A 54729-nucleotide genomic window follows, 5' to 3' on the forward strand; every position below is an offset into this window, starting at 1 on the left:
GGTACTGCAGGGGGGACCCTGTGGGAGAGTAGGACGCCGCCGAACAATTATTAGCCTCGGTCCCGAGCACTCAGTGCTCGGGACCGAGGCTTTTTTGCGTTCAGACTGCCGAAATCCCGTTGTGGCCGTCCAGGGCCTCGCTGTCAGCATGGGGCCATGGGGTATCTGGTCAGGACCGTCAAGGCCGATGAATGGCCGCAGATCAAGGAATTGCGGCTGGCCGCGCTGGCCGATCCGATCGCGCGTATCGCCTTCAACGAGACCCATGAGAGGGCAGCCGCCTACCCGGACGACGTCTGGCGGGACCGTGCCGAGCGGAGCGCCATCGGGGACGGCATCACGACGTTTGTCGGCGCGGCTGATGACGGCGAGGAAGAGGGAGTCGGCCGGCTGGCGGGGATGGTCGTGGTTCTGGTCGAGACGGAGGAGCCGGTGCCGACGGCTCATCTGGTCGCCGTGTATGTGCGCCCGGAACACCGGGGCACCGGCCTCGCCCAGCAGCTGTTCGGCCCGGCGATCGACTGGTCCTGGGAGCTGGAGACACCGCGTATCGAGCGTGTACGGCTGTGGGTGCACGAGGAGAACGCCCGGGCCGAGACGCTGTACGGCCGGCTCGGCTTTGTCAGGACCGGCAGGAGCATGGCCGGCCCCAAGCAGCCCTCGGCTCTGGAATACGAGATGACCCTGCCCCGCCCCCGCCACCGTTCTTGGGGCTAGGGCTTCGGGTGGGTGCCGCAGCCGCATCCCGCGTGGGCCGCAGTCGTTCCCGCCGTCTTCGGGGGCTCGCTCTTGTCCTCGAAGATGAGCGTCATGTCGTGGGCGGGGGCGGCCCCGGTCGCGTCGATCACGGTGACATGCGTCAGCGCCAGCGCGTCACCGGACCGTGCGCCGCTGCCGCCCGTACGGGCACGGTCCGAGGGGGTCACGGAAGCCGCCCGGGAGGCGACCGTCGCCGATGTGCCCGCCGTCGCCATGCCCGCCGTCGCCATGCTCGCCAGTGGCGCCGCTCCCCGCAGAAACCACGTCGCCCTGTACGCCGCTGTGCCGTCCTCTCGGACATGCCCACTCGCTTGCCTTCGTCGATGCCCGCTGTCCGCTCTTCGCCGACATCCACCACTCTGGCGGGGACGAGGCGTGGGAACACTGGGCCTGCCAGGCGAATCGGGGGTGGAACTTGCCCCACCCCTCCAGGTCATCCTTGCGCTACCCCTCAGCTCAGCTCCTGGCCGGCCAGGGTGCGGTGCGGCCAGCGCGCCCGCGCCTGCTCCTGGGAGCGCATCAGCGCCAGCGTCGGGAGACCCTGCGCCGCGCCCTGGGTGAGCAGATCGGGGAGCGCCGGGAGCGGCGCCACGGCGGCGATGTCGTCCAGGACGAGGGTGAGTGGTGGGTCGAGCCGACCGGAGGATGACCGTTCGGCCATGCGCCGGCCGTGCTCGACCACGTGCGAGGCGAGTGCGGTCAACAAGGGCATCGCACCCGGCTGGGTCCGGGGATCCTCGATGGATTCACCCATCACGTAGAGCGTTCCCCCTTCGCCGATGAATGACTCCAGCGCGAGGGCATCGGCGCGTCCCGGATTGCAGGCGTCCCGGATGTGGATCGAGGAGAGCGCGCCGAGGGCACGGGCCGTCAGCTCCTGAGCCATATCGCGGCGTTCGGGGTGAGCGGTGAGCGTGGCCTCCAGCTCGCCGGCTGCGCCGCCCGCCGCCTTGGAGTGCGTCCTGAGGATCCGTACGGGCTCGTGCGCCGAGCTGCCCTGCGCCCAGCGGTGCACATGGCGGAAGGGGCGGCCGTCCACGGCGGCGGCGTGCAGCCAGCAGCGCAGCATGGTCTCCGCGGCCTCCGCCATGGGCTTGTCCATCGCGTGCGCGGGGCGTACGGGCGCGAGGAGCGCCGTGGCGCGGGCGGCCGCGGTATCGCGGGAGCCGCAGTCCGCCGCCGGGTTCCAGCGCAGCCGGGCGGGGGTGTCGAGGAGGTGGGACGGGTCGAAGACATGGCTGGGGCCGAACTTGGCGCGGGCGTCCTTGGTCGTGGCCCACAGGGCGGGATCGCTGGTGACGACGAGGACGGGGCCTGCGGCCTCCAGGACGGCGTGGGCGGCGGATTCGCCGCGCTGGGCGCCGAAGAGGATACGGGAGCGGGCCGGTTCGCCGTCGGGGAACGCGGCGGCGGCCACGGGGCCGCCGGTGCGGGGCGTGGGCAGCGGCTGTGGGGCCGCCGCGCCGTGCGGGGGCTGCGGGGTGTGTCCGGTTGATTCCGGGCCGGACGCGGCGGTGATGCCCCGCGCGCCCGCCCGCTGCTCGGCGATGGGCCGATGCGGTTCGGGCGCGGTGGCCGCGTTGTGCGCGGCGAGCGGGGGACCGGCCGGTCCGGAGGGGACGGCGCCGGGCTCAGGGCGGTGGCCGCCCGCGGGGGCGGCGGCTTCGTTGGCCGGCACCACGTCGGCCGTGCCGGGTGGGCCGGGCACGATGGCCCGGCCGGGAGCCGCGACCTCGGGCCATGGGGCCGAGGTCGCCGCGCCGTTGGGTCTTACGGGGCCGGGGGCGGCCTCCGGGGCCGGTGGAGACGGGTAGCCGCTCCGGGGCCCGGAGGCGGCTCCTGAGGCCGTGGCAGTGTGCCCACGGCCTTCGTACGCCGCGTCCGCGCCCGGTCGCCCGCCCCGGGGGGCCGCCTCGATTCCCGTGCCGGGCTCCGTGCCCGTACCGGCGGCCGGGCCGGACGCGGCGCCCGGAGCGCCCACGTCACCCCGCCGCTTCCCCTCGGCGGCCTCCGCGCGGACGGCGCGGCGCCTCGCGCGGACCACCCGGTAGCGGGTCAGCGTGCCGACCGCGAAGATCGCCAGCACGATCAGCACCATCAGCTCGCTGATGAACAGTCCCCAGAACAGCCCGTACCCCGACAGCTGCTCCTTCGGGGTCTCAGGCCATGCCGTCGCGAGGTCATGCGGATGCTCCACCAGATGGCGCAGCGCCAGGGGCGTCCGCATGAAAGCCACGCCGTCCGGCCACGCGCCGTGGGAGAAGAGCCCGGCCATCCCGGTGGCCGACCACACCAGCCCCGTCAGCCCCAGCAGAAACGCGATGATGCCGATCAGCAGCCCGTCCGGAATGCCGCGCTCCGGGGACGGAGATCTCCCGTGCTCCGCGGGCCCGCCGCGGTTGTGACCCGCTGCCATCTCACGCCACCGTGGAGCCGTACGACGGCCCGCCGTAGGTCTCCGCCTCCACCGCCTCGACCGCCGCGGCGGCCCGCTCCTCGGCCTCCGCTTCGGCGGTCAACTGGACGGTCAGCGACTCCTCCGTCATCGCCCGGTCGGTGTAGACGAGGGGGCGCTCGGCCTCGGTGATCAGGTGTTTGACGACCTGTACGTTGCCGTTGACGTCCCATACCGCGATACCGGGGGAGAGCGTCGGAATGATCTCCACCGCCCAGCGCGGCAGACCCAGCACCCGCCCGGTCGCCCGTGCCTCGTCCGCCTTCTGGGCATAGATCGTCCGCGTCGACGCCATCTTGAGGATCGCGGCCGCCTCCCGCGCCGCCGCGCCGTCGACCACATCGGAGAGATGGTGGACGACGGCGACGAAGGACAGACCGAGCCGGCGCCCGAACTTCAGCAGCCGCTGGAAGAGCTGGGCGACGAAGGGCGAGTTGATGATGTGCCACGCCTCCTCGACCAGGAAGATGCGCTTCTTACGGTCGGGCCGGATCCAGGTGTGCTCCAGCCACACGCCCACGATGGCCATAAGGATGGGCATCGCGATCGAGTTGCGGTCGATATGGGAGAGGTCGAAGACAATAAGGGGCGCATCGAGGTCGATTCCGGCCGTGGTCGGCCCGTCGAACATGCCGCGCAGATCACCGTCCACCAGCCGGTCCAGCACCAGGGCGACATCCAGGCCCCAGGCCCGTACATCGTCTATATCGACGTTCATCGCCTCGGCCGACTCCGCCTCGGGATGGCGCAGCTGCTCGACGATGTCGGTCAGCACCGGCTGACGGTCGACGATGGTCTCGTTGACGTAGGCGTGCGCGACCTTCAGGGCGAACCCGGAGCGCTCGTCGAGCCCGTGCCCCATCGCGACCTCGATGATCGTACGGAGCAGGGCGAGCTGACCGGTCGTGGTGATCGACGGGTCCAGGGGGTTGAGCCGGATTCCGCCGTCCAGGGCCGCCATCGGGTCGAGCCGGATGGGCATGATCCCCAGCTCCTGGGCGATGAGGTTCCACTCGCCCACCCCGTCCTCACCCTGGGCGTCCAGCACCACCACCTGGCGGTCGCGGAACCGCAGCTGGCGCAGGACGTACGTCTTCTCCAGCGCCGACTTGCCGTTTCCGGACTCGCCGAGCACCAGCCAGTGCGGGGCGGGCAGCTGCTGTCCGTACAGCTGGAAGGGGTCGTAGATATAGCCCTTGCCGGAGTACACCTCGCGGCCGATGATCACGCCCGAGTCGCCGAGACCGGGCGCCGCGGTGGGCAGATAGACGGCCTGCGCCTGGCCCGTTGAGGTACGGACCGGCTGCCGCGTCGTCTCCACCTTTCCGAACAGAAAGCTGGTGAACGCTTCGGTGACGGCGCTCATCGGATCGGCCACGGCGGAGCCCCTATCGTCCCAGTCGTCTCTATCGGCGGATGCCGGTCGCGAACGGCAACGTGTTCACAAAGGCCCGGTGATGTTCGCGGTCGCACCACTCCAGCTTCAGATAGCTCTTCCCCGCCGAGGCCCGGATGGTCCGCTTGTCGCGCGCGAGTGCCTCCGGCGACCGGGAGGAGACGGTGATGTAGCCGACCAGGTTGACGCCGGCGGCGCCGCTGGCGAGGTCCTCGCCGCGCTGGTCGAGACGGCCGTGGGCGGCGATGTCACGCGGGTCGACGGTGCGGTTCATCTTCGCCGCGCGGCTGGCCTCGGCCTCGTCGTTGGTCTTCTCGGTCAGCATCCGCTCGATGGCGATCTCGGTGGGCTCCAGGTCCATACAGACCGCGACCGTACGGATGACATCGGGGGTGTGGACGAGCAGCGGGGCCAGGAAATTGACGCCGACGGGCGTCATGGGCCACTCCTTCACCCATGCGGTGGCGTGGCACCAGGGCTCGCGGGTGCTCGACTCCCGCGTCTTGGCCTGGAGGTAGGTGGGCTCCATCGCGTCCAGCTCGGCCGGCCAGGCGTTCCGCTTGGTCATCGCCTGGATGTGGTCGATGGGGTGGTCCGGGTCGTACATGGAGTGGATGAGCGAGGCCAGCCGCCCCTGCCCCAGCGGCTGCCGGACCCGGATGTCGGCCTCGGCCAGCCGGGCGCAGATGTCGGTCAGCTCGCGCGCCATGACCACGGCGAGGCCCGCGTCCTTGTCGAGCCTGCGGCCGCCGCCGCTGTGGCGGGTGGCGCGCGCGATGGCCTGGGCCTCGGCGGCCAGATCGCGGGTGTAGTGCATACAGGCGACGAGATAGGCGCGGTGCTGCTCGGAGGAGGTCGAGACCATGGACTGCAGCTGGTCGTAGGAGTCCTTGAGCCAGTTCGGGGCGTCATGGTGGCCGCGGCGCTCGACGTCCTTGGCGTGGGCGTCGGGGTCGGCGGGGAGGGTGCGGGCCAGCATCTGTAGACGTGTCACAAAGCCGTCGCCGTTGGCCACATGCTTGAGCAGGGTGCCGAACCGGTCGACCAGCGTCTCCTGGTCCTCGCTGTCCCGCAGCCCGACGCCGGGACCCTCGATCTCGATCGCGGCGGTGACGGTGCGGCGATCGGCGTGCAGGAGCACGGCGATCTCGTCAGGGCCGAAGGGCGCGGCCAGCCAGTTGATCCGGCCGATGCCGGGGGGTGGGCCGACCTCGACCTCGCGGCCGTCGATGCGGGTGCCGGCCTCGGTGGCGGTGGAACGGTAGGCCGTGGTGCCCTTACGGACGCTGCGCTTGTAGGAGCGGTTGATCTCGAACCACCGGTAGAAGGTCCGTCCGTTGTAGGGGACGTAGACGGCGGCGAGCGCGAGGGTGGGAAAGCCGACGAGGGCTGCGATGCGCAGCGTCAGCATCGGCACCAGCAGCCCGCACATCATTCCGATGAACGCGCCCCCGATGATCAGTGCGATCTCGCCGGTCTCGCGGTTCTTGCCGACGATCGCGCTGGGGCGGGGGCGCCCGATCAGATATGTGCGGCGGGGCGCGAGGGGGTGGGACTGGGTCTCGATCGTCACCGTCGGTCACCTCCCGAGGTGTTGCCGGAACCGCGGCGGGGGGTACGGGGGGCGCCGCCGCCGGAGCCGCCGGAGCCGCCGGAGCCGCCGGGGTGGCCGGTGCGGCTGGCGGGGGCGGTGCCTGCGTTGCCGGTGCCGCTGCCTGCTCCGCCGCCGCCTCCGCCAGGGCGGGTGCTGTGGGCGGCCACGCCGCCCGAGACGGGGTTGGCGGGCTTGGCCTGCGCGGGGCGGGCTCCGCCTCCTCCGCCGTCACCGCCGCCGCGGGCGCTGTGGGTGTTGATGCCCTGCTTCACCAGGGCGGCCGGGGAGCTGATGATGGCGGCGGCCTGACGGGAGGCCGGGTCGGCACTGGCGCTGCGAGCCTTGACGATCTCGTCGCCGAAGCCGGGTACGAAGCGGTAGATCATCGCGCTGGCGAAGATGGCGAGGATGATGATGGACAGGCCAGAGACGACGGCAGAGAAGGCGTCGGGCTTGCCGCCGGAGGCGGAGAGCGCCCCGGCCAGGGCCAATACGGTCACGATCACTGGCTTGACGAGAATCACGGCGATCATGATCCCGGCCCAGCGGCGGACATGCCCCCACATGTTCTTGTCGACGAGGCCCGAGTAGACGGCCGTGCCGAGCAGCGCGCCCACATAGAGGAGGGCGGCGCGGATGACGAGTTCGAGGCAGAGCACGCCGGCGGCAAGGATCGTCACGAGCGATACGACGATGAGCATGATCGGCCCGCCGCCGATGTCCTCGTCCCGCTTGAGCGCCTGGGCGAACGAGCCGAAGAAGGCGTCGTTGTCCGCACCGGTGCCGGAGGCGATGGCGTCGGTGACGGCGTCGGTCGCCGTGACGACCGTATAGAGGATGAGCGGGGTGAAGGCGGAGGCCAGGACCGTCAGCCAGAGGAAACCTATGGCCTCGGAGAGCGCCTCGCCGAGCGGGACGCCGCGGATGGCGCGCTTGGCGACGGCGAGGAGCCAGAGGATGAGCGTGAGGACGGTCGAGGCGGCGAAGACGACGGCGTACTGGCGGAGGAATGCTTCGTTGGTGAAGTCGACGTTCGCCGTCTCCTTGACGAGCTTGGAGAGCTTGCCGATGAGCCAGGAGGCGGCGTCGGCGCAGCCGCGGGCCAGGGAGGCGGCGGGGTCGAGGGGGTTGGAGGTATCAGGCGGGCCGCCTGAGCCACCGCTGCCGCCACCCTCTTCGCAGCGCTCCCGGACCTGACCGAGGAGAAGGGCGCAGTCGTCGTTCTTGCTGGCCGACGGGGTCGGAGTGGGCGAGGGCGCGGCGGTGGCGCGGGTGGCCAGGAGCACGGCAGCCGTCTGGACGGTTACCAGGACGCCCGTGAGCGTGAGAGCGCGGCGGCGGGGGCTAGCGGGCATAGGTGAACCCTCCGTACTGCTCGACTGCCTTGGCGATCTCATCGGCCGTGGACGCGGTGCGGTCGCTGTTGACGGGGGCCGGACCGTCCTTCTGCGAGTAGCCCTCGGCCTTCCAGTCGTTGTTCACCCACCGAAGCTTCAGCGTCAGGGTGAACCAGTCGTTGGTGACCGGGTTCTTCGATCCCTCTCCTGCCGTGCCGAACACGCCCGTGCACCAGACCTCCACCGTCGCCGTGGTGCCGGCGAACTTGCCGATCTTGGTGCCGAGGGGGGCGGTGCGCGAGACGTAGGTCATGCCGTTGGCCGCCTTGCCGTTCGCGTCCAGACCGATCTTCTCCAGGGAGGCCGCGGAGTAGGCCTTGTCGAGCTTGGTCTGAAGCGGGCCCGCGGCCGCGCTGGTGAAGATCTGGGGCACGATCCGATGGCGCCGCTCGCGGTTGAACATGTCCGCGGACCCCAGCGCCACCGCGTAATTGGCCGCCGCGCTCTGGGCCCCCTGCTGCGACTTGGCGAAGCCCGACGCGATGCCCGTGGTGGTGTTCTTGCCTTCCACCGGGCGCCGGCCCGTGGGGGCGGTGGGGTGGGATTCGGCGTTGGTGCCGCTGGTGTCGGTGCTGCCCGAGGCGTTGTCCTTGCCGCCGCCGCGGTTGGCGAAGGCGATGGCCGCGATGAGGAGGACGACGACGCCGACCACGGTGACCAGGTTCCGGCTGGGCCTGCCGGTGCGGCCGGGGCGGCGGGCTGGGCCGTACGGGTCGCCGTCGCCCTCGGGCAGGCGGGTGCGCGTCAGATGGCCTTCGGGGCCCGCCTCGCGGCCGTCGTAGTCACCGCCGTATCCGTCATCGCCGCCGAGACTCATCGCGCGTACGCCCCTTCAACCGTGCCAAGCCTGCCAACCGTGCCAGCCTTGCCGACCGCGTCAGCCGTGGTCGCTCTTCCGCCGTCCGGGTACGACGGTAGCGGCGCGGACTGACGTGTGGGCGTGGTGGTGTGAGTGGACATCAAGCTGACACGACCTCAGCGAGGGGAGCGGGCATCGGGCAGCAGCCTCGGGTACGGAGAGTGGGGCCGGTAGGGGGGATCGGGGGCGGAGGCTTGGAGACGGGGGAGTGCGCCGCGCGCGGGGTCGGCTCCGGGGGCGGACAGGGGGCGCGGCTAGATGGCCATGCCGTACACGATCGTGAAGAGGGTGCCCAGCGAGCCGATGATGAACACGCCGGTCAGGCCCGCGACGATCAGCCCCTTGCCCTGTTCCGCGCTGAAGGTGTCGCGCAGCGCCGTGGCGCCGATCCGCTGTTTGGCGGCGCCCCAGATCGCGATGCCGAAGCACAGCAGCAGCGCCACGGCCATCACGACCTCGATCATGACGCGGGCCTCGCTGCCCAGGCTGCCGAACGGACCCCAGTCTGGGGCGATTCCGCCGATGATGGTGTTGATGTCGCCCTTTTCGGCCGCTAGGAACATAATGAACTCACCGCCCCTTATGGGTAGTTGTGTGTCTCGCCGGCATGGTGTCGGTCAGCCTCTATCTTCGCTGACGAATCCGCTTCCGCATGTCGACTTGGCGGCATTTCTTGGCGGATCCGGTGCGTGTTGTGGACCACGATGGCCTGATGGCCGTGCGAGGCGTGTCACTGGAGGGTCGTATGGTCACTCTGTGTATCACGCGGGTGGGCGCCGGGCAACGATCGGTGATGGGGCGAGCGCGCGGCTCCCGGGTCCCGGTCGCGGACGCGACCCCTCACTCCTCGGCGAAGTCGTCGAACTCGCCGGCCTTGACCCCTTTGAGGAACGCTTCCCACTTGGCCTGGGTCGTGACGACGACCGTGTCCGGGTCCGTGCTCTCGCGTAGATGGATCCGGCCGTCCGGCCCGGCGGCCACCTCGAGGTAGGCGGCCCCCTCCTCGCCTTCGGCGGGCGAGGCCCGCTGCCAGTCGAGCTGTGTCATCCGTGGTCCCTAGGGTGTGAAGTGCTCGGACGCGCCGGACTTTACGCGCTCCACGGTCCGGTGGGAGGCGGCCGGGGTGGAGCGGCGAGGCACGGGGGGCGCGCGGCGCTGGCCCGCCGTAAGGTTTCGGCTGGGGAGCGGCTGGTTTTCGCCGTGCGTACGGAAAGGCGTTCGTAGCGCGGGTGGATGGGGGAGGATGGCCGGGTGCGTAAGGTCTGGCTGGGTGTCAGTGTCGGTCTTGGGGTCTCCTTTTCCTTCGTCGGTCTGCTCGTCGTCGGTACGTACATGGTCGCCGCGGACCTGACCGGCGGCGGGGGCGGCGCGAGTGTCGGGCTGGCGAAGGGGGCCGTACCGGCCTCGTACGAGCCGCTGATCCAGCGCTACGGAAACTCCTGTCCCGCCATCAACCCCGCGCTGCTGGCCGCGCAGCTCTACCAGGAGAGCGGCTGGAACGCGAAGGCGCGGAGCCCGGCCAACGCCAAGGGCATAGCGCAGTTCATCCCCGCCACCTGGGCGTCGCACGCCGTCGACGGCAATAAGGACGGCGTCAAGGACATCTGGGACCCGATGGACGCGATCCCCTCGGCGGCCGCCTATGACTGCTCGCTCGCCACGTATGTGAAGGATGTGCCGGGCAATCAGACGCACAACATGCTGGCCTCGTACAACGCGGGCGCGTATGCCGTCATCAAGTACGGCGGTGTGCCGCCGTACCGCGAGACGCAGAACTACGTGAAGACCATCACCACCCTGGCCAAGAGCTTCGAGGCGCCGGTCCAGCGGGTGCAGCCCTCGCGGCAGTCGGCCGGGGCGATCTACTTCGCGCAGAAGCAGCTCGGCAAGCCGTATCTGTGGGGCGGGAACGGCACGCCGGAGCAGGGCGGGCGGTTCGACTGCTCGGGGCTGACGAAGGCGGCGTACAAGACGGTCGGGATCGACCTCCCGCGCGTCGCCAACGACCAGTGGAACGCCGGACCGCACCCCAAGCGGAACGAGCTGCTCCCCGGGGACCTGGTCTTCTTCGCCTACGATCTCAGCGATCCGAGATCGATCCACCATGTGGGGATCTATGTGGGCGGCGGATATATGATCAACGCGCCCTACACCGGTGCGGTGATCCGCTTCGACAAGATCGATTCGCCGGACTACATCGGTGCCACGCGGGTGACGCAAGATGGCGCAAAAGCGTTGCCAAAGGCGAACTCGGCGTAAAGATTCCCCTGAGCTGCGACGATCGATCACCCTTCGATAACGTCCCGGTGATCGTTGGGTGGAGAACGGAACGCTCGGCGGAAAGAGGGCGTTCCCTGGAAGTGGATCGGCGTGGACGGCGTGGATCGACGGCGGACTCTTCGCGTCGATCGCGCGACTCCCACCGATCGCGATGACCACGGGGGTCGGCAGCCGCACGTAGCGACAGGCAAGAGATAAGGGGCCACGGCACATGGCTGGACTCGCGCTGGACGGGTCGAACCCCGATGTCAGCCTGCTCTACGACATCAACGGGCTTGCGAAGGACGCCCCGCACTGGTTCGACCGCGTCATGGAGTTCGTCGGCGAGTTCGGGATCATCATCGGGCTCGCCCTGGTGGCCCTCGGCGCCTGGTGGAGCGTGCGGAAGCGGTCGCAGGACGCGCCGTCCGCGGTCGCCGGGCTGGTGTGGGCACCGCTGGCCGCCGGGCTGGCGCTGATGGCCAACATCCCGATCCGCGGCTTCGTCCAGCGGCCACGGCCCTTCAAGGACCACCAGGGACTCGATGTCCTGGTCGCGGGCAAGACCGACTTCTCCTTCGTCAGCGACCACGCGACGCTGACCATGGCCGTCGCCGTCGGGGTCCTCATGGCCAGCCGGGCGTACGGTGTGGCCGCGATGGCGCTCGCGCTGCTCGAAGGCTTCTGCCGCGTCTATATGGGCGTCCATTACCCGACCGATGTGATCGGCGGGTTCGCACTGGGGACAGCGGTCGCGCTGCTGCTGGCGCCGCTCGCGATGATGCTGCTGACGCCGCTGACGACGACGATCGCGAGCTCGCGGGCCGGCTGGCTGATACGGGCTCACGGGCCCGCTTCCGTCGCGGGACCGGTCGAGGGCGAGGGTCTCCCGGGGTTCCCCGAGCCGCGGACGCCCGGCGGCGAGCGCGGCAACAAGGACCTGGCGGCCTAGCTCTGCCTTTCCGCGTTCGTGAGCGCCTTACGGCGTGCATGAGCGCCTTATGGCGCACACCGACGGCCCGGCATGTGCCGGGCCGTCCGTCTGTACTGCCGCATGTACTGCCGCCGTGACGGACTCACAGGGCCTGCGGGAAGTCGAAGCGCCGGTCCGGGTCGTAACGCTTCTTCAGCTTTGTCAGCCGGTCGGCGGCCGATCCGTAGTACGCCGAGCGCCAATCCTTGAGGGACGCGTCCGTGTAGTTCTGGTACGCCGCCCCGGAGGCGTACCGCCGCATCGCCGTATGCGCACCGTCGAGCCAGGCGTTCTGCACGGCGCCCGAGCCACCCGCCGCCCAGGACGCGGTGTACTGCGCGAGGAACCGCGAGCGCCGGTGGACGAACGCGGTGGACTGGGGTGCGACGCGGTTCACGGCGCCGCCGAGCGCGGTGAGCGCGATGCTGACCGCGCCCCCGCCACCGGTGCGCTGTCCGTAGTTCTCCAACTGGCCGAGCATCGCGCGGACGCCCGCCTGGCTCAGCGAGCGGTCGTAGAAGTCGGAGCGCGCCGCGTAGGTCTCGCGCTGGAGCACTCCGGAGGAGCTGCGGCCGGGGGTGGTGCCGGGCAGATGGCAGCTGGTCGTCGAGGTGTCGCCGCATCCCGCGTACATCCGCATCGCGTCGACGTAGCGCTGGCGGCGGAGCGTCACATGGGAGGCGGGGCCGGGGCCGCCCGGTCCGTCGGCGAGCCGGTCCACCGCGTTCTGCAGCGCACCGTAGGTGCCGAGCGAGAAGCAGCTCACGGAGACGGTGGGGGCGCGGCCGGGGGCGGCCGACAAGTGCAGCGCCGACCAGATCTCGTCCGGCTGGTCCGGGCCCCACTTCTGCCAGGCGCTCAGCACCTTCGCGGCCTTAGACCATGGCCATGACATATAGGCGGTGACGCCGTCGGCCGTCTTATGGGTACGGAAGCGGAACTCGGTGACGACGCCGAAGTTGCCGTTCCCGGCGCCGCGCAGGGCCCAGAAGAGATCGGCCTCGTCGTCCTTGGAGACGTCGAGGGCCTTGCCGTCCGCGGTGACGATGCGTGCGCCGGTGAGGTTGTCGGCGGTCAGCCCGTACGCCCGGGAGACCACGCCATGGCCGCCGCCGAGGGTGAGCCCCGAGATCCCGACGGTCGGGCAGGAGCCGCCGGGGACAGTCACGCCGCGCGCGCCGAGCGAGGTGTAGACGTCGATGAGCTTGGCGCCCGCGCCGATCCGGGCCTCGCCCGACGTCGTACGGATCGACGCGAGCGCCGAGACGTCTATGACGAGGCGGCCGTCGCCGCTGGACCAACCGGCGTAGCTGTGGCCGCCGTTGCGGATCGAGACGGGTGCGCCATGGCGTCGGGCGAAGGACAGACAGGCCGATATATCCGCTGTATTGCCTATATAGGCGACGGCGGCGGGGCGCAGATGGTCGAAGCGGGTGTTGTAGAGGCGGCGGGCGGAGGCGTAGTCGGCGTCGCCGGGGCGCACCAGATCGCCGTGGAGGTCCTTGCCGAGCGCGCTCCAGTCGGCGGACTTCGGCTTGCCGTCGAGGGCGCCGCGCCTGCCGCCGGCGGTGGCCGAACGGGCGTCCGACGCCGCGGCGGAGCCGGAGGAGGCCCGGTCGGCGGCGGCGTGTCCTGAGTCGTTGCTGCAGGCGGCGGCCCAGGTGGCCGTGGCCGCCAGTCCCGTGCCCGCTGCCAGTAGTGTCCGCCGGTTCATGGCGGTGTCCCCTCCCTGTCGCCCTGCGTACCACCGGTCGGCCGGGCCGGCGTGAATCCGGCCCGGTCCCTTGGTCAGAGAGGGGAACCGGGCGGTGTGGTTCCGTTCGCATGCGAGGCGTTGCGCACGGGGGACGAGCCGGACTCGTCGGATGAGTCCGATGAGTCGCCCGTATCGGGCGGGGAGTGACGGACCGTCGTATGCGCGGCGGCGTCGTCGCGCGCCAGGGCGCGGGCGCGACGAGCGGGGCCGGACCAGCCGCACGAGCAGCGGGCGATGCAGAAGGAACCCCTCTCCACGGTGGTGGTGCGGTTCCGTCCGGGGCCCCTGTCGCCTGAGTCGAGCACATGACCACGCTATCGGGCCGTGACGAGCCACCGGGGCGGATCGTTAAACGAACAAGTATCAAGCGAGCGTGGCCAGGGGGTCGGCGGTCGATGGAGTTCCAGCAGCGCGGGCTCGGCGTACGGAGACGGGTGAGAGCGGTCGCCGGGGTCGTGGCGGGCGGCCTGCTGGCCGCGCTGCTGGCGGCCGTAAGCGGCTGCTCCTCCGAGACGGTGGCCGATGAACGCCCTGGTGGCGCCCGGGAGGAGACCGCGGTCGCGGTGCTGCACCGGGCGGCCGACGTGCTGGTCAGATCGGGCAGCTCACGGGTCCGTACGACCATGGAGACGGCGACGGGCGGCACCCGGGTGTCCATCCGGGGCAGCGGGGCGTACGACTTCGAGAAGCGGCTGGGCCGGCTGCGGCTGCTGCTGCCGAGGGATGCGATGGGGGCCGCCGAACATGCGCCGATCACGGAACTCCTGGCCTCCGGGGCGCTCTTCATGCGCAACCGTGGCGCGGGCATCCCCAGCGACAAGTGGGTGCGCGTGGATACGACGGACATCCCGGACGGCAATCTGGTCACCGGCGGGGCGACCGACCCGCTGACCGCCGTCGAACTGCTGCGCGGGGTGCGGAAGGCGAGCCTGGTGGGCGAGGAGGGGCTGGATGGGGCCCTGGTGCGTCACTACCGCGGCACCACGGACATCGGCCGGGCCGCACGGGTCGCGTCGACGGGGGTGCGGGGCCCGCTGGCGGCAGCGGCGAAGGGGTTCGACGAGGCCACGGTGCCCTTCGACGCGTATCTCGACGGGTTCGGACGGCCGCGCGAGGTCCGGCACCGCTTCACCGTGAGCCGCCGGGCGAGCGGCTGGGAGGAGCCCCGGGGCCGGGGCGCCATGGCGCGGCACGCGGTGGAGGTCGCCTCGACGACCGAGCTGTACGACTTCGGGGCGCCGGCCGTCGTCGAGCTCCCCAAGCCCGCGGATATCTACACAGGAAAGGTCGGATCACCTCAGAAGTAGTCGGAGGGGCCCGCTCTGCCCTTCGAAATGGCCCATCCGTGCCATGCGCGGAGTGTGTACCGCTCCCTACGCTGGGAATCCGCTGCTCGAAAGTGCTCGCAGGTGCTCGCAGGAGGAGGTGAAACACGTGGTTGCGCGTCGCGGCTCGTCGGGCCCGGACCCCGTGGCCCTCGTCGAGATCGATCTCTACGGTGATTTGATGATCGCTGCGTCGAGCGCGGACGAGGACAGGCTCAGTCCGGACCGCATCGACGAGGTGCTCCGGGTGGAGGCCGACCGATCAGATTCGGCCGAGCGTGCCAGGGGCGCCAAGGGCGCCCAGGGTGTCAAAGGCGCCGGGAAGGGCGCCGGGAAGAAACCCGGGAAAAACCCCGAAAAAACCGCCCGGAAGGACAACGACTCCCGAGAAGCCGAGGGTCCGGACGCCCGGTAACAGAGGTCGCCGCCTCGTCGGCGGGCGCCGAGCGCCCCGTCCGGCGAGGATGCGCTCATGCCCGCACCGTGCACCGTGGCGTCGCGGCTGGTCAGGTCCGCAGCAGCCGTGCGATGGCCGCCGTGGCCTCGGCGACCTTGGCGTCGACCTCGCCCCCGCCCTCGGTCTCGCCCTGTGCGGCGCTCTCGACGGCCGCGCTGGCGACGCAGTGCCGCAGATGCTCCTCGAGCAGCTGGAGCGCGAAGGACTGGAGCGCCTTGGTGCTCGCCGAGACCTGGGTGAGTATGTCGATGCAGTAGACATCCTCCTCGACCATCCGCTGCAACCCCCTGACCTGGCCCTCGATCCGGCGCAGCCTTTTGAGGTGCTGGTCCTTCTGCTTGGCATACCCATGGCCGCCGTGGGTAGCGGAGGCATGGCCGGACACCTGGCCCCGCTCGTCGCCCTCGCCGGGCGCGGTGGTGTCGGCTGCCGTGGTGATCATGGCGTCCTCCCGTTGTCACTCATGTCCGTATATACCCCCACTGGGTATATACTACCGGGTTTTCCGGCCGAACCGGGCCCCTGTGAGGAGCACTCTGCCTGATGGGCGACACTGGGACCGCCGGTTACCGTGGCCGGAAGATGCGCCTAGCATCGAGAAGTCCCCATCCGCTGCATCCCGAGGATCCCCAGTGCGCTTTCGTCTGACCCCCAGGGAGACGAGCTTTTACGACATGTTCTCCGCCTCCGCGGACAACATCGTCACGGGCTCGAAGCTCCTGATGGAACTTCTCGGGGCGGACTCTTCCGCTCGCTCCGAGATCGCCGAGCGGATGAGGGCCGCGGAGCACGCGGGGGACGACGCCACGCACGCGATCTTCCATCAGCTGAATGTCTCCTTCATCACGCCGTTCGACCGTGAGGACATCTACACCCTCGCCTCGTCCCTCGACGACATCATGGACTTCATGGAGGAGGCCGTCGACCTGGTCGTCCTTTACCAGGTCGAGGAGCTGCCCAAGGGCGTTGAGCAGCAGATCGAGGTGCTGGCGCGGGCGGCCGAGCTGACCGCCGAGGCGATGCCGAATCTGCGCACCATGACGAACCTCACGGAGTACTGGATCGAGGTCAACCGGCTGGAGAACCAGGCCGACCAGATCCACCGCAAGCTGCTGGCCCACCTCTTCAACGGCAAGTACGACGCGATGGAGGTGCTCAAGCTCAAGCAGATCGTGGATGTGCTGGAAGAGGCGGCCGACGCCTTCGAGCATGTGGCCAACACGGTCGAGACCATCGTTGTCAAGGAGTCCTGAGCCCCGGCATGGACACCTTCGCGCTTGTCGTGACCATCGCGGTCGCGCTCTTCTTCACCTATACCAACGGCTTCCATGACTCGGCGAACGCCATCGCCACCTCCGTCTCCACCCGGGCACTGACCCCGCGGGCAGCGCTCGCGATGGCCGCGGTGATGAACCTCGCCGGTGCCTTCCTGGGCAGCGGGGTCGCCAAGACCGTCAGTGAGGGCCTGATCGCCACCCCGACCGGCAAACAAGGCATGATGATCTTGTTTGCCGCGCTGATCGGCGCGATCACCTGGAACATGGTCACCTGGTATTTCGGCCTGCCGTCCTCCTCCTCTCACGCGCTCTTCGGCGGCCTGGTGGGCGCGGCGCTCGCCGGTGCCAGCACCGTCCACTGGGGCGGGGTGCTGGAGAAGGTCGTCATCCCGATGTTCCTGTCGCCCGTCGTCGGTCTGGTGCTGGGCTACCTCGTGATGGTGGCCATCCTGTGGCTGTTCCGGAACTCCAACCCGCACAAGGCAAAGCGCGGCTTCCGGATAGCGCAGACCGTCTCGGCGGCCGCCATGGCGCTGGGTCACGGTCTGCAGGACGCCCAGAAGACCATGGGTGTCGTGGTGATGGCCCTGGTCATCGGCGGTGTCGAGGATCAGGGCGACGCGATTCCGGTCTGGGTGAAGATCGCCTGCGCCGCGATGCTCTCGCTCGGCACCTACGCGGGCGGCTGGCGCATCATGCGCACGCTGGGACGGCGGATCATCGAGCTGGACCCGCCGCAGGGATTCGCCGCCGAGACCACGGCGGCCTCGGTCATGTACACGGCGTCGTTCATGTTCCAGGCGCCGATCTCGACGACGCATGTCATCACCTCGGCGATCATGGGCGTGGGGGCGACCAAGCGCGTGAACGCGGTGCGCTGGGGGGTCGCGAAGAACATCATTCTCGGCTGGTTCATCACCATGCCTGCGGCGGCCGGTGTCGCTGCGCTCAGCTACTGGATCGTGAACCTGGCCTTCGGCTGACGGCCGGACGCCCGGCCCGGCCGGACACCCGGCCCCAAGGGGATTCCCTACGCAGCTCGGATTCCGTACGCAGCTCGGATTCCGTACGCAGCGGGGATTCCGTACGCAGCGGGGATTTGGCACACAACAGGGATTTGGTACGCAGCGGGCCCGCCCCCGGGAGCCAGGGGCGGGCCCTTCGTCTTGCGGTGGCACCGCCATGCAGCACCGCAGGACGGCTCCTCCTCGCCGGTTGGCGAGGGGTCTTTGACTCAGCCGAAGCGGCCCGAGATGTAGTCCTCGGTCGCCTGGACCGACGGGTTGGAGAAGATCCGCTCGGTCTCGTCGATCTCGATGAGCCGGCCGGGCTGGCCGACGCCGGCCAGGTTGAAGAAGGCCGTACGGTCCGAGACGCGCGCCGCCTGCTGCATGTTGTGCGTCACGATGACGATCGTGAAGCGCGCCTTCAGCTCGCCGATCAGGTCCTCGATGGCGAGGGTCGAGATCGGGTCGAGCGCCGAGCAGGGCTCGTCCATCAGCAGCACATCGGGCTCGACCGCGATAGCGCGCGCGATGCACAGCCGCTGCTGCTGACCGCCGGAGAGGCCGGAGCCCGGCTTGTTGAGCCGGTCCTTGACCTCGTTCCAGAGGTTGGCGCCCCTGAGGGACTTCTCGACGATGGCCTCCAGCTCGCTCTTTTTGTACGAGCCGTTCAGCTTCAGCCCGGCCGCGACGTTCTCGAAGATCGACATCGTCGGGAACGGGTTCGGGCGCTGGAAGACCATGCCGACCGTGCGCCGCACGGAGACCGGGTCGACGCCGGTGCCGTACAGGTTCTCGTCGTCGAGCATCACCTTGCCCTCGACCCGGCCGCCGGGGGTGACCTCGTGCATCCGGTTGAGGGTGCGCAGCAAGGTCGACTTGCCACAGCCGGACGGGCCGATGAAGGCGGTCACCGAGCGGGGCTCGACGGTCATCGAGATGTCCTCGATGGCCTTGTGGTTGCCGTAGTAGGCGGTCAGGCCGCTGACGTCGATGCGCTTGGCCATGTGAATCACTTCTCTTCTTCTTGGCCTCAGCGGCCGGTCTTCGGGGCCTTCCAGCGGGCGATACCGCGGGCCACCAGGTTGAGGATCATGACGAAGGCGATGAGCACGAGTGCCGCGCCCCAGGCCCGGTCGAACGAGGCTTCGTTGCCGAGCTGCCACTGCTCGTAGATGTAGTAGGGCAGCGACGACTGTGCGCCTTCGAACGGGTTGTTGTTGATCCCCGCGGCGCCGAAGACCAGCAGCACGATGGGCGCGGACTCACCGGCGACACGGGCGACCGCGAGCATCACACCCGTGGTGATTCCGCCGATCGCGGTGGGCAGCACCACCTTGAGGATGGTGCGCCACTTGGGCACGCCGAGGGCGAGGGACGCCTCGCGCAGCTCGTCCGGGACGAGCTTGAGCATTTCCTCGGTCGAGCGGACGACGACCGGCATCATCAGGATGGCCAGGGCCATGGCGCCCGCGAAGCCGGAGTAGCCGAAGCCCAGGATGATGATCCAGAAGCTGAGGATGAACAGGCCGGCGACGATCGAGGGGATACCCGTCATGACGTCGACGAAGAAGGTCACGGCCTTCGCGAGCCGGCCGCGCCCGTACTCCACCAGGTAGACGGCGGTCAGCAGGCCGATCGGGGCGGCGATGAGGGTGGCGATGCCGACCTGCTCCAGGGTGCCGATGATCGCGTGGTACGCGCCACCGCCGGGCAGGATCGTCTGCACACCCTCCATGGAGTGGCCCAGGAAGTAGCCGTCGAGGACGGTCTTCCCCCGGTCGACGGTCTCCCAGATCAGCGAGATCAGCGGGATGACGGCGAGCACGAAGCAGACCCACACCAGGCTGGTGGCCAGCCGGTCCTTGGCCTGACGGCGACCCTCGACCGCGACCGCGAGGCCGTACGAGCCGAGGAGGAACAGCACGGCGGCGATCAGGCCCCACTGGATCGTGTTGCCGAGCCCCGCGGCGGCGCCGATGCCCGCGCCGAGGGCGGCCGAGACCAGCACCAGGGCGAGCGGGGCCCAGCGGGGCAGCCGGGCCTGCTGGAGGGCCGACGCGCGCGGCGCGCTGCCGGCGGCCTCGGTCTTGTTGATCGTCAGATTGCTCATGCTGCGGACCCCGAGTACTCCTTGCGGCGGGCGATGATCATTCGCGCTGCGCCGTTGACCAGCAGGGTGATCACGAACAGCACCAGACCGGAGGCGATCAGCGCGTCACGACCGTTGTCGTTGGCCTCCTTGAAGTGGCTGGCGATGTTCTGCGCGAAGGTGCCGCCGCCCGGGTCCAGCAGGCTGGTGTTGATCAGGTAGCTGGGGGACAGCACGGTGGCGACCGCCATGGTCTCGCCGAGCGCACGGCCGAGGCCGAGCATCGAGGCGCTGATGATGCCGGAGCGGCCGAAGGGGAGGACCGACATCCGGACGACCTCCCAGCGGGTCGCGCCGAGCGCCAGCGCGGCCTCCTCGTGCATCTTCGGGACCTGCCGGAACACCTCGCGGCTCACGCTGGTGACGATCGGCAGAATCATGATCGCCAGCAGGATGCCGACGGTGAACATGGAGCGCGCGGCGCCGCCCTGGTACGAGAAGATCCCGGTCCAGCCCAGGTACTCGTTGAGCCAGGTGTACAGGCCCGTCAGATGAGGGACCAGGAAGAGCGCGCCCCACAGGCCGTAGACGATGCTGGGGACCGCGGCGAGCAGATCGACGATGTACGCGACCGGGGTGGCCAGCCGGCGCGGGGCGTAGTGCGAGATGAACAGCGCGATGCCGACCGCGATCGGGACCGCGATGACCATCGCGATGATCGAGCTGACGACCGTGCCGTAGGCGAGGACGGCGATGCCGAACCGCATCGGAGTGGTGCCGGTGCTCCACTCGAAGGCGGTGAGGAAGTTCGCGTCGTCCTTGGAGATCGCGATGGCGGCGCGGTACGAGAGGAAGGCGGCGATGGCCGCCATGATCACCAGCAGGGTGATACCGGAACCCCGGGAGAGACCGAGGAAGATCTTGTCACCGGCGCGGCCTGTGGAGCGGCTCGCGACCTTGGTCGGGGACCCGGCGGGTGAAGATGTGGGTTCTATGTCCGTTTTCATGGATTCTCCGGTCTGCGGAGCCGGATGAGGTGAGGCTCCTGGCGCGGCGGTGCACCGGACGATGCGGCTGACTCCGCCGCGGCGATCGCCGCGGCGGAGTCAGCCGCACTCGGGTCAGGAGAGGCTCTTGACGCTCTCGCGGACCTTGGTGGCGATCTCGGTCGGCAGCGGGGCGTAGCCCAGCTCCTTCAGCGAGGACTGGCCGTCCTCGCTCGCCACGTAGTTCAGGAAGGACTTGGTGGCGGCGAGGGTGCCGGACTTGTTGCCCTTGTCACAGGCGATCTCGTACGTGACGAGGGTGATCGGGTAGGCGTTGTCCGCCTTGGTGTCGTACGCCAGGTCGAGGGCCAGGTCCTTGCCGGTGCCCTTGACCTTGGCCTCGGAGATGGCCTTGGAGGCGTTGTCGACGGTGGCCTGGACCGGGGCGGAGGCGCCGGTGTCCAGGTCGACGGTCTTGATGCTGTTGGCGGCCGCGTAGGACAGCTCGAAGTACGAAATAGAACCGGAGACCTGCTTCACCTGCGAGGAGACACCGGAGGAGCCGTCAGCCGACTGGCCGCCCTTGCCCTCCCAGGCCTTGCCCGGCTCGTGCGGCCACGCCTTCGGGGCGGCGGCCTTGAGGTACTTGGTGAAGTTGTCGGTGGTGCCCGACTCGTCGGAGCGGTGGAAGGCCTGGATCTTGAGGCTCGGAAGGTTGACCTTCGGGTTGAGCTTCTTGATCGCGGGGTCGTTCCACTTGGTGATCTTCGAGTCGAAGATCTTGCCGAGGGTGTCGGCGTCCAGCACCAGCTTGTCCACACCGGGGACGTTGAAGCCGACCGCGATCGGGCCGCCGACCATCGGCAGGTCGATGCCCTGGCCGCCCTTGCAGATCTTCTTGGAGGCCGTGACCTCTTCGGGCTTCAGCGCCGAGTCGGAACCCGCGAAGGCGGTCTTGCCCTGCAGGAACTCCTGGATGCCCGCGCCCGAGCCGGTGGCCTTGTAGTTGAGCTTGGTGTCCTTGCACGCGGCGCCGTAGTTCTTGATCCACAGATCCATGGCGTTCTTCTGCGCGGACGACCCGGAGGCCAGCAGCTGCCCCTTGCCATCGCACTTGATGTTGCCGACGGCCTTGGAGCCGCCGGCGCTGTCCGGGCCGCTGTTGTTGTCGGAACCACACGCCGTGAGGACGAGGGCGCCGGAGACGGCGAGGGCACCGGCAGCGATGGCGCGAAGCCGGTTCTTGCGCTGAAGCTTCACTTTCAGGGGTTCCTTCCAGGAGCCGCCGGTGGGGACGGCGCGAGATGGGTGGGGCGCAGTGTGGGTGGTGCTACGAGTGCGCGGCCGACCATCGGCCGTCGGCTCGCACTCGGTAGGGCCGAAATTAGGCAGATCAGGTGAAGTGGCCGAAGGGGGTGAGTTAACGGACGGTGAACCTCGGCCGTCAGTGTGGTGGCCAGGTCACGGCCGGGTCACGGCCCGATCGCGGCTCGGCGGCCCCCGGCCCGGAGCCGAAGGGGCGCGGCGCTGTCGAAGGGGAGAGCGCGCGGAGGCCGCGAGGGCTCCCGTCGACATGCGGCTACCGCCGCGCGAGTGGCCGAGCACGGTCGACCGTCGACCGGGGGTCCCCCCCCGAAGGCAGGGGGAGGCTGGAGCGCCCTGGAGGCGAACCGAGCCCTTGAAAGCCCCGGGCCGAGGTCAACCCGGCGTCCGTCCGAAATTCGTGCGACGCCCGTCCGGTCGCCCCGATCTCGGCGGTGCGGGGGTAACCGGCGCGTGTCCCTGTCGAATTGCGGTACGGCATGTCACTATCCGTCCCTACGTGCCGGTAGGTCAGGTCTGGCGCCCGGAGGAGCCGGGAGCGCGTAGGGCCTCGACGGACGAGAGGAGACGGCGGGTGAGGCGGGACGGGAGAGGGAGGGGTGCGGGCGTCGCCGCGGCCACCGCGCTGGTGTGCGCGCTGGGAATGTCGGCCGTGCCGGAGGCGGCGTACGCCGCGCCCGGCGAACCGACGCCGGGGCCCGAACCGGGCGGATCCGGCGGCAAGAGCCTGGACGAGGTCCGCCAGGAGGTGGAAGGCCTCTACCGGAAGGCGGGATCGGCCACCGACGCGTACAACCTGGCGCGGGAGAAACAGACCCGCCAGGAGCGGGCCATCGTGAAGATCGCGCGCGCCGTCGTCACGGCGCAGAAGGAAATGGCCGGGCTGCGGCAGCAGGCCGGGGCGATGGCCCGCGCGCAGTACCGCGGCGGCGGAATGCCGGCCGAGGCGCGGCTGCTCCTCAACGGCGACCCCGGCGACTTCCTCGACGGCGTCACGCTCGCGCGCAAGGGGCAGCAGGCGACTCATGGGCTGATGAGCCGGCTGGAGCGGACCCAGGCCGCGCTCGACCGCTACGCCCGGTCCGCCTCCCGGGAGTGGGAGCGGCTGGACCGGAGCCGGGCGAAGAAGGCGGCGGCGAAGAAGCAGATCACGGCGAAGCTCGCCCGCGCGCAGCGGCTGGAGTCCCGGCTGGAGAAGAAGGAGCGGGAGCGGCTGCGGTGGCTGGAGGAGGAGAAGGCGCGCACCGCCCAGGCGAAGTGGCTGGGCAGCGGCATACTGCGGGACGTCGGCACCAGTGCCACCTCCTCGGGCCGGCGCGCGGTCGACTTCGCGACGGCCCAGATCGGCAAGAACTATGTGTGGGGCGCCGTGGGCCCGGACACCTACGACTGCTCGGGACTGACCCAGCGGGCGTGGGCGGTGGGCGGCCGCGCGATCCCGCGGACCTCGCAGGAGCAGTGGAGGCTGCTGCCGAAGGTGGCCGTCAAGGACATGCGCCCGGGCGATCTGGTCATCTACTTCCCGGACGCGAGCCATGTCGGGATGTACGTGGGGGGCGGCGCGGTCGTCCACGCCCCGCGCCCCGGCCGTCGGGTCACGATCGCCGGCGCCGGCTCCATGCCGATCCTGGGCGTCGTCCGCCCGGACCGAAGGTAGCCGGACCGCGGCCCAAGACCGAGACCGCGGCCCGAGACCGAGACCGAGACCTCGGCCCGAGACCGCGGCCCGAGACCGAGACCTCGGCCCGAGACCGAGACCTCGGCCCGAGACCGAGACCGCGGGCCGAGACCGAGACCGCGGGCCGAGACCGAGACCGAGACCGCGGCCCGAGGCCGGGTCAGTCGCCCCTCAGGGCCGTCTCGAAGGCGTCGTAGGCGGGCTGGTCGAAGAGGACGAAGCGGGCCTCGGTGACGGACGTGTCCGCCGCGCGGACCGCGTCGAGGGCGATCCGGGCCGCGTCCGTGAGCGGCCAGCGGTAGACGCCGGTGGAGACGGCCGGGAAGGCGACCGTACGGACTCCGAGCTCGTCGGCGACGCGCAGTGACTCGCGGTAGCAGGAGGCGAGTGTGGCGGAGCGGTCCTCGTTCGCCGAGAAGACCGGCCCGACCGTGTGGATCACCCAGCGGGCGGGGAGCCGGCCGGCCGTGGTGGCGACCGCCTGGCCGGCCGGGAGCCCGCCGCCGTAGTGAGAGGCGCGCAGTGCGCGGCATTCATCCAGAATGTCGGATCCGCCCCGCCGGTGGATGGCCCCGTCGACGCCGCCGCCACCGAGCAGCGAGGAGTTCGCGGCGTTTACGACGGCATCGACCGTCTGATCCGTGATATCGCCCAAAATCAGCGTGATGTTCGTCATTCCGTGATTCTCCCGTAGGTCGCCAAGTGCCGCCTGACGTGGGGCGTATGACAAAAGTCGTGGTCTGAAGGTCATTCCATCGGGCCCGCGCCTAGCGCTAAGGTCGCTTGGCAGTATCCGGCACCCCTGACCGTGAAACCTTCGCGACCGACCGGTCGGTGTGCGTGCCGGGCCCGTGCGGTCCGCCGGTCGGTGGCGGGTCCCGCGCCCTCGGGGGGAGGGAAGGAATCGAGCGATGTCCGTACCCGTGCCGAGGCAACGGGAGGCGCCGGCCACGCAGGCCCGTCCCGCCACCCTGCCCGACAACGGGCTCACCCTGCTGGTGATCGAGGACGATCCGGCCGGTGCCTTCAACGTGCCCGAAATGCTGGACACGGAGGGTAACCGCGTCCGCATCCGTACGGCCCGTAACCTCACCGAGGCCACCCGGCTGCTCACCGACGGCGTGCAGTGCATCCTTCTCGATCTTGCCCTGCCCGGCCCCGACGCCGAGGGCGAGGACCCGCTGGCCACGCTCCGCGCGGTGCTGAAGCTCGCACCCTCGCACGCCGTTCTCGTCCTCACCGCCGAGGACGACGCCGAGCGCGCCGCCGAGGCGGTCCGGGTGGGCGCACAGGACTTCCTCTTCCGCGGTGAGCTCGACGGCCGGATCCTCAGCCGCGCCATCCGATACGCCGTCGAGCGCAAACGCTCCGACGTCGCCCAGCGCCAGCTCAGCGAGTCCCGGCTGCGGGCGCAGGAGAACGCCCGGCTGGAGCGCGGGCTGCTGCCCACCCCGCTGCTGGGCGGCTCCGGGCTGCGCTTCGCCGCCCGCTACCGGCCCGGCCGCAGCCGCGCCCTGCTCGGCGGCGACTTCTACGACACCGTCCGCACCCCGGACGGCACGGTGCACGCGATGATCGGCGACGTCTGCGGCCACGGGCCCGACGAGGCGGCCCTCGGCGTGGAGCTGCGGATCGCCTGGCGCGCCCTGACCTTCGCCGGGCTCTGCGGCGATCAGCTGCTCGGCACGCTGCAGCAGGTGCTGGAGAACGAGCGCGCCGACGATGAGATCTTCGCCACCCTGTGCACCGTCGACATCGCGCCGGACGGCCGCCGGGCCGGGGTCTGTCTGGCCGGGCACCCCTCGCCGCTGGCCATCCGCCCCGGAATGGCGCCCCGGCTGCTGCCGACCGACGAGAACGGCCCTGCCCTCGGTCTGCTGCCGAACGCCCGCTGGCCGCGCCGCCAGGTCGAGCTCGGCGGCGCGTGGAGCCTGATGATGTACACGGACGGGCTGATCGAGGGGCGCGTCGGGGCGGGGGTGCAGCGGCTCGGGCAGGAGGGGATGGTCGAGATCGTCGCCCGTCAGCTGGCGGGCGGGCTGCGCGGTGAGGAGCTGCTGGACGCGACCGTCACGGAGGTGCGGGCGCTGAACGGCGGAGAGCTGACGGACGACCTGGCGGTGCTGCTGCTGGACCGCGGCTGAGCGCCGTGGCCCGCGCTGTGCGCCGTCTCTTCCCCTTGCCGGGTCTTCCGGTTACCGGTTGAAGGGCCCGTACGGACCGTCGGAGCTGGAGCCGCGCCCGCGGTTCCACCGGCCGCCACCGCCGGAGACCTGCCGCAGGGCGGGCCGGACGTCGACGATGTACACGATCGTCGCGATCAGCCCGATGATCGGCAGGAAGTCGAGGATCCCCATGAAGAAGTTCACCGCGGCCGCGAGGCCGAGGATGATCAGCCAGAACGCCTTGGTCTGCTTGTCCGCGGCCCGGTAGGCGTCCTCACGACGGATCGCGGAGTCGATGAAGGCGAACAGGCTGAAGAGGAGCAGGCCCCAGGAGACCCAGTACAGCAACTCGCCGAACCCTTGCACCAGCACGCCGTCCACCGCCTAGAAGATATGAATGGGAGCGTCTCTCGGGCCACCGTACCCGCTGGCAGGGCCGGGCACGCAGCGCGTACCCGGCCCTCCTGTGGACGCCCGCGTCTCAGCCGGCCGACTTCTTGCCCGGGGCGGGCTTACGGGCCTGGGCCTTCTTGGACTGGCCGGCCTGGCCGGCCTGGGCGGCCTGGGCGGCCTGAGTGGCCTGGGCGGCCTGGCCGGCCGGGGTGACCGGGACGGCCGGCTTGGCCGGGGCCTTCGGGGCCTCCTTGGACGAGTCCACCGCGACCGACTGCGACGCGGCCTTCGGCTGGCTCGTCTCGTCCTTGGGCTCGATCGCGGAGGCGATGTCGACGACCTCGTCGGCGGCCTCGCCACGCCAGGTCTTCACGACCTCCTGGCCGTGCTCGGCCACCTCGTCGTACCGCTCCCGGGCCTTGACGGCGAGCTCGGCGGCCCGGCCCACGCCCTGCAGGGCGAGGTCCTGTGCCGTGTCCCGGAGCCGCTTGAGGTCGGTGTCGAGCGAACCCAGCATCTCGTTGAGCTTGCCCTGCGCCTCCTTCGCCTGCTGGGTGACCCGGTCCTGGACCGCCTTGGGGTCGGTGTTGCGCACCGCGTTGAACCGCTCGGGGGCCTCGGCGACGATCTTCTCGACGAGCGTCGGCACCTCCTTGAGCTTCTGGGCGGCGAGGTCCGCCGTGCCCGCCATGAAGTAGAGCGGGGTCGGGTCGGTGAGGGTCTTGCGTACGTCGTCGGTGATGGCCATCTGAGGGTCCTCCCGGATTCAGTTCGAAGGTGAGGCGACGTCGGCGTCGGCGGTGAGGGTGCCGTTCTTATCGTCCGAGGCGGTCGCGAGCCCGTTCTCCTTGCGGAACGACTCGTAGATCTGGAGCAGCACCTGCTTCTGCCGCTCGTTGATCGAGGGATCGGCGAGTATCACGCTGCGCACCTCCGCCTCCTCCCGGCCCCGCTCGTCGAGGATCCCCGCCTGTACGTAGAGGGTCTCGGCGGATATCCGCAGGGCCTTCGCCAGCTGCTGCAGAATGTCGGCGCTCGGCTTGCGCAGCCCGCGCTCGATCTGGCTCAGGTACGGATTGGACACCCCGGCGGCATCGGCCAGTTGCCGCAGCGAAAGCTGCGCACTGCGCCGCTGCTCCCGCAGGAACTCGCCGAGGTTGCCGACGTTCAGTGATGCCATGCCTCGATGCTGCCGCATGGGCGCTAACTATTGCAAGCATTTGCTTGCAATAGTGGCGCGCGCCACGTGTGAGACGCCCCGGAGAAAATCCCCGGGTGGTGTCGATCCGGCCGTCTCCCGTTCGACGTACAGGTGAAAGGCGCGGAGAGCCCCCGCCTACCCGATCGAGGAGTCACCATGCCGCGTTATCTGTCGATGATCCGTATCGACGAGCGGAACGCCCCCGCCGAGGGGCCCAGCCCCGAGCTCATGGAGCGCATGGGCGCCCTGCTGGAGGAGATCACCAAGGCGGGGGTGATGCTGGACACGGCCGGGCTCACCCCGACCTCCGAGGGCACCCGGGTCACCTGGTCCGGCGGCAAGATCAGCTACACCGACGGGCCCTTCACCGAGAGCGGGTCATCGGCGGTTACGCCATCCTCCAGGCCAAGGACAAGGCCGAGGCCCTGGCGTGGACCAAGCGGTTCCTGCAGGTCCACGAGGAGTTCTGGACCATCACCGCCGAGGTCCGGGAGATCGCCGAGGGCTGATCCGGTCACGCTTGCCCCGTCCCCGCGCGGCTGCTCTGATGGTGCTCGTGACGGCAGCGAGCGCGGAGGAAACGGCCGAAACCGTCGAAGCGGTCTTCCGGATCGAGTCCGCGGGGATCATCGCGGGTGTCGCCCGCATCGTGCGGGACGTGGGGCTGGCCGAGGAGCTCGCGCAGGACGCTCTGGTCGCCGCGTTGGAGCGGTGGCCGGAGTCGGGTGTCCCGGACAAGCCGGGCGCCTGGCTCATGGCCACCGCCAAGCATCGCGCGATCGATCTCGTACGCCGTAAGGAGACGTACGCGCGCAAGCTGGCGGAGGTCGGGCGGGCCCTGGAGGATGTGCCGCCGCCCGATCCGGCGGACGTCGCGAACGCCGCCGGCGCCGACGACATCGACGACGATCTGCTGCGGCTGATCTTCACCGCCTGCCATCCCGTGCTGTCGACACCGGCCCGGGTCGCGCTCACGCTGCGGCTGCTGGGCGGGTTGACGACGGAGGAGATCGCCCGCGCGTTCCTGGCCCCGGAGCCGACCGTCGCCCAGCGCATCGTCCGCGCGAAACGGACGCTCGCCACGGCCAGGGTCCCCTTCGAGGTCCCGTACGGCTCGGACCGGGCCGCCCGCCTCTCGTCGGTGCTCGAGGTCATCTACCTCATCTTCAACGAGGGTTACTCCACGACCGCGGGCGACGACCTGGTGCGCCCGGCCCTGTGCGAGGACGCGCTCCGGCTGGCCCGCGTCCTGGCGGGGCTGATGCCCGAGGAGCCCGAAGTCCACGGGCTGGCCGCGCTGCTGGAGTTCCAGGCCTCCCGTATCGCGGCCCGCACCGGCCCTGACGGTGAGCCGGTGCTGCTCGCCGACCAGAACCGCACCAAGTGGAACCGTATGCTCATCCGCCGCGGCATCGAGGCCCTGCACCGCGCGGGCCCCGGCCCGTACGCCCTGCAGGCCGCGATCGCCGCCTGCCACGCCCAGTCGATCCGCTACGAGGACACGGACTGGACGACGATCGCCGCCCTCTACGGCCGTCTGATGACGCTGACCCCGTCTCCGGTGGTGGAGCTCAACCGAGCCGTCGCCGTCGCGATGTCGGAGGGCCCCGCGGCCGGCCTCAGGTTGGTGGACGCCCTGGTGGACGAACCGGCCCTGAAGGACTACCACTTGCTGCCGAGCGTCCGAGGCGATCTGCTGGAGCGCCTGGGCCGGGGCGAGGAGGCGCGGACGGAATTCGCGCGCGCGGCATCGCTCACCCACAACGCCCGCGAGCGCGCCCTGCTGCTTCAGCGGGCCGCACGCTCAGGGGACGGCGGCCGGCCCGGACCCTCGTGACCGGGCCTTTCCGGCGTGATCCGGATCGGCTCGGGCCGTTGTCGTACCCCCGTGGTCGAATGAGGACGAGGCAGTTGCCGGTGCCGACAGGCGGGAGGCGGGCGGATGGCCGGAGGGCTGGGCGGGCCGCGGGTGCGGCTCGAGCCGTGGGAGGACATTCCGTCCGACCTGGAGCTGCTGCGCCGTATCAACGCCCCGGAGATGATGGAGCGTCTGGGCGGGCCGGAGAGCGAGGAGCGGATCCTGGCGCGCCACCGCCGCTACGCCGAGCTGTCGGGGACGGGGAAAGGGCGGATGTACCGGGTCGTGCTGCTTCCGGAGGGCGAGGTGGCCGGCAGCATCGGGTTCTGGGAGAGGGAGTGGCGGGAGGCGACGGTGTACGAGACCGGCTGGGCCGTGCTGCTGCCGTTCCAGGGGCGGGGGATCGCGGCCGCGGCCGCCTGGGAGGTCGCCGTGGCGGCCGCGGCGGAGGGCAGTCACCGGTATCTGCACGCGTTTCCGTCCGTCGGCCATCCCGCGTCGAACGGGGTGTGCCGTAAGGCCGGTTTCACCCTGCTCGGGGTGTGTGACTTTGAATTCCCGCCGGGGACGATGATGCGGTGCAACGACTGGCGGCTGGAGTTGGGTGGTGCGTCGAGTAGTGCACGGAAAGGCCCGACCGGCCCGGCATGACCTCGGGCCGCAGCACCAGGCTCTCGTCGTAGTCCCCGCCGTTCTGGCGGCGGAAGGGGATCGGCTCGGCGGTCGGCAGCGCGCGGAGCCGGTCCCGCAGCGCGGCGGCGTGGGCCCGGTAGGCGTCGGCCGGGAGCCGGTCCGCGCCGTGGACGACATACGGCGGGACGACGGAGATGCCGCAGTACCAGAGGGTGCCGTGCTGAAGCGGGAACAGCAGATGGTCGAGGTCGCCGTTGACGCCGCGCGGCCCCATGGCGGCCTCGCGTGCCCCGGCCGTGAGCACCACCATGGCGCGCTTGCCGGCCAGTTTGCCGTCCCCGTAGCGCAGGGTGTGGCCGTCGGGGCCGATGACTCCGTACGCGAAGCCCTTGATGAAGACGCGGTCGAACCAGCCCTTGAGAATGGCGGGCATGCCGTACCACCACAGCGGGAATTGCAGCACGAGCGCATCGGCCCAGGCGATGTTCTCCTGCTCGGCGCGGATGTCCTCGCTCAGCGTCCCGTCGGCGTAGGCGCGCTGCGAGGAGGCGCCGACGATCAGGCGTGCGTCCTTGTCATGGCGGAAGTCGGCGCCGTCCACGACGGGGTTCCAGCGCATGGCGTAGAGGTCGGACAGCCGGCATTCATGGCCCGATTCCCAAAGGGCGCGCATGCCCTCGTCGCGCAAGGCCCCGCTCAGGGAGCGCTGTTCGGGGTGGGCGAATATCCACAACACGTTCATGAAGACCAGCGTGGCGAGCCGGCCCCGGCACCGACGAGTGGCCGGATGGCCATGATGTGCAAGGATCCGGTCAGCGCGCCCCTGGTGGCGACCGGTCAGCTCCGCGCGCTGACCAGCACCGTCCTGACCGGCCGCGCCATCCGGCTGAGCAGGCGCAACCTCGACGCGGTCCTCACCGCGATGCTGCTGCCCATCATGCTGATGCTGGTCTTCGTCTACTTCTTCGGCGGGGCCATCGACACCGGCACGGAGTACGTCACCTATGTCGTCCCCGGGGCGATGCTGCTGTGCGCGGGCTTCGGCTCGGCGAACACCGCGGTCACCGTCACCCACGACATGGCGGGCGGGATCATCGACCGCTTCCGGTCGCTGGACATCGGCGGCACGCCGATCGTGACGGGCCATGTGGCCGCGAGCGTGCTGCGCAACACGGTCGCGACCGCCATGGTCTTCGGGGTCGCCTTCCTCATCGGTTGCCGGCCGGACGCGAGCCCGCTCGACTGGGTGGCCGTGGAGGGCATCCTGCTGATGTACATCCTCGCGATCTCCTGGCTGTCGGCCTGCTTCGGCGTGATCGCCAGGTCGCCCGAGGCGGCGGGCGGGTTCACCTTTGTGATGATGTTCCTGCCGTATCCCAGCAGCGCGTTCGTGCCGATCGACACCATGCCGGGCCGGCTGCACGGCTTCGCCGAACATCAGCCGGTCACCCCGATCATCGAGGCGCTGCGGGCGCTGCTGCTGGACCGGCCGGTCGGCGACAGCGCCTGGCAGGCCCTGGCGTGGTGCGGCGGGATCCTCGCGGTCGCGGTCGCGCTGTCCGGGGCGCTCTTCCGCAGCCGTACGGCGTAAGGGCTCCGCCGTCAGGTGCCGTACGGGCGGGCGGCGCGGGCCGTGCGGAGGGCCTGTGCCCACCAGGCGAGTTGGTCGAGCATGACCGTGGCGGCCGCCCCCGGCCCGGCGGGATCCTTCGGCCGGCCGTCCGGTCCGAAGAGCTCCCCGGCGTTGTGGAAGCTGACCGTGTCGCGGACGGTGACCGCGTGGACCTCGGCGAAGACGGGCCGCAGATGCTCGACCGCGCGCAGGCCGCCCGAGATGCCGCCGTACGAGACGAAGCCGACCGGCTTGGCCTGCCACTGGGTGTAGTGCCAGTCGATGGCGTTCTTGAGGGCGGCCGGATAGCTGTGGTTGTACTCGGGCGTGACCACGGCGAACGCGTCCGCCGCGGCCAGCCGGGGGGTCACGGCCCCCAGCGCCTCGGCGTCCTCGGGGCCGGGCCGGTGGGTGAGGGCCGCGGGCAGCGGGGTCTCGGCCAGGTCGATGACGTCGACGCTCATGTCGTCGCGGAGTCCGGCGTGGTCGGCGAACCAGCCCGCGACCTTCGGCCCGAAGCGGCCCTCGCGGGTGGAGCCGACGATGACGGTGAGCCGGATGGGAGGGGTGGGAGGAGTGGGGATGGCGGTGTCGGTAGTCATGGGAAGAGACTCGTACTTAAAGATAGGTTGAAGTCAAGTTACCCTCGGCGGCATGACGCAACTGACCTGGAAGACCCATGAGCTCACGGTCGGCGAGCTCTCCCAGCGCAGCGGAGTCCCCGCCTCCGCGCTGCGCTTCTACGAACGCGAGGGGCTGATCCACAGCCGTCGCACCTCGGGCAACCAGCGCCGCTACACCCGCGACACGCTCCGCCGCGTCGCCTTCGTCCGCTCCTCGCAGCGGGTCGGCATCCCGCTGGCCAGGATCCGCGGGGCCCTCGCGCTCTTCCCCGAGGACCACGTCCTCACCAAGGAGGACTGGGCCCGGATCTCGGAGTGCTGGCGCGAAAACCTCACCGAGCGCATCGGGCAGCTGGAGAACCTCCGCGACCACCTCACCGACTGCATCGGCTGCGGCTGTCTGTCGATCGACAAGTGCGCGCTGGCGAACCCGCACGACAAGCTCGGCGAACAGGGCGCGGGCGCCCGCCGGCTGCTCAAGTCCTGCTGCTGACCGGCTCCCTGGGCAGCTCCCTCATACGGGCCGGCTCCTCGGGCGTGCGGGCCGGCTCCTCGGGCGTGCCGAGCGGCGAGACGATCGGCTCGGGCGCGCCCGCGTCGGCCGGCGCCGCCCGCCGGGCCTCCGGCCGCGCGGTACGGTGCCGGGCGGCCGGCTGCCGTGGCGTATTTCGCCGAAGTTCGCCGGCCCCGACGACGCTCCCCAGGCTCCGCACGCTCCCCAGGCTTCAGAAGACACGCTCCCCAGGCTTCAGAAGATACGGCGCCGGCCGTCGACGACGCCGGAGCGCAGGCCTACGCGAGCAGGTCGTCTACTTGCGCCTCTCCCTCACGGTATCTGCGCGCGATCTCCGCACTACAGCCGTCGGCGGTGCGCTGCAGCTCCTGCCGCCGCCGTGAGACCCGCTGCTCGTACCCCACGAGCCGGCCCATCGCGCCGTGCAGCTCCTCATCCGTACGGGCCCCCATGTCGGACAGGCCGACCTCGGCCAGCATCTCCTCGGCCAGCCGCTCGTACTCCGCGCCGTGCGGCGTGCCGAGCGTGACATGGCGGGCGGAGGAACGGTGCCGTGAGGGTACGTCCGCGAGGATCTCCGGCAGCCGGTCCACCAGCGCCGAAGACGGCCGGTCCGCCGCCACCGGCGGCGCGGGGTCGTGGCGGTGGCCCAACTCGGCGCGGAGGATGTCGATCCGGCCCTGCAGCAGTCTGCGCACATAGCTCAGATCGGCCTCCTCCCGCTGCGCGGTGCGGCGCAGCGCCCGCAGCTCCGGCAGCCGCAGATCGTGCAGTCCGCCCGGACCGGGGTCCATGGCGTCCATGGCCGCCATGGGCTCCATGGCGGCCGGCCCGGCAGCGGTCACGGCCGCTGAGTCGGCCAGGCGGCCGCCGCGCTGGCTGGGCGGCCGCGCCGGCAGCAGGCTCTCGGCAGCCGTGGGCTGCCCGGTGCCCGGTGTGATCATTGGTGTCCGTCCCCTCCAGCGATGCGTCATTCCTGCTGTTTTTGCCCACATGCACCGCCTGCACGCATCGTGCCACTATGGATGCTCCCTGTGCAGCGGCTCTCCACCCGATCGGCCCCGGATGGACGCACGGCATGATGGTCGGTATGCGTGCTGTGGTACAGAGAGTGAACGGGGCGAGCGTCGTCGTGGACGGCGAGACGGTCGGGGAGATCGTCGGCCAGGGGCTGTGCGTACTGGTCGGGGTGACTCATGACGACACCCCTCAGAAGGCGGCCCAGCTGGCCCGCAAGCTGTGGTCCGTACGGATCCTCCAGGACGAGAAGTCCTGCTCGGACCTGGCCGCTCCGCTGCTGGTCATCAGCCAGTTCACGCTGTACGGCGACGCCCGCAAGGGGCGCCGGCCCACCTGGAACGCGGCGGCGCCCGGCGAGGTCGCCGAACCGCTCGTCGAGGAGGTCGTGGCCCGGCTGCGGGAGCTGGGCGCACAGGTGGAAACGGGCCGGTTCGGAGCGGACATGAAGGTCTCGCTGACGAACGACGGCCCGTTCACGGTGATCGTCGAGGTCTGAGCGGCCGCCGGGGCGGCCGCCTCCGCTATTTCACCGACCCCGCCATGACCCCCTGGACGAAGTGCCGCTGGAAGGCGAAGAACACGACCAGCGGCACGATGAGGGACAGGAAGGCTCCCGGCGCCAGCACCCCGATGTTGCTGCCGAACTGCCGCATCTGCGTCTGCAGCGCCACGGTGAGCGGCTGGGACTCGCTGTCGGCGAAGATCAGCGCGACGAGCATGTCGTTCCACACCCACAGGAACTGGAAGATGCACAGACTGGCGATGGCCGGACGGCCGAGCGGCACGATGAGACGGGTGAAGATCCGCCACTCACTGCCGCCGTCCATGCGGGCCGCCTCCAGCATTTCGCGGGGGATCTCCGCGAAGTAGTTGCGGAGCAGGAAGATGGCGAACGGCAGTCCGTAGGCGACGTGGAAGAGCACGACGCCGGGGATGGAGCCGAACAGGCCGAGCGCGCCGAAGAGCTTGGACACCGGCAGCAGCCCGATCTGCACGGGCACCACCAGCATGGCCACGACCACCAGGAAGACCCAGTCCCGGCCGGGGAACTCCAGCCAGGCGAAGGCGTATCCGGCCAGCGCCGCGATCACCACGACCAGGGCGGTGGCGGGCACGGAGATCGCCACGGTGTTCCAGAACGCCTGGACGATGCCCGAATCCTTCAGCAGCGCCGTGTAGTTGTCCATGGAGAGCCGGTCGGGGCTGGTGAACGCCGTCCACCAGCCGGAGGTGGCGTTGTCCTCCTCCGAGCGCAGCGAGGAGAGGAAGAGCCCCGCGGCGGGCGTGAGCCAGATCAGCCCCATGAGGAGCAGGAACGCCTGGACCAGCCCGCTGCTGAGCCGCTTGGCGAGCCAGGCCGCCGGCCCCCCGCCGGACCGGGCGCGACGGCGGGCGGCGGGCGCCTTCGAGACCGGCGGGGCGGGAGGCGTGAGGGGCTGCGGCCCGGCGCTGTCGTGGAGGGTCATGACTGGCTCCTGCGGAAGCGTCGGATGTTGAGGGCCATGGCGGGGACCACCAGGAGCAGCAGCAGGACGCCGAGAGCGCTGCCGAGGCCCTGGTTGTTGCCGCCGCCGAAGGAGACCAGCCACATCCGGGTGGCCAGCACGCTCGCGTCCTGCTGCACCGGACCCGGCGCGATGATGTAGACGAGGTCGAAGACCTTCATCACATTGATCACCGTCGTCACGAAGACCACGCCCAGCACGGGGCTGAGCAGCGGAACGGTGATCTTCCGGAAGATCTGCCACTCGTTCGCGCCGTCCATCCGGGCGGCTTCGAGCGTGTCACGCGGCAGGGAGGCGAGGCCCGCGCCGATGAGCACCATGGAGAAGCCGGTCCAGATCCACAGGTAGGCGCCGATGATCGCCGGGGTGACGAGCGAGGGGCCCAGCCAGGCGATGCCCTGGTACGCCTCGGCGAAGTCCTTCTGGGGGAGTTGCAGCGCGTAGTCGCCGGAGGGCAGGTCGGAGAACCGGTACCCACCGTCGTTCCCGGTGGTGGCCGTGGCGACGACCTTGCCGTCCCGCACCGCCTCGACCGTCAGCTTCGGCAGCCCGTGCTCGGTCGGGTCCACCCGGCCCGGCTTGCCGCCCCCGCCGAGAGTGAAGTCGATGTAGACGACGCCCCGCAGCTCACCGTGGCCCGCCTGGACCGACGCGGCCTGACGGGCGGGGGTCGCGTCCTTGGGGACGTCCTTGGGAGGGACGCCGACGAGACCGAGATTGACCGTCCGGCCCGGGGACGCGGTGGTCGATGTGCGGTACGAGCCGTCCTTCTGCCGCGGCAGCGCCCGGGGGTCCCGGGGGTGGGCGGTCGGATATCCGGCGGACTCCCCCGAGAAGGTGTCATGGACGCTCACGGCGACCGCGTTGAGCACACCGCGTTCGGGATCCTGCTCGTACGCGACGCGGAAGATGATGCCCGCGGCGAGGAAGGAGATCGCCATCGGCATGAACATCAGGACCTTGAAGGCGGTCGCCCAGCGGATCTTCTCGGTGAGCACGGCGAGGATCAGACCGAGCCCGGTGAGCAGGGCCGGAGCGACGATGACCCAGATGGCGCTGTTGCGGATCGCCTTGAGGGTCGCCTCGTCCTGGAACATCTCGGAGTAGTTGTCGCCGCCGACGAAGCGGTCGCCCGAGGCGTCGAAGAAGCTGCGCCCGATCGAGAACACGATCGGATAGGCGACCAGGGAGCCCAGCAGGAGCAGCGCGGGTAGCAGGAACGCCAGCGCGATGATCTTCCGCCGTCGTGCCGCACGGCTGCGGGGTGTGGCCCGGGACGGGGTGCCGCCCGCCTTCGCGGGCGGCACCTTCAGGGCATTGGCAGGCATCGGAGCAATCAGTCCTTGTACGCCTTGGCCGCGGCGGCCTCGAGCTTGCCGGCGGTGGCCTTCGGGTCGGAGGGGTCCTTCAGGAAGTCCTGGAGGGCCTTCCACTCGCCGGTCCCCACGGTGCCGCCGAAGGCGGCCGGGGCCTGGTCGGACATGTCGAACCGCACGTTGTCGCCCGCGTCCACCAGCGACTCGCCGATCGCGCGGGTGGTCTCGTCCTTGTACGCGCTGGACTGCAGATGGGTGTTGGGGGAGACGAACCCGCCGGCCTTGGCCCACACCGCGGCGGCCTCCTCGCCGGCCAGGTAGTCGACCAGCGCCATGGCCGCCTTCTGGTTCTTTCCGGCCTTGAGCACCACGGCGGCGTCACCGCCGCTGACCACCGGCGGCTTCTTGCCGTCCACGGCCGGGAAGGGGAAGAACCGGGCGTCCTCGCCGACCGTCTTCTTGAACTGGCCGCTGACCAGACCGCCGACGAAGTCGCCCTCGTAGACCATGCCGGCCTTGGGCTCGTTGCCGAAGACCTGCTCGACGGACTCCGGGAAGTCGGTGCGCAGCGCCCCGGACTGTCCCCCGGCCACCAGGTTCTTGTCGCCGAACAGCTTGCCCAGGGTGGTCAGGGCCTTGACCACGCTGGGGTCGGTCCACGGGATCGTGTGGGCGGCCAGCTTGTCGTACATCTCGGGGCCGGCCTGGGAGAGGTAGATGTTCTCGAACCAGTCGGTGAGCGTCCAGCCGTCCTCGCCGCCGACCGAGAAGGCGGGCAGGCCGGAGTCGGAGACGGTCTTGCCCATCTTCAGCATCTCGTCATAGCTCTTCGGCGGCTCGACCCCGGCCTGCTCGAACGCCTGCGGGGAGTACCAGACCGTCGACTTGTGGGACGCCTTGAAGTAGAGGCCGTAGTAGGTGCCGTCGACCGTGCCGTACTTCTTCCACACCGTCGCGAAGGTGGCACCGGCCTTGCGGCTGACCTCCTTCGACAGCGGCTTCAGCCACCCCTTCTGGGCGAACTGCTTGATCACGCCGACCTGGGGCACCATCACCACGTCGGGCGCGTTCCCGCCCTCGATCTTGCTGCCGATGACGGTGGAGACGTTGTCGCCCGTGGGGATGAAGTTGGCCTTGGCGCCGGTCTTCTCGGAGAAGGCCTCCAGGACCTTCTTGAAGTTCTTCATCTCCACGCCGGTCCACACCCCGGCCACGTTCACGGTCTGGCCCTTGAGCTCCTGCTCGCCCGAGGACGACTTGGTGTCGCCTCCGCCGCAGGCGGTCGCGGTCAGGGCGAGGCCGAGGGCGGCCGCCGTCGTCGCCACGGTGCGTCTCATCGCTGCTCGTCTCATCACGGTGCTTCCTTTCGCTGGGTCTATCGGGGGTCGAGGTCGCTGATCCACCACGCCGCGGTGGAGCCGGGGAGGCTTCCGGCGGGGCAGTCGGCGCTGGCCAGCAGCGGGGTGCCGGGAACCGGGGCCGGGACCGGTTCGGTGCCGAAGTTGACCGTGCACAGCAGTCCGTCGCCGCGTACGAAGGCGAGCACCTGGGGCGGGGATTCGAGCCAGCGCAGCGTGCCCTCGCCGAGCTGAGGCAGGCTGCGGCGCAGATGGAGCCCGTCGCGGTACAGGTGCCAGAACGAACGGGTGTCGGCCAGCGCCCGGTCGGTGGCGTGCTGGGCGAACCACTCGGGCTGCGGCAGCCACGGCTGGGCTCCGCCCTCGGCCGTGGTGAAGCCGAACGGGGAGGCCAGCCCGGACCATGGCAGCGGCACCCGGCAGCCGTCGCGGACGTGCCGGCGGCTGCCGGTCCTGCGGAAGATGGGGTCGGTGAGGACCTCGTCGGGCAGGTCCAGCACCTCGGGCAGGCCCAGTTCCTCGCCCTGGTAGACGTACGCGGCGCCGGGCAGCGCCAGCATCAGCAGGGCGGCGGCGCGGGCGCGCGCCGGGCCGAGGTCGGCGGCGGCGCTCGGGGCGTCGGCCGGGCCCGGCGGATCGCCCGCGTACCGGGTCACGGTCCTGACCTGGTCGTGGTTGTTGAGCACCCAGGTGACGGTGGAGCCGGTGCCCGCGATGTCGCGCAGCGCCTCACTGATCACCGTGCGGAAGGCGTCGACGTCCCAGCGGGCGCTGAGCAGATGGAAGAAGAACGCCTGGTGCAGCTCATCGGGCCGGACATAGGCGGCGTGCTCGCGGGCGGTGGGCACGGAGACCTCGCCGACCAGCAGCCGGTCGCGCCCGTCGCGCGCGGTGTACTCCTCGCACAGCGCGCGCCAGTCGCGCCACACCTGGTGGACCTCCGGCTGGTTCCAGGCCAGCGGGTTGACCGAGTCGCGGGACCGCTCGTCCGCCTCGGGGTCGGGGGAGTCGGGGAGTTCGGGGTGGCGGTACAGGCCCGCCGCCACATCGATGCGGAAGCCGTCCACGCCGCGGTCGAGCCAGAAGCGCAGGACGTCGAGGAAGAAGGGGCCCACGGTGGGGTTGCGCCAGTTGAGGTCGGGCTGCTCCGGGGTGAACAGGTGGAGGTACCACTGACCCTCCTCGCCGTCGGCCTCCCGGACCCGGGACCAGGCGGGGCCGCCGAACATGGCGCGCCAGTTGTTGGGCGGCAGCTCGCCCCGCTCGCCGCGGCCGTCCGCGAAGTGGAAGTACTCCCGCTCCGGGCCGCCCGGCCGGCCCGCCAGCGCGGCCTGGAACCAGGGGTGCTCGCTGGAGCAGTGGTTGGGCACGATGTCGACGAGGACCTTCATCCCCAGCCGGTGGGCGTCGGCCACCACGGCGTCGAACTCGGCGAGATCGCCGTAGAGGGGGTCCACCTCGCGGTAGTCGGCGACGTCGTAGCCGTGGTCGTGCTGGGGCGAGGGGTAGAAGGGGCTGAGCCAGATGCCGTCCACGCCGAGCTTCTTGAGGTACGGCAGTCCGGCCCGGACCCCGGCCAGGTCGCCGATGCCGTCGCCGGTGCTGTCGAGAAAGCTGCGGATGTACACCTGGTAGATCACCGCGTCCCGCCACCAGCGCCGCTGCGTGGTGTCCACAGGGGAGGGCGAGGGGCCGTTTCCGGCCGTGGCTGTGAGCATCTGCCGTTACCCGTTCTCAGGGGGCGTGCCCGGCACGCCAATCTTGCTGTTGTGCATGCATGTTAAGTAAGCATGTCGAACAGGTGTCAACGAGAAGGGCAGAAATAGCGAAGAGTTGTCCAGATTTGCGGAGGATTATTCCAGCGCTCGGCTACCTAACATGTAAGTAGCCGGGGTCGGGCGACGGGAAGGTCAGCCGTGGTGGACGATGGCCTCGAGTTCCCGCCTGAGGCGGGTGACGGCCTGATCGGGGGTCTGCCGCTGGGCCAGCGCGTCGTACACGACGGCCTGCACGGCCAGGCTCACCTGGTCGTACCGGGGGCTCTTCGGGCGCGGCTTGGCCGCGAGCACGCTCTTGCGGAGCGTCGGCAGATAGGGGTACTTCCGCACCAGTCCCGGATCGGTGTACAGATCGGCCCACACCGGCGGCAGCGACCCCTCGGTGAGGACCCGGCGCTGGACCGCCTCGCTCGTCAGATAGGCGATCAGGTCGGCGGCCGACTTCTGGTGGGTCGAGTGTGCGTTGATCGCGAGGTTGGAGCCGCCGAGAACGCTGGAGCCGGGACCGTCGGGTCCCGGCAGCGGCACCGCGCCGAACTTCCCGGCGACCGGTGAGGATGTGGCGCCCGCCAGCGAGTACATATAGGGCCAATTGCGCAGGAACAGCAGATGGCCGCTCTGGAAGGCCCGCCGGGACTCCTCCTCCTTGTAGTGGAGGGCCGCCTTGGGGATCCAGCCGTCCCGCACCCCGTCGGCGAGGAAGGCCAGCCCGCGGCGGGAGGCGGCGGAGTCCACGGTGACCTTCGCGCCCTCGTCGCCGAGGATCGTCCCGCCCGCCGACTGCATGGCCTCGGCGGCGTTGGTGGTCAGCCCCTCGTACGGCAGGAACTGGCCCGCGTAGCCGTCGAGCCCGTGGGCGGGGGCGACCGTCCTCGCCAGCCGCCTCAGCTCGGCCCAGGTCCGGGGCGGCTTCTCGCCCTCCTCGTCCAGCACGTCCTTGCGGTAGTAGAGCAGCCCCGCGTTGGTCACATACGGCACCGCGCGCAGCCGGCCGCCGAAGGTCGCGGTGGCCACCACCGGCGGCAGAAAGCGCCTCAGCGGGAACCGGTCGGCGTCCAGCGGGGCGATCCAGCCCGCCGCCGCGAACTCCGAGGTCCACGCCACGTCGATGTTGAGGATGTCGAAGCGGTCGCTGCCCGACCGCAGCCCGGTGACCATCTGGGCCCGCACCTCGTCCGCGGCGTCCGGCAGCTCGACGAGGGTCACCTTCTCCGCCGGGTGCGTCCGGTTCCACCCGGCCAGCACCCCGCGCAGATAGTGGGTCAGGTCCCCGCCGGTCACCAGGGTCATCGGACCCCGGTCGGCGCGCTGTCCCGTCGCCGCGTCACCGACCCGGGCCTGCGCGCCTGCCTGACCTCCGAGGAGCAGTGCGGCGATGAGGAGGCCCCGCCCCGCGGCGTACATCCACCGCATCGGTTCCTCCTTGCGCGCCGGTGCCGGCCGGATATGCCCGGTGTCCGGCACCTGTATACCTGTTAGGCATGCGGGATACTAGACGTCGCAGGAAGATACGAGGGCGATCCGGTAGACAGCCGGAAATGGGCCCTAACGGACATGTACGGCTCGGCGGAGGAGGGCAAGCGTGCGGCTCCCGCTGCTGGCGCTACTGGCACGCGGACCGGCCCACGGCTACGAGCTCAAACAGGCCCTTGAGAAGCTTCTGGGCTCGGCGTACCCTCAGCCCAACATCGGACAAATCTACGTCACTCTCAACCGGCTCCAGAAGTCCGGTCTGATCGAGGGCGAGGATGTTGCCCAGTCGACCCGGCCCAACAAGCGCATTTACCGGCTCACCGACGCCGGGCGCGAGGCGCTGGACGGATGGTTCGAGGAGCCGACGGATGAGCCGCGGGTACGGGACGAGTTCTTCATGAAGCTCGCCCTCGCCCCCGAGACCGGGGCGGCCGACCAGATCTCGCTGATCAACAAGCAGCGCCGCCACTACCTCAACGCCATGCGCGACCTCTCCAGGCTGGCCGCGGCCGAAGACCGGGACAACCGGGTGGCCCAGCTGCTCATAGAGGGTGCCATGCTGCACCTGCAGGCCGACCTCGACTGGTTGGAGCGCTGTCAGGAGGAGCTGGAAGAGGAGCAGAGATGAGCCGCGCGGAACCCTCTGGCGCCGACGCGCCGCTCGCAGGGCCGGTCCTCAGGGCCGAAGGGCTGGTCAAGACCTACCGGGCGGAGGGCGCCGCCCCGGTCGAGGCCGTCCGCGGCGTCGACCTGCGGGTGGAGCGCGGCGAGTTCGTCGCGGTCACCGGCCCTTCCGGCGCCGGCAAGTCCACGCTGCTCCATCTGCTCGGCGGGCTCGACCGGCCGGACAGCGGCTCCATCTGGCTGGAGGGCCGGCAGGTCGACTCCTACAGCGAGGCCCGCTGGGCCGTGCTGCGCCGCAGAAGCATCGGCGTCGTCTTCCAGTTCTTCAACCTGGTCTCCAACCTCACCGTGGCCGACAACGTCGAACTGCCCGCGCTGCTGGCCGGATCCACCCCGCGGCAGGCCCGGGCCGGCCGCGAGGAGCTGCTCGCCGAACTGGGGCTGACCGGCAAGGAGCGGAGCATGCCCGCCGAGCTGTCCGGCGGTGAGCAGCAGCGCGTGGCCCTCGCCCGAGCGCTGGTGAACGCGCCGGGGGTGCTGCTGGCCGACGAGCCCGCGGGCAGTCTGGACAGCAAGGGCACCCGGGAGGTGCTGCGGCTGCTGTCCCGCTTCCACCAGCGCGGACAGACGATCGTGATGATCACCCATGACGCCCGGATGGCCAGCGCGGCGGACCGGGTGATCAGCTTCTTCGACGGACAGGTCGTCGACGACATGGCCCTGGGCGGCGGCGGACGCCGCGGCGGCGGAGTGGCCGACGTACTCGAGCTGAAGGGCTGACCGCGGTGCGGGCCACGCTGCGCTGGGCGCACGCCGACCTGCGGGCGCACCGCGGCGCGGCCCTGCTCACCGTGGGCGCGACGGCCGGGATCATCGTCTCGCTGCTGCTGGCGGGGGCCTTCTTCGCCTATGCGGCCAACCCCTGGCAGCGCGCCTTCACCCAGTCCTCCGGCGCCCATGTGTGGATCCACACCCGGGCCGGCGCGGACGCCGGGTCGCTGGCCCGCCTCGACGGGGTCGAGGCCGCCTCCGGACCCTTCCGTACGGCCCGGGCCACCCTCGAACGCGGCTCCACCCGGGCGTCCTTGGAGCTGCGCGCCGCCGGGCCGAAGGAGCCCGGGACCGCCCGCCCGCTGGTCACCTCCGGCACCTGGCTGACCTCGGGCGCGCACGACGGCATCGTGCTGGAGAGCTCGCTGGCCCGTGCGCTGTGGGCCGAGCCGGGTGACGCGCTGACCGTCCGCGCCCCCGGGGCGAAGGCCCGGACCCTGCGGGTGGCGGGCATCGCGGACACCGCCGAGCCGCACTTCGACCCGGGGGAGACCCCCGGGGTCGCCTGGGTGCTCCCCTCCGCCCTGAAGGCGGTCGAACCGCACCCGGAGCGCCTCGGGCAGGCCATAGGGCTGCGGCTGAAGGAGCCCGCCGACACGGACTACGCGGTGCAGCGGGCGGTCACCGAGCTGGGCGCCGACCAGGTCACCGGCGTCTCGCTGTGGCAGCGGGCGCGGGCCGAGGCCGAAGGGGACGACCGGCTGCTCGGGCAGCTGCTCGGCCTGTTCGGGCTCGGGGCGCTGCTCGCCGCCGCCTTGGCCGTGGGCGGAGCGATCACCACGCGCGTCCGCGGTCAGCTGCGGGACATCTCCGTCCTCAAGGCGATCGGGTTCGCGCCCGGCCAGGTCGTCCGCATGTTCCTCGTCCAGCACCTCGGCCTCTCGCTGCTGGGTGTGGTCGGCGGGGTGGTCCTCGCCGAGGTGCTCGGCCCGCACCTCCCCGGGCGGACGGGGGAGGCGGTGGCGCTGTGGCAGGCGCTTCCGGAGCACGCCTGGGCCCCGTTCGCCATAGCGGGCGGCGCCATCGTCTTCATCGCCGCGGCGACCTGTCTGGCCGCGTGGCGGGCCGGCCGTGTCCCGCCGGTCCCCGTCGCCCGCGCGGCCACGGCCCCCGGCCGGCGGATGTCCGGGACGGCCCGGCGGGCGCTCGGCATGCGGGTTCCGCCCGCCCTGGTGCTCGGCTGGGGCGGCGCCTTCCACCGGCCCGTGCGTTCGGTGGCGGCCATCGGGCGGCTCGCCCTGCCGCTGCTGCTGATCACGGTCGCCGTGGGCGCCTGGACCACCCTGGACGGTTTCGAGAACCACCCCGAGAAGGTCGGGCTCGCGGCCCCGCTCGCCGCGCGCGCCGAGGGCCTGCCCGACGGCAGGGTACGGGCCCTGCTGACGGCGAACCCGGACGTGACCGCCGCCTACCCCGGAACCGAGACCGAGGCGCTGGTCCCCGGCCAGACCGGGACGATCACCCTGCAGGGCCTCGGCACCACGGGGCGCCCCTACCCGTTCTCCGTCGCCGAGGGGCGGCCCGCCCACGGCGAGGACGAGGCGGTGGCCGGGCAGGGCCTCCTCGACCTGCTGGACGTCAAGGTCGGCGACTGGGTACGGATGATGGTCGGCGGAAGCCCCCAGGTGCTCCACATCGTCGGGCGCAGCATCGAACCGGAGCAGGGCGGCCGGGTGATCTCCACCTCGATCGACACCCTGCGCGAACGCGACCCCTCGCTCCATCCGGACTTCTACCATCTGGTGCTGCGCGGCGGGGCCGACCCCGCGGCGGTCAGCGACGCCCTGGCGGACTCCTCGCACGGCCGCCTGGAGGTGCGGCGGATCCCCAACCCCGCCGACCGCCTCTCCGCCGTTCGCGGCGTGACCCTCGGGCTGATCGGGGTGCTCGGGCTGATCGGCCTCGCCGAACTGTCCACCACGATCGGCGCGGAGGTGCGCGACCGACGCCGCGATCTGCTCGCGCTCAAGGCGATCGGGCTGACCCCGCGCCAGATCACCGCGGTGATCGTCGCGTCCATCGGCTTCATCGCGCTGGCCGCGGCCGTGGCCGGTACGGTCCTCGGGGTCTTCGCCTCCGCCTGGATGATCGACCTGCAGGGCCGCAGCAGCGGCATGGGCGCGGGCATCGCCCAGCCGCCCTCGCCGGGCATCCTGCTGCTGATCGGCGCCGCCGCGGTGGCCGGGGCGGTCGCCGTAGCGGCCCTGCCGGCCGCGCGGGCCGCCCGCAGCCGCCTCGCGGACGCCGCCAGCGACGTTCTCTGACCGGCCGGGTGCGGCGGGTCGGGCTTCTCTGAGGCGCCGTCGCCACCCGCCGGGCCGATCCCGCGTCCGGGGGACCCCTCAAGAAAACGCTTGATCTGAAGCAAGTACGGCAGCAAACGACGGCCGGGCACCGGCTACGGCTCGACGACCACTTCCTGCGCCGCCGCCGTGGTGTCCGCGATCAGCTCCGCGTCCACCGGCACATTGCGCTTGACCAGCGCGAGCGCGATCGGCCCCAGCTCGTGGTGGCGGGCCGAGGAGGTGATGAAGCCCAGCTGACGGCCCTCCTCGCCCTCGGAGGCAAGACGTATGGGCGCGCCATGGCCGGGCAGCTTGACCTCGCTGCCGTCGAGATGGAGAAAGACCAGCCGGCGCGGCGGCTTCCCCAGGTTCTGCACCCGGGCCACCGTCTCCTGGCCGCGGTAGCAGCCCTTCTGCAGATGGACGGCGGTGCCGATCCAGCCCAGCTCGTGCGGGATCGTACGGTGGTCGGTCTCCAGGCCGAGCCGCGGCCGGTGCGCCTCGACGCGCAGCGCCTCGTACGCCAGCACACCGATCGGCGGGCCGGCCGCTTCGGCGAAGTCGGTGAGCCGCTCATGCGGCAGGAACAGATCGCGGCCGTGCGGGGTCTCGCGGACGACGGCGTCCTCGGGGGCCTCGGTGATGCTGCCCGCGGGCAGATGCACGATCGCGTAGTCCTCGGTGCGGTCCGCGACGTCGACCCGGTAGAAGAACTTCATGCTCTCCAGGTAGGCGATCAGCCCGCCCTGGCTGCCGGGCTCCACATGGGCCCAGGTCGTCTCGCCGTCGTCGACGAGATAGAGCGCGTGTTCGATATGGCCGTGGGCGGAGAGGATCAGGGCCTCGGTGGCCTGTCCGGCCGGGAGGTCGCTGACATGCTGGGTGAGCAGCAGATGCAGCCAGCTCAGCCGGTCGGCACCGGTGATCGTGACCACTCCGCGGTGGGAGAGGTCCACGAAGCCGGTGCCGTCGGCGAGCGCGCGCTGCTCGCGGAACAGGTCGCCGTAGTGGGCGGCGACGCCTTCGTCGGGGCCCTCGCCGGGGACGGCGCCGGGCAGCGACAGCAAAGGGCTCTTCATGAGCTCAGCCTACGACCCCGCGCCTCGGCCCAGCTCGTCCTCTCCCGCGCTGTGCCTGGCGGTACAGGAGGCGCAGCGGCCGAAGAGCGCGAAGTGCTTCATATCGGTGTCGAAACCGAAGTCCGCCCGCAGTTGACGGGTGAACGCCTCGGCCACGGAGACATCCGCCTCGATCACATCCGTGCAGTCCCGGCAGACCATATGGATGTGGTGGTGCCGGTCGGCGAGATGGTACGTGGGGGCGCCGTGCCCGAGGTGGGCGTGGCTGACCAGGCCCAGCTCCTCCAGCAGCTCCAGCGTGCGGTAGACCGTGGAGATGTTCACGCCGCTCGCGGTGCGGCGCACCTCGGTGAGGATGTCGTCCGGAGTGGCGTGCTCCAGGTGGTCGACGGCCTCGAGCACGAGCTGGCGCTGCGGGGTCAGCCGATAGCCGCGCTCCCGTAGATCGGTCTTCCAGTCGGTGGTCGCCACGGTGCCAGTGTAGGCGGGAGTGGGACGAGCCTCACTAAAAACGGGCTCAGCGGAAGAAGGCGATGCCGTCGTCCGGCAGGTCCATGTCCTTGAGGTCCTTGGCCCACTCACGTGGGTCGATGACCTTCTTCAGATGCGCGGACATGTACGGGCGCAGCTCGACCTCGGGGGTGGTCTTCTCGCCGACCCACATCAGATCGCCGTTGACGTAGCCGTAGAGCCGCTTGCCGCCCGAGTACGGAGGGGAGGCGACGGTGCGCGCCACGGCGTCGGTCGCGAGGTCGATCTGCGGCTTGCCCTCCGCCAGCTCGCCGTACCAGACCTCGGCGACGCCCTGGTCGCGGACCATCACGACCTCGACCTTGCGGTCCTTGTCGATCCGCCAGTAGCCGGACTCGGTCTCCAGCGGACGGACCTTCTTGCCCTCGGAGTCCAGCACCCAGGTGTGCGAGAGGTACTCGATGAAGTCGCGGCCGTCGTGGGTGAAGGTCGCTTCCTGCCCGAAGTTGCACTTCTCGGCGCCCGGGAAGTCCGATACGCCGGCGCCTGTCCAGTTGCCGAGGAGAAAGGCGAGCGGCACAAGGCTCGGGTGAAGGTCGGACGGAATCTCGATCATGAGTTCAGACGATCTGTGGGTGGGCGGTCGTGGCGGCGGGGCGGGGGCGGATCAGCGCTGGCCCTGGTACAGCTTCTGCCAGGTCAGAGCGGCGAAGCCCAGCGTGGCGACGACGACCAGGATCATCAGGGTGGTGAAGACTGCCTCAAGCACGAGCGCGCTCCTCGGAACAGATGACGGACCGCACCCGAGTCTAGTCGGCGGTCCGGAGGGCGGGGCCGCGAGGTGCCGTGAGGCGCCGCGCCTAGGCTTGGCCGCATGGCGAAGAAGCTGGTGATCAAGGTGACGGCGGGCGCGGACGCGCCCGAGCGGTGCTCTCAGGCGTTCACGGTGGCGGCGGTGGCCGTCGCGAGCGGGGTGGCGGTCTCGCTCTGGCTGACCGGGGAGTCGTCGTGGTTCGCGCTCCCGGGGCGGGCGGCGGAGTTCGAGCTGCCGCACGCGGCGCCGCTGCCCGACCTGATCGACGGCATCCTCACGGGCGGCGGCACGATCACGGTGTGCACCCAGTGCGCCGCCCGTCGGGACATCGAGGAGAAGGATCTGATCGAGGGCGCGCGGATCGCGGGCGCGCAGGTCTTCGTGAGCGAGATCATGCCCGACGGGGTCCAGGCGCTCGTCTACTGATCCGGTGCGGGGTCCGGCGCGGAGCCGGTCAGGGGGAGGTCGCTCGGGGAGGGCGGCTCAGTGGCGGTCCGGGCCGTGGCGGTGGTTGTTCTCGTCCAGCTCCCGCCACCACCGGTCCGACTCCGCGTCCCCCGACTCGTCCCACCACCGGTCCCCCGGGCCCCGGCGATTGGCCACGATGGCGGCCACGGGCGGGATGACCATGGCCACGATGCACATCGCGACGGCGGCGGGGACGGACCACAGACGCACGAAGGCCCATGCCGAGATGAAGAGCGTCAGACACGCGCCCATCAGGAAGAAGTATGCGTGGCGGCGTCGCGCGTACATGACTCCAGCGTACGTCCGGGTCCGGTGCGGGAACAGTTCGCGGACGGCCGCGCCGGCCGTGCGCCGACAGCACGGAGGGCCGCACCCCGCCGAGGCGTCCAACCCCGGGGTGCGGCCCTCCGGCCGTGCGTACGACGCGTTGTGTGGCGTCAGACGGTGATGGCGACCTCCGCCAGCCCGCCCTTCTGGGCGACGACCGTGCGGTCCGCGGTGGCGCCCGGGACCAGGGCGCGCAGCGTCCAGGTGCCCTCGGCGGCGTAGAAGCGGAACTGTCCGGTCGCGGAGGTGGGGACCTCGGCGGTGAACTCGCCGGTGCTGTCCAGGAGGCGGACGTAGCCGACGACGGGCTCACCGTCGCGGGTCACCGAACCCTGGATGGTGGTCTCGCCGGGCTTGATGGTCGAGGCGTCGGGACCGCCGGCCTTGGCTCCACACATGGATGTCTGTCCTTACGTTCGGGGAGAGGAGTGAGGTCAGCTGGCCGGGCCGAGCGCGATCGGCACGCCGACGAGGGAGCCGTACTCGGTCCAGGAGCCGTCGTAGTTCTTGACGTTCGGCTGGCCGAGCAGCTCGCGCAGCACGAACCAGGTGAGCGAGGAGCGCTCGCCGATCCGGCACAGGGCGATGGTGTCCTTGGACAGGTCCACACCCTCCGCCTCGTAGAGGGCCTTGAGCTCCTCGTCGGACTTGAAGGTGCCGTCGTCGTTGGCGTTCTTCGACCACGGGATGTTGCGGGACGTCGGGATGTGGCCCGGACGCTGCGACTGCTCCTGCGGGAGGTGGGCCGGGGCGAGCAGCTTGCCGGAGAACTCGTCGGGCGAGCGGACGTCGACCAGGTTCAGGGTGCCGATCGCGTCGAGGACCTCGTCGCGGAACGCCCGGATCGACAGGTCCTGCGGCTTGGCCTGGTACGCGGTCTTCGCGCGGGTGGGGACCTCGGCGACCAGGTCGCGGGAGTCGAGCTCCCACTTCTTGCGGCCGCCGTCGAGCAGCTTCACGTCCTGGTGGCCGTAGAGCTTGAAGTACCAGTAGGCGTACGCCGCGAACCAGTTGTTGTTGCCGCCGTAGAGGACGACCGTGTCGTCGTTGGCGATGCCCTTCTCGGACAGCAGCTTCTCGAAGCCCGCCTGGTCCACGAAGTCTCGGCGCACCGGGTCCTGGAGGTCCTGCCGCCAGTCGATCCGGATGGCGTTCTTGATGTGGTTCTTGTCGTAGGCCGAGGTGTCCTCGTCGACCTCGACGATGACCGTCTTGGGGTCATCGAGGTGGGCCTGTACCCAGTCGGCGTCCACCAGGACGTCACTGCGGCTCATGTTTCTCTCCTCCGGGGCAGTTGCGGCGGTACGGGCACGCTCGGCACGCGGCGCTTCGCGAGGCTGGGTGCCGGCGTACGAGCGGAGTGCGGGAAGGCCCGGCTGGCGGGCCGAAGAGGCGCCGGCCCGGTCGGATGCGGGCCGCGTCCTCATGTCAGACAGTGCGACAGAGCATGGCGGCGACGCGGCACAGGTCGACTGCCCGCCGCTTCGTGAGATCCGCCTGTCGCTTCATGCGTCCGATCGTAGGGACGGACAGGCGGGCGTGTCACCGGCGTGTCGGATGGTGAGACGTGATTGTCCGCTATATGGGATGAGTGGAGAGAGGGCGGCTCCGGAGGGCGGCCGCCGGGGCGCCCGGCGGCGGCGGGCGCCCCTTCCCGTGGACGAGATCGTCTCAGGGGATGGACCAAGCTCTCGGGCGCCGGTCGATCAGCCCGTCAGTGCGACGTTATTACCCGTGACCGACACGTCTATGCCGTCCCTGTCGGTCACCACCGTGTCCAGCCGCATGCCCTGCGGCAGCCCCTCTATCTTCCGGTCGACATCGGTCCGCTCGCGGACCTTCTCCTCCCACTGGGGGATGCTGCCGCCCGGGATGGTCTCGGCGTGCATCCGGATGGTGTCGCCATTGACGATGGTGACCTTGGAGCGGGCCGAGAGGTTGAACCCCAGCAGATTGCCGGTGATCTTGACCTGGTTGCCGCCGGCCGGGTCGTAGCCGACCGTGACCCCCGGGCCCGCGGCCTGCGAGAGGTCCGCGTAGCTGATGTGGGCCGAGCCGGTGGCGCGGTCGGCGGTCGCGGACGAGAAGTTGCCCGAGATGCGGACGGTGTGCAGCTGGGCGTCGAGCTCGGTGACGCGGACGCTGCGGCCGCCCCCCGTGTCCGTGGTCAGCCCGTCCACGCCGACGTCGACCTCGTCCAGCTCCTTGCCGGCGATCTGGGTGAGGAACGGGAAGCCCTTGATCGAGACATGGGGCGTGCTGGTCAGCCCCTGAGAGCTCTTGATCCTGTCAGCGGCCTTGGACTCGGCCAAGTACACCGCGATGCGGTCGGCGGCCACGAAGAGGCCGCCGAGTATCACGACGAGGATCAGAGTGATGCGTAGTGCGCGCATGTGCGTCGGTCCCCCAGGCTCACAGCCTCAGGCGGTCGCCTGAGGCTGTGAGCCTAACCGGAGCCAGGAGCCGGGGGCCGGGCGGTCAGACCAGTGCGCGGCCGATCACATAGACGACGGGCGCGGCGGCCGCGAGCGGCAGCGCCACGCCGGCCGTCATATGGACGAACCGGGACGGGTAGTCGTAGCTCGCCACCCGGTGGCCGATCAGCGCGCAGACTCCGGCCGCGAACCCCAGCAGGGCGGCGGTGGAGGTGCCGGTGCCGGTGAAGTGCCCGGCCCCGACCCCCGCGCCCGTGGCGGCCGCGACCGCGACGACGACGGCCGCGGCGGTCGGCAGCGGCAGCGCCCGGACCAGCACGGCCACGGCCACGGCCGCCGCGCCCACCACGACGGCGTCGGAGGATTCGGCGACCGCCGCCAGATGACCGGCCGCGAGCACGGTGACGGCGGTCGAGGCGACGGCGGCCGTCAGCCCGTACAGCCGCTCGTCCGGTGAGGCATGGCTGCGCAGCTGGAGGACCAGCACCAGCAGCAGCCAGACGCCGAGCGTGCCGATGACGACCGTCGGGGCGTGCACCCGCTCGGTGGCGAGCAGGCCGATGTCGGCGGCCAGACCCCCGGCGTAGGCGAGCGCGATGCCCTGCCGGGCGGGCCACATGCCGTTCAGCCGGAACCAGCCGGCCGCCGTGACCGCCTGCAGCAGCGCCACGACGACGGCGATCGCGGGGCGGCCCAGTGGCGCGGTGGCCGCCAGGAGAGCGGCGATGACGGCGGTCACGGCGGCGGGGGTCAGCCCCGGATGGAGGATCTGGGGGCGGCCCTCCGCGCGGGCCTTCTCGGCGGCGGTGAGCGGCTTGCCGCTGCCCGCAGCGGGGGGCTCGGGCGCGGGCGCGGCGGGCGCGGCGGCCGCGGCGGCCGTACTACGGTCGGCCGGCGCCGGCTCGGCGGGCCGGTAGTGCTGCTGCTGGTACTGCGGTTGCCGCTGGTACTGCTGCTGTGGGTACTGCTGGTGCTGGTCCCAGCCGGGGGCGTACTGGCCCTGCTGCGGCTGCGGCTGCGGCTGCTGGCCCTGCCGGCCCTGCTGGGCCTGTTGGGCGGCGTAGGGGTCCGCGTACGGCTGCTGCTGGTACTGCGGCGGCTGCTGTTGGTATTGCGGCGTCTGGGCGTACCCCTGCTGCTGCGGATAGCCGTCGTACCCGGACCAGGCGGCGGACTGCTGGGCGGGTTGCTGGGCGCCCTGGTCGTATCCCGGATACGGCGTCTCGTACGGCTCGTACGGCTCGTACGGGGGATGGGGCTCGTTCGGCTGCTGCTGCGGATGGTGGGGGTTGTGCGGCTGGTGCGGCTGGTTGCTCATGACCCTGGGGTCACCCTCCTGCGAACGGCGGGAGCACCTCGACCGTGCCGCCCTCGGCCAGTTGGATCGTCTTGTGGTCACGGGTGCCGACGGGGGCCCCGTCGACCAGGAACGAACAGCGCAGCAGCACCCGCGCGAACTCCGGGTGCTCGATGTGCCGCCGCCGGGCCGCGTCGAGCGCCTCGGCCAGCGTCGTCGCGGCGTACGGCTCCTCGGCGGTACCGGCCGCCGCGCGTGCCGCGGCCCAGTACCGGATGGTGCCGGCGGGCGTGTTCTCCATCGCCATCGCGATCCCTTTCCCGTCATCTGCCGCCTCCATGATGACGGGTGCGGGCGCACCCCGGGGACCACGCGCGCCACGGCGAAAATCGGGGCCGTTCCGTCAGGCGTTCCCTTACTGTTTCGGTGTGCTGGTCCGACTCATACGGGCGTATCTGAGGCCCTATACCCGAACGATCACCTTGATCGTGCTACTGCAGCTGGTGCAGACACTGGCCACGCTCTATCTTCCCGCGCTCAACGCCGACATCATCGACAACGGTGTCATCAAAGGTGACACCGGCTACATCCTGCGCATCGGCGGTCTGATGATCGCCGTCACGCTCGTTCAGATCGTGTGCGCCGGCGGCGCCGTCTACTTCGGAGCCCGCACCGCCATGGCGCTCGGCCGCGATGTGCGCGCGGCGGTCTTCGACCGGGTGCAGTCCTTCTCCTCCCGCGAGATGGGCCACTTCGGGGCGCCGTCGCTGATCACCCGCACCACCAACGATGTGCAGCAGGTGCAGATGCTCTGCCTGATGGCCTTCACCATGATGGTCTCGGCGCCGATCATGTGCGTCGGCGGCGTCATCATGGCGCTCGACCAGGACGTCCCGCTGTCGGGGCTGCTCCTGCTCATCGTGCCGACCCTGGGCATCATCGTCACGCTCATCGTCCGCCGGATGCGGCCGCTGTTCCGCGGTGTCCAGGAGCGCATCGACACCGTCAACCGCGTGCTGCGCGAGCAGATCACCGGCATCCGGGTCATCCGCGCCTTCGTGCGCGACACCCATGAGCGCGACCGCTTCACCGGCGCCAACGCCGCGCTGATGGACGTCTCGCTGCGCGCCGGGCGGCTGATGTCGCTCATGTTCCCCGCCGTGATGCTGGTGGTGAACCTCTCCAGCGTCGCCGTCGTCTGGTTCGGCGGGCACCGTATCGACAGCGGCGGTATGCAGATCGGCGCGCTGACCGCGTTCCTCAGCTATCTGATGCAGATTCTGATGTCCGTGATGATGGCCACCTTCATGTTCATGATGGTGCCGCGGGCCGAGGTGTGCGCCGAGCGGATCCAGGAGGTGCTGGAGACCGAGACCAGCGTCGTACCGCCGCTCGTGCCCGTCTCCGCCGAACCCACCGGCAGCGGCCGCGGTCTGCTGGAGCTGCGGGGCGTGGAGTTCCGCTACCCGGGTGCCGAGGAGCCCGTGCTGCGCGATATCTCGCTGATCGCCCGGCCCGGCCGGACCACCGCCGTCATCGGCTCGACCGGCAGCGGCAAGTCCACCCTCATCGGGCTGGTGCCGCGGCTGTTCGACGCGACCGACGGCAGCGTCCACATCGACGGGGTGGACGTACGCGACCTCGACCCGGAGGTCATGTCCCAGACCATCGGGCTGGTACCGCAGAAGCCGTATCTCTTCTCCGGCACCGTCGCCTCGAACCTGCGGTACGGAAAGCCGGACGCCACCGACGAGGAGCTGTGGCGGGCCCTGGAGACCGCCCAGGCCCGGGACTTCGTGGAGTCCATGGAGGGCGGGCTGGAGGCCCCCATCGCCCAGGGCGGCTCCAATGTCTCCGGCGGTCAGCGGCAGCGGCTCGCGATCGCCCGCGCCCTGGTGCGCAGGCCGTCCGTCTATCTCTTCGACGACTCCTTCTCCGCGCTCGACTACGCCACCGACGCCCGGCTGCGGGCGGCGCTCGCGGAGGAGACGGAGAACGCGACCGTCGTCATCGTCGCCCAGCGGGTGTCCACCATCCGGGGCGCCGACCGGATCGTGGTCCTCGACGCGGGGCGCGTCGTCGGCGCCGGCACCCACACCGAGCTGATGACCGCCAACCAGACCTACCGAGAGATCGTGCTCTCCCAGCTCACCGAGCAGGAGGCCGCGTGAGTGGCATAGCCGACGTGCCCACCGGACCGCACGAGCGAGAGAAGGGCAGAGCATGAGTACCCCGGCGCCCCGCAGGGGCCCGGCGCCCGCCGCCGGGCCCGCCCGTTTCATGGGCGGCCAGCCGACCGAGCGGTCCATGGACTTCCGCGGCTCCGGCCGACGGCTGCTGGCCATGCTGCGCCCCGAGCGCGGTATCGCGCTGGCGGTGCTGGCCCTGTGCACGGTCAGCGTCGCGCTGTCGGTGGTGGGTCCGAAGATCCTCGGCCACGCCACCGACCTGATCTTCGCGGGCATCATCGGGCGGCGGCTGCCCGAGGGCGTCAGCAAGGCGCAGGCCGTCGAGGGGCTGCGCCGGAGGGGTCAGGACACGGTCGCCGACATGGTCGCGTCCATGGACGTCCGGCCCGGTCAGGGCATCGACTTCGACGCGATCGGCACCGTACTGCTGTGGGTGGCGGCCATCTACCTCGCCGCCTCGCTCCTGGGCTTCATTCAGGCGCGTGTGGCCACGGTCGTCGTCCAGCGCGCCGTCTTCCGGCTGCGGGAGGACGTCGAGCACAAGCTGGCGCGGCTGCCGCTGTCGTACTTCGACAAGCAGCCGCGCGGCGAGGTGCTGTCGCGGGCGACCAACGACATCGACAACATCCAGCAGACCATGCAGCAGACGCTCAGTCAGATCATGGCCTCGCTGCTGACCATCGTGGGCGTGCTGGCGATGATGTTCTGGATCTCACCGCTGCTGGCGCTGGTGGCACTGATCACCGTCCCGGTCTCGGTGGTCGTCGCGACGCGGATCGGCAAGCGCGCCCAGCCGCAGTTCGTCAGCCAGTGGAAGACCACGGGCCGACTCAACGCTCATATCGAGGAGATGTACACCGGCCACTCGCT

Annotated in this window: 56 protein-coding genes and 2 pseudogenes (1 of these 58 only partly in view); 21 read left to right on the top strand and 37 right to left on the bottom strand. The window is 70.7% G+C overall.

Annotation, left to right across the window (positions count from 1 at the left end; all coding sequences use genetic code 11):
* Positions 1-156: 156 nt before the first annotated feature.
* Entirely contained in the window at positions 157-717 is a 561-nt protein-coding gene (locus ABZS71_RS22600) for a GNAT family N-acetyltransferase (protein WP_356212874.1), read from the top strand.
* Here ABZS71_RS22600 and ABZS71_RS22605 read toward each other — a convergent pair.
* The 8 genes from ABZS71_RS22605 to ABZS71_RS22640 all read right to left on the bottom strand — a co-directional run bounded on the left by ABZS71_RS22605 (position 714) and on the right by ABZS71_RS22640 (position 9507).
* On the bottom strand, positions 714-989 hold the full coding sequence (locus tag ABZS71_RS22605; RefSeq protein WP_356212876.1) for a hypothetical protein: 276 nt from the start codon (positions 987-989) through the stop codon (positions 714-716). The two genes, ABZS71_RS22600 and ABZS71_RS22605, sit on opposite strands and share 4 nt — an antisense overlap.
* 221 nt (positions 990-1210) lie before the next feature.
* On the bottom strand, positions 1211-3175 hold the full coding sequence (locus ABZS71_RS22610) for a hypothetical protein (protein WP_356212878.1): 1965 nt from the start codon (positions 3173-3175) through the stop codon (positions 1211-1213).
* Position 3176: 1 nt separating this feature from the next.
* Complete coding sequence (locus ABZS71_RS22615) at positions 3177-4592, bottom strand: ATP-binding protein (protein ID WP_356212880.1); 1416 nt, start codon at positions 4590-4592, stop codon at positions 3177-3179.
* A gap of 28 nt (positions 4593-4620) precedes the next feature.
* A complete protein-coding gene (locus tag ABZS71_RS22620) occupies positions 4621-6177 on the bottom strand; it encodes an SCO6880 family protein (protein ID WP_355849403.1) in 1557 nt (518 codons plus the stop codon).
* A 2-nt stretch (positions 6178-6179) separates the two neighbouring features.
* The gene (locus tag ABZS71_RS22625) at positions 6180-7559 is read right to left on the bottom strand and encodes a hypothetical protein (RefSeq protein ID WP_356212883.1); all 1380 of its coding nucleotides are present in this window, start codon (positions 7557-7559) and stop codon (positions 6180-6182) included.
* Positions 7549-8418: a hypothetical protein gene (locus tag ABZS71_RS22630; protein ID WP_356212886.1), complete on the bottom strand. Its 870-nt coding sequence runs from the start codon at positions 8416-8418 to the stop codon at positions 7549-7551. The genes ABZS71_RS22625 and ABZS71_RS22630 overlap by 11 nt, the downstream gene beginning before the upstream one ends.
* Before the next feature lie 296 nt (positions 8419-8714).
* Positions 8715-9023 carry a hypothetical protein gene (locus ABZS71_RS22635; protein WP_009716148.1) on the bottom strand — a complete coding sequence of 103 codons (309 nt, stop codon included), beginning with the start codon at positions 9021-9023 and terminating at the stop codon, positions 8715-8717.
* Positions 9024-9300: 277 nt separating this feature from the next.
* Positions 9301-9507, bottom strand: a complete 207-nt coding sequence (locus ABZS71_RS22640; RefSeq protein WP_355849183.1) for a DUF397 domain-containing protein — start codon at positions 9505-9507, stop codon at positions 9301-9303.
* A 204-nt stretch (positions 9508-9711) separates the two neighbouring features.
* Here ABZS71_RS22640 and ABZS71_RS22645 point away from each other — a divergent pair, with 204 nt between their 5' ends.
* Together ABZS71_RS22645 and ABZS71_RS22650 are read left to right on the top strand one after the other, a co-directional pair.
* Positions 9712-10719, top strand: coding sequence for a bifunctional lytic transglycosylase/C40 family peptidase (locus ABZS71_RS22645; RefSeq protein WP_356212888.1), 1008 nt, complete (start codon positions 9712-9714; stop codon positions 10717-10719).
* Positions 10720-10951: 232 nt separating this feature from the next.
* Positions 10952-11671 carry a phosphatase PAP2 family protein gene (locus tag ABZS71_RS22650; protein ID WP_356212891.1) on the top strand — a complete coding sequence of 240 codons (720 nt, stop codon included), beginning with the start codon at positions 10952-10954 and terminating at the stop codon, positions 11669-11671.
* A gap of 124 nt (positions 11672-11795) precedes the next feature.
* Here the strand turns inward: ABZS71_RS22650 and ABZS71_RS22655 are convergent, their stop codons facing one another.
* Entirely contained in the window at positions 11796-13406 is a 1611-nt protein-coding gene (locus ABZS71_RS22655; RefSeq protein ID WP_356212894.1) for an FAD-binding oxidoreductase, read from the bottom strand.
* Positions 13407-13843: 437 nt separating this feature from the next.
* Between ABZS71_RS22655 and ABZS71_RS22660 the strand changes: the two genes are divergently transcribed.
* On the top strand, positions 13844-14755 hold the full coding sequence (locus ABZS71_RS22660; RefSeq protein ID WP_356212897.1) for a hypothetical protein: 912 nt from the start codon (positions 13844-13846) through the stop codon (positions 14753-14755).
* 163 nt (positions 14756-14918) lie between these two features.
* Complete coding sequence (locus tag ABZS71_RS22665) at positions 14919-15188, top strand: hypothetical protein (RefSeq protein ID WP_355849418.1); 270 nt, start codon at positions 14919-14921, stop codon at positions 15186-15188.
* A 91-nt stretch (positions 15189-15279) separates the two neighbouring features.
* Here ABZS71_RS22665 and ABZS71_RS22670 read toward each other — a convergent pair whose 3' ends face one another.
* Positions 15280-15672, bottom strand: a complete 393-nt coding sequence (locus tag ABZS71_RS22670) for a metal-sensitive transcriptional regulator (RefSeq protein WP_355849198.1) — start codon at positions 15670-15672, stop codon at positions 15280-15282.
* A gap of 190 nt (positions 15673-15862) precedes the next feature.
* Here ABZS71_RS22670 and ABZS71_RS22675 point away from each other — a divergent pair, with 190 nt between their 5' ends.
* Positions 15863-16483, top strand: a complete 621-nt coding sequence (locus ABZS71_RS22675) for a DUF47 family protein (protein ID WP_355849201.1) — start codon at positions 15863-15865, stop codon at positions 16481-16483.
* Positions 16484-16491: 8 nt separating this feature from the next.
* Positions 16492-17490 carry an inorganic phosphate transporter gene (locus tag ABZS71_RS22680; protein WP_356212900.1) on the top strand — a complete coding sequence of 333 codons (999 nt, stop codon included), beginning with the start codon at positions 16492-16494 and terminating at the stop codon, positions 17488-17490.
* Positions 17491-17741: 251 nt separating this feature from the next.
* On the opposite strand, the gene pstB is transcribed toward ABZS71_RS22680, so the two are convergent.
* From pstB to pstS, 4 genes are all read right to left on the bottom strand, one after another.
* Entirely contained in the window at positions 17742-18518 is a 777-nt protein-coding gene (gene pstB / locus ABZS71_RS22685) for a phosphate ABC transporter ATP-binding protein PstB (RefSeq protein WP_355849207.1), read from the bottom strand.
* 26 nt (positions 18519-18544) lie between these two features.
* Positions 18545-19624, bottom strand: coding sequence for a phosphate ABC transporter permease PstA (gene pstA, locus ABZS71_RS22690; protein WP_355849210.1), 1080 nt, complete (start codon positions 19622-19624; stop codon positions 18545-18547).
* Complete coding sequence (pstC, locus tag ABZS71_RS22695; protein WP_356212903.1) at positions 19621-20610, bottom strand: phosphate ABC transporter permease subunit PstC; 990 nt, start codon at positions 20608-20610, stop codon at positions 19621-19623. Before pstC ends, pstA begins: the two co-directional genes overlap by 4 nt.
* A 114-nt stretch (positions 20611-20724) precedes the next feature.
* Positions 20725-21849: a phosphate ABC transporter substrate-binding protein PstS gene (gene pstS, locus ABZS71_RS22700; protein WP_355849216.1), complete on the bottom strand. Its 1125-nt coding sequence runs from the start codon at positions 21847-21849 to the stop codon at positions 20725-20727.
* A 637-nt stretch (positions 21850-22486) separates the two neighbouring features.
* On the opposite strand from pstS, the gene ABZS71_RS22705 reads away from it, so the two are divergent.
* Positions 22487-23569, top strand: coding sequence for an NlpC/P60 family protein (locus ABZS71_RS22705; RefSeq protein WP_356212906.1), 1083 nt, complete (start codon positions 22487-22489; stop codon positions 23567-23569).
* A 181-nt stretch (positions 23570-23750) separates the two neighbouring features.
* On the opposite strand, the gene ABZS71_RS22710 is transcribed toward ABZS71_RS22705, so the two are convergent.
* A complete protein-coding gene (locus tag ABZS71_RS22710; protein WP_356212909.1) occupies positions 23751-24266 on the bottom strand; it encodes an O-acetyl-ADP-ribose deacetylase in 516 nt (171 codons plus the stop codon).
* Between the two features lie 235 nt (positions 24267-24501).
* Here ABZS71_RS22710 and ABZS71_RS22715 point away from each other — a divergent pair, with 235 nt between their 5' ends.
* Positions 24502-25734, top strand: coding sequence for a fused response regulator/phosphatase (locus tag ABZS71_RS22715; RefSeq protein ID WP_356212912.1), 1233 nt, complete (start codon positions 24502-24504; stop codon positions 25732-25734).
* Between the two features lie 51 nt (positions 25735-25785).
* Here ABZS71_RS22715 and ABZS71_RS22720 read toward each other — a convergent pair whose 3' ends face one another.
* The 3 genes from ABZS71_RS22720 to ABZS71_RS22730 form a co-directional block, all read right to left on the bottom strand.
* Positions 25786-26127 carry a DUF2516 family protein gene (locus tag ABZS71_RS22720; RefSeq protein WP_355849406.1) on the bottom strand — a complete coding sequence of 114 codons (342 nt, stop codon included), beginning with the start codon at positions 26125-26127 and terminating at the stop codon, positions 25786-25788.
* Positions 26128-26236: 109 nt separating this feature from the next.
* The gene (locus ABZS71_RS22725) at positions 26237-26896 is read right to left on the bottom strand and encodes a hypothetical protein (RefSeq protein WP_356212915.1); all 660 of its coding nucleotides are present in this window, start codon (positions 26894-26896) and stop codon (positions 26237-26239) included.
* Positions 26897-26914: 18 nt separating this feature from the next.
* The gene (locus ABZS71_RS22730; protein WP_355849231.1) at positions 26915-27328 is read right to left on the bottom strand and encodes a helix-turn-helix transcriptional regulator; all 414 of its coding nucleotides are present in this window, start codon (positions 27326-27328) and stop codon (positions 26915-26917) included.
* 177 nt (positions 27329-27505) lie between these two features.
* Between ABZS71_RS22730 and ABZS71_RS22735 the strand changes: the two are divergent.
* The 3 genes and pseudogenes from ABZS71_RS22735 (at position 27506) to ABZS71_RS22745 (ending at position 29858) form a co-directional block, all read left to right on the top strand.
* Positions 27506-27858 (top strand): annotated as a pseudogene (locus tag ABZS71_RS22735) (YciI family protein).
* 38 nt (positions 27859-27896) lie between these two features.
* Positions 27897-29186, top strand: coding sequence for an RNA polymerase sigma factor (locus ABZS71_RS22740; RefSeq protein ID WP_356212918.1), 1290 nt, complete (start codon positions 27897-27899; stop codon positions 29184-29186).
* A 105-nt stretch (positions 29187-29291) separates the two neighbouring features.
* Positions 29292-29858: a GNAT family N-acetyltransferase gene (locus ABZS71_RS22745; protein ID WP_356212921.1), complete on the top strand. Its 567-nt coding sequence runs from the start codon at positions 29292-29294 to the stop codon at positions 29856-29858.
* Here the strand turns inward: ABZS71_RS22745 and ABZS71_RS22750 are convergent.
* Positions 29821-30582, bottom strand: a pseudogene (locus ABZS71_RS22750) (NAD(P)H-dependent oxidoreductase); the annotation flags it as partial. The gene ABZS71_RS22745 and the pseudogene ABZS71_RS22750 sit on opposite strands and share 38 nt — an antisense overlap.
* Positions 30583-30633: 51 nt before the next feature.
* Between ABZS71_RS22750 and ABZS71_RS22755 the strand changes: the two are divergent.
* Positions 30634-31431 carry an ABC transporter permease gene (locus ABZS71_RS22755; protein ID WP_356213026.1) on the top strand — a complete coding sequence of 266 codons (798 nt, stop codon included), beginning with the start codon at positions 30634-30636 and terminating at the stop codon, positions 31429-31431.
* Between the two features lie 11 nt (positions 31432-31442).
* On the opposite strand, the gene ABZS71_RS22760 is transcribed toward ABZS71_RS22755, so the two are convergent.
* Complete coding sequence (locus ABZS71_RS22760) at positions 31443-32054, bottom strand: NAD(P)H-dependent oxidoreductase (RefSeq protein WP_356212924.1); 612 nt, start codon at positions 32052-32054, stop codon at positions 31443-31445.
* A 52-nt stretch (positions 32055-32106) separates the two neighbouring features.
* Between ABZS71_RS22760 and soxR the strand changes: the two genes are divergently transcribed.
* Positions 32107-32568: a redox-sensitive transcriptional activator SoxR gene (soxR, locus tag ABZS71_RS22765; protein ID WP_356212927.1), complete on the top strand. Its 462-nt coding sequence runs from the start codon at positions 32107-32109 to the stop codon at positions 32566-32568.
* Here soxR and ABZS71_RS22770 read toward each other — a convergent pair.
* On the bottom strand, positions 32552-32788 hold the full coding sequence (locus ABZS71_RS22770) for a hypothetical protein (RefSeq protein WP_356212930.1): 237 nt from the start codon (positions 32786-32788) through the stop codon (positions 32552-32554). The two genes, soxR and ABZS71_RS22770, sit on opposite strands and share 17 nt — an antisense overlap.
* 79 nt (positions 32789-32867) lie before the next feature.
* The gene (locus tag ABZS71_RS22775; RefSeq protein ID WP_356212933.1) at positions 32868-33533 is read right to left on the bottom strand and encodes an ABC transporter substrate-binding protein; all 666 of its coding nucleotides are present in this window, start codon (positions 33531-33533) and stop codon (positions 32868-32870) included.
* Positions 33534-33679: 146 nt separating this feature from the next.
* Here ABZS71_RS22775 and dtd point away from each other — a divergent pair, with 146 nt between their 5' ends.
* Positions 33680-34105: a D-aminoacyl-tRNA deacylase gene (dtd, locus tag ABZS71_RS22780; protein ID WP_355849249.1), complete on the top strand. Its 426-nt coding sequence runs from the start codon at positions 33680-33682 to the stop codon at positions 34103-34105.
* Between the two features lie 25 nt (positions 34106-34130).
* Here dtd and ABZS71_RS22785 read toward each other — a convergent pair whose 3' ends face one another.
* From ABZS71_RS22785 to ABZS71_RS22805, 5 genes are all read right to left on the bottom strand, one after another.
* Positions 34131-34913 (bottom strand): carbohydrate ABC transporter permease, encoded by a 783-nt coding sequence (locus ABZS71_RS22785; protein ID WP_355849409.1) that lies wholly within the window; start codon positions 34911-34913, stop codon positions 34131-34133.
* A gap of 158 nt (positions 34914-35071) precedes the next feature.
* A complete protein-coding gene (locus ABZS71_RS22790; protein WP_356212936.1) occupies positions 35072-36442 on the bottom strand; it encodes an ABC transporter permease subunit in 1371 nt (456 codons plus the stop codon).
* Positions 36443-36450: 8 nt separating this feature from the next.
* Complete coding sequence (locus tag ABZS71_RS22795; protein ID WP_356212939.1) at positions 36451-37785, bottom strand: ABC transporter substrate-binding protein; 1335 nt, start codon at positions 37783-37785, stop codon at positions 36451-36453.
* 20 nt (positions 37786-37805) lie between these two features.
* Positions 37806-39506: a glycoside hydrolase family 13 protein gene (locus tag ABZS71_RS22800; protein ID WP_356212942.1), complete on the bottom strand. Its 1701-nt coding sequence runs from the start codon at positions 39504-39506 to the stop codon at positions 37806-37808.
* Positions 39507-39698: 192 nt separating this feature from the next.
* A complete protein-coding gene (locus tag ABZS71_RS22805; RefSeq protein ID WP_356212945.1) occupies positions 39699-40979 on the bottom strand; it encodes an ABC transporter substrate-binding protein in 1281 nt (426 codons plus the stop codon).
* A 169-nt stretch (positions 40980-41148) separates the two neighbouring features.
* Here ABZS71_RS22805 and ABZS71_RS22810 point away from each other — a divergent pair, with 169 nt between their 5' ends.
* From ABZS71_RS22810 to ABZS71_RS22820, 3 genes are read left to right on the top strand one after another with little or no spacing between them, the layout of a single operon-like run.
* Positions 41149-41667, top strand: coding sequence for a helix-turn-helix transcriptional regulator (locus ABZS71_RS22810; protein WP_355849264.1), 519 nt, complete (start codon positions 41149-41151; stop codon positions 41665-41667).
* Positions 41664-42443: an ABC transporter ATP-binding protein gene (locus ABZS71_RS22815; RefSeq protein ID WP_355849267.1), complete on the top strand. Its 780-nt coding sequence runs from the start codon at positions 41664-41666 to the stop codon at positions 42441-42443. The genes ABZS71_RS22810 and ABZS71_RS22815 overlap by 4 nt, the downstream gene beginning before the upstream one ends.
* Positions 42444-42448: 5 nt before the next feature.
* Positions 42449-44758, top strand: a complete 2310-nt coding sequence (locus tag ABZS71_RS22820) for an FtsX-like permease family protein (protein WP_356212948.1) — start codon at positions 42449-42451, stop codon at positions 44756-44758.
* A gap of 134 nt (positions 44759-44892) precedes the next feature.
* On the opposite strand, the gene ABZS71_RS22825 is transcribed toward ABZS71_RS22820, so the two are convergent.
* From ABZS71_RS22825 to ABZS71_RS22835, 3 genes are read right to left on the bottom strand one after another with little or no spacing between them, the layout of a single operon-like run.
* Positions 44893-45858 carry a folate-binding protein gene (locus ABZS71_RS22825; RefSeq protein ID WP_355849273.1) on the bottom strand — a complete coding sequence of 322 codons (966 nt, stop codon included), beginning with the start codon at positions 45856-45858 and terminating at the stop codon, positions 44893-44895.
* Between the two features lie 9 nt (positions 45859-45867).
* Positions 45868-46329 carry a Fur family transcriptional regulator gene (locus ABZS71_RS22830; RefSeq protein WP_356212951.1) on the bottom strand — a complete coding sequence of 154 codons (462 nt, stop codon included), beginning with the start codon at positions 46327-46329 and terminating at the stop codon, positions 45868-45870.
* Between the two features lie 46 nt (positions 46330-46375).
* Positions 46376-46945: an FABP family protein gene (locus ABZS71_RS22835; RefSeq protein WP_356212954.1), complete on the bottom strand. Its 570-nt coding sequence runs from the start codon at positions 46943-46945 to the stop codon at positions 46376-46378.
* A gap of 258 nt (positions 46946-47203) precedes the next feature.
* Between ABZS71_RS22835 and ABZS71_RS22840 the strand changes: the two genes are divergently transcribed.
* Complete coding sequence (locus ABZS71_RS22840) at positions 47204-47569, top strand: DsrE family protein (RefSeq protein WP_355849282.1); 366 nt, start codon at positions 47204-47206, stop codon at positions 47567-47569.
* Positions 47570-47626: 57 nt separating this feature from the next.
* Here the strand turns inward: ABZS71_RS22840 and ABZS71_RS22845 are convergent, their stop codons facing one another.
* The 7 genes from ABZS71_RS22845 to ABZS71_RS22875 all read right to left on the bottom strand — a co-directional run bounded on the left by ABZS71_RS22845 (position 47627) and on the right by ABZS71_RS22875 (position 51977).
* The gene (locus ABZS71_RS22845; protein WP_355849285.1) at positions 47627-47899 is read right to left on the bottom strand and encodes a DUF3099 domain-containing protein; all 273 of its coding nucleotides are present in this window, start codon (positions 47897-47899) and stop codon (positions 47627-47629) included.
* A gap of 149 nt (positions 47900-48048) precedes the next feature.
* Positions 48049-48336 (bottom strand): DUF1416 domain-containing protein, encoded by a 288-nt coding sequence (locus ABZS71_RS22850; protein ID WP_355849288.1) that lies wholly within the window; start codon positions 48334-48336, stop codon positions 48049-48051.
* Positions 48337-48372: 36 nt separating this feature from the next.
* Positions 48373-49212, bottom strand: coding sequence for a sulfurtransferase (locus ABZS71_RS22855; RefSeq protein WP_355849291.1), 840 nt, complete (start codon positions 49210-49212; stop codon positions 48373-48375).
* Between the two features lie 154 nt (positions 49213-49366).
* Positions 49367-49447: a putative leader peptide gene (locus tag ABZS71_RS22860; RefSeq protein ID WP_350203226.1), complete on the bottom strand. Its 81-nt coding sequence runs from the start codon at positions 49445-49447 to the stop codon at positions 49367-49369.
* Between the two features lie 197 nt (positions 49448-49644).
* On the bottom strand, positions 49645-50331 hold the full coding sequence (locus ABZS71_RS22865; RefSeq protein ID WP_356212957.1) for a DUF2993 domain-containing protein: 687 nt from the start codon (positions 50329-50331) through the stop codon (positions 49645-49647).
* Positions 50332-50416: 85 nt separating this feature from the next.
* Positions 50417-51691, bottom strand: a complete 1275-nt coding sequence (locus tag ABZS71_RS22870) for a hypothetical protein (protein WP_356212960.1) — start codon at positions 51689-51691, stop codon at positions 50417-50419.
* 10 nt (positions 51692-51701) lie between these two features.
* Complete coding sequence (locus ABZS71_RS22875; protein ID WP_355849299.1) at positions 51702-51977, bottom strand: MoaD/ThiS family protein; 276 nt, start codon at positions 51975-51977, stop codon at positions 51702-51704.
* A 121-nt stretch (positions 51978-52098) separates the two neighbouring features.
* Here ABZS71_RS22875 and ABZS71_RS22880 point away from each other — a divergent pair, with 121 nt between their 5' ends.
* Together ABZS71_RS22880 and ABZS71_RS22885 are read left to right on the top strand one after the other, a co-directional pair.
* Entirely contained in the window at positions 52099-53841 is a 1743-nt protein-coding gene (locus ABZS71_RS22880; RefSeq protein ID WP_356212963.1) for an ABC transporter ATP-binding protein, read from the top strand.
* A gap of 52 nt (positions 53842-53893) precedes the next feature.
* A protein-coding gene (locus ABZS71_RS22885) for an ABC transporter ATP-binding protein (RefSeq protein WP_356212966.1) crosses the window boundary here: on the top strand, positions 53894-54729 show its 5' end (the start). Its footprint extends 1120 nt past the window's final position; the window shows 836 of its 1956 coding nt (coding positions 1-836); it begins with the start codon at positions 53894-53896; the stop codon falls past the right edge of the window.

Origin of the sequence: Streptomyces sp. NPDC005393, assembly GCF_040606675.1 — a bacterium.
Lineage (GTDB): Bacteria > Actinomycetota > Actinomycetes > Streptomycetales > Streptomycetaceae > Streptomyces.

Excerpts from the sequence above, each read along its gene's own strand:
- ABZS71_RS22600 (WP_356212874.1), top strand. The coding sequence starts at position 157 with ATGGGGTATCTGGTCAGGACCGTCAAGGCCGATGAATGGCCGCAGATC.
- ABZS71_RS22605 (WP_356212876.1), bottom strand. The coding sequence starts at position 989 with ATGGCGACGGCGGGCATGGCGACGGCGGGCACATCGGCGACGGTCGCC.
- ABZS71_RS22610 (WP_356212878.1), bottom strand. The coding sequence starts at position 3,175 with ATGGCAGCGGGTCACAACCGCGGCGGGCCCGCGGAGCACGGGAGATCT.
- ABZS71_RS22625 (WP_356212883.1), bottom strand. The coding sequence starts at position 7,559 with ATGCCCGCTAGCCCCCGCCGCCGCGCTCTCACGCTCACGGGCGTCCTG.
- ABZS71_RS22630 (WP_356212886.1), bottom strand. The coding sequence starts at position 8,418 with ATGAGTCTCGGCGGCGATGACGGATACGGCGGTGACTACGACGGCCGC.
- ABZS71_RS22635 (WP_009716148.1), bottom strand. The coding sequence starts at position 9,023 with ATGTTCCTAGCGGCCGAAAAGGGCGACATCAACACCATCATCGGCGGA.
- ABZS71_RS22640 (WP_355849183.1), bottom strand. The coding sequence starts at position 9,507 with ATGACACAGCTCGACTGGCAGCGGGCCTCGCCCGCCGAAGGCGAGGAG.
- ABZS71_RS22650 (WP_356212891.1), top strand. The coding sequence starts at position 10,952 with ATGGCTGGACTCGCGCTGGACGGGTCGAACCCCGATGTCAGCCTGCTC.
- ABZS71_RS22655 (WP_356212894.1), bottom strand. The coding sequence starts at position 13,406 with ATGAACCGGCGGACACTACTGGCAGCGGGCACGGGACTGGCGGCCACG.
- ABZS71_RS22660 (WP_356212897.1), top strand. The coding sequence starts at position 13,844 with ATGGAGTTCCAGCAGCGCGGGCTCGGCGTACGGAGACGGGTGAGAGCG.
- ABZS71_RS22670 (WP_355849198.1), bottom strand. The coding sequence starts at position 15,672 with ATGATCACCACGGCAGCCGACACCACCGCGCCCGGCGAGGGCGACGAG.
- ABZS71_RS22680 (WP_356212900.1), top strand. The coding sequence starts at position 16,492 with ATGGACACCTTCGCGCTTGTCGTGACCATCGCGGTCGCGCTCTTCTTC.
- pstB (WP_355849207.1), bottom strand. The coding sequence starts at position 18,518 with ATGGCCAAGCGCATCGACGTCAGCGGCCTGACCGCCTACTACGGCAAC.
- pstA (WP_355849210.1), bottom strand. The coding sequence starts at position 19,624 with ATGAGCAATCTGACGATCAACAAGACCGAGGCCGCCGGCAGCGCGCCG.
- pstC (WP_356212903.1), bottom strand. The coding sequence starts at position 20,610 with ATGAAAACGGACATAGAACCCACATCTTCACCCGCCGGGTCCCCGACC.
- ABZS71_RS22710 (WP_356212909.1), bottom strand. The coding sequence starts at position 24,266 with ATGACGAACATCACGCTGATTTTGGGCGATATCACGGATCAGACGGTC.
- ABZS71_RS22715 (WP_356212912.1), top strand. The coding sequence starts at position 24,502 with ATGTCCGTACCCGTGCCGAGGCAACGGGAGGCGCCGGCCACGCAGGCC.
- ABZS71_RS22725 (WP_356212915.1), bottom strand. The coding sequence starts at position 26,896 with ATGGCCATCACCGACGACGTACGCAAGACCCTCACCGACCCGACCCCG.
- ABZS71_RS22730 (WP_355849231.1), bottom strand. The coding sequence starts at position 27,328 with ATGGCATCACTGAACGTCGGCAACCTCGGCGAGTTCCTGCGGGAGCAG.
- ABZS71_RS22740 (WP_356212918.1), top strand. The coding sequence starts at position 27,897 with ATGGTGCTCGTGACGGCAGCGAGCGCGGAGGAAACGGCCGAAACCGTC.
- ABZS71_RS22745 (WP_356212921.1), top strand. The coding sequence starts at position 29,292 with ATGGCCGGAGGGCTGGGCGGGCCGCGGGTGCGGCTCGAGCCGTGGGAG.
- ABZS71_RS22755 (WP_356213026.1), top strand. The coding sequence starts at position 30,634 with ATGATGTGCAAGGATCCGGTCAGCGCGCCCCTGGTGGCGACCGGTCAG.
- ABZS71_RS22760 (WP_356212924.1), bottom strand. The coding sequence starts at position 32,054 with ATGACTACCGACACCGCCATCCCCACTCCTCCCACCCCTCCCATCCGG.
- soxR (WP_356212927.1), top strand. The coding sequence starts at position 32,107 with ATGACGCAACTGACCTGGAAGACCCATGAGCTCACGGTCGGCGAGCTC.
- ABZS71_RS22775 (WP_356212933.1), bottom strand. The coding sequence starts at position 33,533 with ATGATCACACCGGGCACCGGGCAGCCCACGGCTGCCGAGAGCCTGCTG.
- dtd (WP_355849249.1), top strand. The coding sequence starts at position 33,680 with ATGCGTGCTGTGGTACAGAGAGTGAACGGGGCGAGCGTCGTCGTGGAC.
- ABZS71_RS22785 (WP_355849409.1), bottom strand. The coding sequence starts at position 34,913 with ATGGGGCTGATCTGGCTCACGCCCGCCGCGGGGCTCTTCCTCTCCTCG.
- ABZS71_RS22790 (WP_356212936.1), bottom strand. The coding sequence starts at position 36,442 with ATGCCTGCCAATGCCCTGAAGGTGCCGCCCGCGAAGGCGGGCGGCACC.
- ABZS71_RS22800 (WP_356212942.1), bottom strand. The coding sequence starts at position 39,506 with ATGCTCACAGCCACGGCCGGAAACGGCCCCTCGCCCTCCCCTGTGGAC.
- ABZS71_RS22805 (WP_356212945.1), bottom strand. The coding sequence starts at position 40,979 with ATGCGGTGGATGTACGCCGCGGGGCGGGGCCTCCTCATCGCCGCACTG.
- ABZS71_RS22815 (WP_355849267.1), top strand. The coding sequence starts at position 41,664 with ATGAGCCGCGCGGAACCCTCTGGCGCCGACGCGCCGCTCGCAGGGCCG.
- ABZS71_RS22825 (WP_355849273.1), bottom strand. The coding sequence starts at position 45,858 with ATGAAGAGCCCTTTGCTGTCGCTGCCCGGCGCCGTCCCCGGCGAGGGC.
- ABZS71_RS22835 (WP_356212954.1), bottom strand. The coding sequence starts at position 46,945 with ATGATCGAGATTCCGTCCGACCTTCACCCGAGCCTTGTGCCGCTCGCC.
- ABZS71_RS22840 (WP_355849282.1), top strand. The coding sequence starts at position 47,204 with ATGGCGAAGAAGCTGGTGATCAAGGTGACGGCGGGCGCGGACGCGCCC.
- ABZS71_RS22845 (WP_355849285.1), bottom strand. The coding sequence starts at position 47,899 with ATGTACGCGCGACGCCGCCACGCATACTTCTTCCTGATGGGCGCGTGT.
- ABZS71_RS22850 (WP_355849288.1), bottom strand. The coding sequence starts at position 48,336 with ATGTGTGGAGCCAAGGCCGGCGGTCCCGACGCCTCGACCATCAAGCCC.
- ABZS71_RS22855 (WP_355849291.1), bottom strand. The coding sequence starts at position 49,212 with ATGAGCCGCAGTGACGTCCTGGTGGACGCCGACTGGGTACAGGCCCAC.
- ABZS71_RS22860 (WP_350203226.1), bottom strand. The coding sequence starts at position 49,447 with ATGAAGCGACAGGCGGATCTCACGAAGCGGCGGGCAGTCGACCTGTGC.
- ABZS71_RS22865 (WP_356212957.1), bottom strand. The coding sequence starts at position 50,331 with ATGCGCGCACTACGCATCACTCTGATCCTCGTCGTGATACTCGGCGGC.
- ABZS71_RS22870 (WP_356212960.1), bottom strand. The coding sequence starts at position 51,691 with ATGAGCAACCAGCCGCACCAGCCGCACAACCCCCACCATCCGCAGCAG.
- ABZS71_RS22875 (WP_355849299.1), bottom strand. The coding sequence starts at position 51,977 with ATGGCGATGGAGAACACGCCCGCCGGCACCATCCGGTACTGGGCCGCG.